Annotated in this window: 37 protein-coding genes and 2 tRNA genes; 28 read left to right on the top strand and 11 right to left on the bottom strand. The window is 62.6% G+C overall.

Annotated elements, in window-relative coordinates; genetic code table 11:
- Positions 1-504: 504 nt before the first annotated feature.
- From NKH52_RS35545 to NKH52_RS31105, 3 genes are all read right to left on the bottom strand, one after another.
- A complete protein-coding gene (locus NKH52_RS35545; RefSeq protein ID WP_502908152.1) occupies positions 505-990 on the bottom strand; it encodes a DUF8453 domain-containing protein in 486 nt (161 codons plus the stop codon).
- A gap of 90 nt (positions 991-1,080) precedes the next feature.
- A complete protein-coding gene (locus tag NKH52_RS31110; RefSeq protein WP_352629401.1) occupies positions 1,081-1,458 on the bottom strand; it encodes a hypothetical protein in 378 nt (125 codons plus the stop codon).
- 128 nt (positions 1,459-1,586) lie between these two features.
- Positions 1,587-1,661: transfer RNA gene (locus tag NKH52_RS31105), tRNA-Asn, on the bottom strand.
- A gap of 222 nt (positions 1,662-1,883) precedes the next feature.
- Here NKH52_RS31105 and NKH52_RS31100 point away from each other — a divergent pair.
- The 10 genes from NKH52_RS31100 (at position 1,884) to NKH52_RS31055 (ending at position 13,498) form a co-directional block, all read left to right on the top strand.
- Entirely contained in the window at positions 1,884-2,141 is a 258-nt protein-coding gene (locus tag NKH52_RS31100) for a hypothetical protein (RefSeq protein ID WP_352736119.1), read from the top strand.
- 448 nt (positions 2,142-2,589) lie between these two features.
- Positions 2,590-2,663 (top strand) — tRNA-Cys (locus tag NKH52_RS31095).
- A gap of 90 nt (positions 2,664-2,753) precedes the next feature.
- Entirely contained in the window at positions 2,754-3,422 is a 669-nt protein-coding gene (locus NKH52_RS31090; protein WP_352736117.1) for a protein-L-isoaspartate O-methyltransferase family protein, read from the top strand.
- 181 nt (positions 3,423-3,603) lie between these two features.
- Positions 3,604-4,995 (top strand): TolC family outer membrane protein, encoded by a 1,392-nt coding sequence (locus NKH52_RS31085; RefSeq protein WP_352736116.1) that lies wholly within the window; start codon positions 3,604-3,606, stop codon positions 4,993-4,995.
- Between the two features lie 214 nt (positions 4,996-5,209).
- A complete protein-coding gene (locus NKH52_RS31080) occupies positions 5,210-6,028 on the top strand; it encodes a PopZ family protein (protein WP_352736115.1) in 819 nt (272 codons plus the stop codon).
- Positions 6,029-6,034: 6 nt separating this feature from the next.
- Positions 6,035-6,157, top strand: a complete 123-nt coding sequence (locus NKH52_RS31075) for a hypothetical protein (protein ID WP_352736114.1) — start codon at positions 6,035-6,037, stop codon at positions 6,155-6,157.
- 91 nt (positions 6,158-6,248) lie between these two features.
- The gene (locus tag NKH52_RS31070; protein ID WP_352736113.1) at positions 6,249-9,032 is read left to right on the top strand and encodes a valine--tRNA ligase; all 2,784 of its coding nucleotides are present in this window, start codon (positions 6,249-6,251) and stop codon (positions 9,030-9,032) included.
- A 358-nt stretch (positions 9,033-9,390) separates the two neighbouring features.
- Positions 9,391-10,620, top strand: a complete 1,230-nt coding sequence (locus tag NKH52_RS31065) for an OmpP1/FadL family transporter (protein ID WP_352736112.1) — start codon at positions 9,391-9,393, stop codon at positions 10,618-10,620.
- A 306-nt stretch (positions 10,621-10,926) separates the two neighbouring features.
- Positions 10,927-12,651 carry a dihydroxy-acid dehydratase gene (gene ilvD / locus NKH52_RS31060; RefSeq protein ID WP_352736111.1) on the top strand — a complete coding sequence of 575 codons (1,725 nt, stop codon included), beginning with the start codon at positions 10,927-10,929 and terminating at the stop codon, positions 12,649-12,651.
- The gene (locus NKH52_RS31055; protein ID WP_032901393.1) at positions 12,638-13,498 is read left to right on the top strand and encodes a tetratricopeptide repeat protein; all 861 of its coding nucleotides are present in this window, start codon (positions 12,638-12,640) and stop codon (positions 13,496-13,498) included. The genes ilvD and NKH52_RS31055 overlap by 14 nt, the downstream gene beginning before the upstream one ends.
- 49 nt (positions 13,499-13,547) lie before the next feature.
- Here NKH52_RS31055 and NKH52_RS31050 read toward each other — a convergent pair whose 3' ends face one another.
- The 4 genes from NKH52_RS31050 to erpA form a co-directional block, all read right to left on the bottom strand.
- Positions 13,548-13,847, bottom strand: coding sequence for a hypothetical protein (locus NKH52_RS31050; RefSeq protein ID WP_352736110.1), 300 nt, complete (start codon positions 13,845-13,847; stop codon positions 13,548-13,550).
- 89 nt (positions 13,848-13,936) lie between these two features.
- Positions 13,937-14,731 carry an exodeoxyribonuclease III gene (gene xth / locus NKH52_RS31045; RefSeq protein WP_352736109.1) on the bottom strand — a complete coding sequence of 265 codons (795 nt, stop codon included), beginning with the start codon at positions 14,729-14,731 and terminating at the stop codon, positions 13,937-13,939.
- A gap of 17 nt (positions 14,732-14,748) precedes the next feature.
- Positions 14,749-15,144 (bottom strand): VOC family protein, encoded by a 396-nt coding sequence (locus tag NKH52_RS31040; RefSeq protein ID WP_128304007.1) that lies wholly within the window; start codon positions 15,142-15,144, stop codon positions 14,749-14,751.
- Position 15,145: 1 nt separating this feature from the next.
- Positions 15,146-15,493, bottom strand: a complete 348-nt coding sequence (gene erpA / locus NKH52_RS31035; protein WP_013531288.1) for an iron-sulfur cluster insertion protein ErpA — start codon at positions 15,491-15,493, stop codon at positions 15,146-15,148.
- A gap of 90 nt (positions 15,494-15,583) precedes the next feature.
- Here erpA and NKH52_RS31030 point away from each other — a divergent pair, with 90 nt between their 5' ends.
- The 13 genes from NKH52_RS31030 (at position 15,584) to NKH52_RS30970 (ending at position 31,544) form a co-directional block, all read left to right on the top strand.
- Positions 15,584-16,798 (top strand): deoxyguanosinetriphosphate triphosphohydrolase, encoded by a 1,215-nt coding sequence (locus NKH52_RS31030; RefSeq protein ID WP_127291532.1) that lies wholly within the window; start codon positions 15,584-15,586, stop codon positions 16,796-16,798.
- Positions 16,799-16,873: 75 nt separating this feature from the next.
- Positions 16,874-18,631: an arginine--tRNA ligase gene (gene argS / locus NKH52_RS31025; protein ID WP_352736108.1), complete on the top strand. Its 1,758-nt coding sequence runs from the start codon at positions 16,874-16,876 to the stop codon at positions 18,629-18,631.
- A gap of 103 nt (positions 18,632-18,734) precedes the next feature.
- Positions 18,735-22,133, top strand: coding sequence for an SPOR domain-containing protein (locus NKH52_RS31020; RefSeq protein ID WP_352736107.1), 3,399 nt, complete (start codon positions 18,735-18,737; stop codon positions 22,131-22,133).
- 132 nt (positions 22,134-22,265) lie between these two features.
- A complete protein-coding gene (gene nagZ / locus NKH52_RS31015; RefSeq protein WP_127267596.1) occupies positions 22,266-23,285 on the top strand; it encodes a beta-N-acetylhexosaminidase in 1,020 nt (339 codons plus the stop codon).
- Positions 23,286-23,347: 62 nt separating this feature from the next.
- Positions 23,348-24,148 carry a segregation and condensation protein A gene (locus NKH52_RS31010; protein ID WP_023812190.1) on the top strand — a complete coding sequence of 267 codons (801 nt, stop codon included), beginning with the start codon at positions 23,348-23,350 and terminating at the stop codon, positions 24,146-24,148.
- A complete protein-coding gene (scpB, locus tag NKH52_RS31005) occupies positions 24,145-24,912 on the top strand; it encodes an SMC-Scp complex subunit ScpB (RefSeq protein ID WP_023812189.1) in 768 nt (255 codons plus the stop codon). The genes NKH52_RS31010 and scpB overlap by 4 nt, the downstream gene beginning before the upstream one ends.
- A gap of 169 nt (positions 24,913-25,081) precedes the next feature.
- Entirely contained in the window at positions 25,082-25,303 is a 222-nt protein-coding gene (locus tag NKH52_RS31000; RefSeq protein ID WP_023812188.1) for a twin-arginine translocase TatA/TatE family subunit, read from the top strand.
- 29 nt (positions 25,304-25,332) lie between these two features.
- On the top strand, positions 25,333-26,118 hold the full coding sequence (tatB, locus tag NKH52_RS30995) for a Sec-independent protein translocase protein TatB (protein WP_352736106.1): 786 nt from the start codon (positions 25,333-25,335) through the stop codon (positions 26,116-26,118).
- Positions 26,115-26,942, top strand: a complete 828-nt coding sequence (gene tatC / locus NKH52_RS30990) for a twin-arginine translocase subunit TatC (RefSeq protein WP_352736105.1) — start codon at positions 26,115-26,117, stop codon at positions 26,940-26,942. Before tatB ends, tatC begins: the two co-directional genes overlap by 4 nt.
- A gap of 171 nt (positions 26,943-27,113) precedes the next feature.
- On the top strand, positions 27,114-28,418 hold the full coding sequence (gene serS, locus NKH52_RS30985) for a serine--tRNA ligase (protein WP_352609618.1): 1,305 nt from the start codon (positions 27,114-27,116) through the stop codon (positions 28,416-28,418).
- Positions 28,418-29,176: a 5'/3'-nucleotidase SurE gene (gene surE, locus NKH52_RS30980; RefSeq protein ID WP_352655206.1), complete on the top strand. Its 759-nt coding sequence runs from the start codon at positions 28,418-28,420 to the stop codon at positions 29,174-29,176. Before serS ends, surE begins: the two co-directional genes overlap by 1 nt.
- Positions 29,173-29,832, top strand: a complete 660-nt coding sequence (locus tag NKH52_RS30975) for a protein-L-isoaspartate(D-aspartate) O-methyltransferase (RefSeq protein ID WP_352552363.1) — start codon at positions 29,173-29,175, stop codon at positions 29,830-29,832. The genes surE and NKH52_RS30975 overlap by 4 nt, the downstream gene beginning before the upstream one ends.
- 203 nt (positions 29,833-30,035) lie before the next feature.
- Positions 30,036-31,544: a peptidoglycan DD-metalloendopeptidase family protein gene (locus NKH52_RS30970; protein WP_352736104.1), complete on the top strand. Its 1,509-nt coding sequence runs from the start codon at positions 30,036-30,038 to the stop codon at positions 31,542-31,544.
- A gap of 133 nt (positions 31,545-31,677) precedes the next feature.
- Here NKH52_RS30970 and NKH52_RS30965 read toward each other — a convergent pair whose 3' ends face one another.
- Positions 31,678-32,568, bottom strand: coding sequence for an NAD-dependent epimerase/dehydratase family protein (locus tag NKH52_RS30965; protein ID WP_352736118.1), 891 nt, complete (start codon positions 32,566-32,568; stop codon positions 31,678-31,680).
- 111 nt (positions 32,569-32,679) lie between these two features.
- Between NKH52_RS30965 and NKH52_RS30960 the strand changes: the two genes are divergently transcribed.
- Positions 32,680-33,498: an AraC family transcriptional regulator gene (locus NKH52_RS30960; RefSeq protein ID WP_352736103.1), complete on the top strand. Its 819-nt coding sequence runs from the start codon at positions 32,680-32,682 to the stop codon at positions 33,496-33,498.
- 39 nt (positions 33,499-33,537) lie between these two features.
- On the opposite strand, the gene NKH52_RS30955 is transcribed toward NKH52_RS30960, so the two are convergent.
- On the bottom strand, positions 33,538-34,413 hold the full coding sequence (locus NKH52_RS30955; protein ID WP_352736102.1) for an ATP-binding protein: 876 nt from the start codon (positions 34,411-34,413) through the stop codon (positions 33,538-33,540).
- 277 nt (positions 34,414-34,690) lie between these two features.
- On the opposite strand from NKH52_RS30955, the gene yajC reads away from it, so the two are divergent.
- From yajC to NKH52_RS30935, 4 genes are read left to right on the top strand one after another with little or no spacing between them, the layout of a single operon-like run.
- Positions 34,691-35,029, top strand: coding sequence for a preprotein translocase subunit YajC (yajC, locus tag NKH52_RS30950; protein WP_023812178.1), 339 nt, complete (start codon positions 34,691-34,693; stop codon positions 35,027-35,029).
- A gap of 51 nt (positions 35,030-35,080) precedes the next feature.
- Complete coding sequence (gene secDF, locus NKH52_RS30945) at positions 35,081-37,630, top strand: protein translocase subunit SecDF (protein WP_352736101.1); 2,550 nt, start codon at positions 35,081-35,083, stop codon at positions 37,628-37,630.
- Positions 37,631-37,658: 28 nt separating this feature from the next.
- Positions 37,659-38,051, top strand: a complete 393-nt coding sequence (locus tag NKH52_RS30940) for an Mth938-like domain-containing protein (RefSeq protein ID WP_352736100.1) — start codon at positions 37,659-37,661, stop codon at positions 38,049-38,051.
- 1 nt (position 38,052) lies between these two features.
- Positions 38,053-38,895, top strand: a complete 843-nt coding sequence (locus tag NKH52_RS30935) for a phytoene/squalene synthase family protein (RefSeq protein ID WP_352736099.1) — start codon at positions 38,053-38,055, stop codon at positions 38,893-38,895.
- A gap of 181 nt (positions 38,896-39,076) precedes the next feature.
- Here NKH52_RS30935 and NKH52_RS30930 read toward each other — a convergent pair whose 3' ends face one another.
- Together NKH52_RS30930 and trmFO are read right to left on the bottom strand one after the other, a co-directional pair.
- Complete coding sequence (locus NKH52_RS30930) at positions 39,077-39,361, bottom strand: type II toxin-antitoxin system ParD family antitoxin (RefSeq protein WP_352736098.1); 285 nt, start codon at positions 39,359-39,361, stop codon at positions 39,077-39,079.
- A gap of 32 nt (positions 39,362-39,393) precedes the next feature.
- Positions 39,394-40,812 carry a methylenetetrahydrofolate--tRNA-(uracil(54)-C(5))-methyltransferase (FADH(2)-oxidizing) TrmFO gene (trmFO, locus tag NKH52_RS30925; RefSeq protein ID WP_352736097.1) on the bottom strand — a complete coding sequence of 473 codons (1,419 nt, stop codon included), beginning with the start codon at positions 40,810-40,812 and terminating at the stop codon, positions 39,394-39,396.
- Positions 40,813-41,003: the final 191 nt, after the last annotated feature.

Genomic DNA, 41,003 nt, shown 5'->3' with positions numbered 1-41,003 from the left:
TCCTTGCCCAGCATGAAGGTTGAATCAGATTTGCACGCCTAAGGGAATCCCAAGCCGATTCAGTCTCATTTCATCCCGCTCTAGGGGGCGCGCTTCATGCGGGGCTTTTCTATTCTTTGTGCTGAACGATGTAGCTATTGCTGATGGCTTTGCTCCCGACGCCCCGCGTGACAACAACGGTGGTGTACCCGGCGGGCAGTGAACCGGTGACAGTCTCGTCGACCGGATGGCATCGTCCGACGATTTCCCCGTTTGGCGCACCTGCGAGCCTGTCTTTCAGAGATGCCCGACAAGCGTCAAACGACGCATATGTGGTCGGCGCGACCTCAATGGGCTTGCAGACGGCAGCCTGGCCTGGGCTGCAAGAGAGTAAAAGCAATACTGCTGCGGTTGCCGGGTCCATTCTCGAAGCTCCATTGAGACGAGCCTCAACGCGGATCGACGGCCTTTGTTGCACAGGCAGCCCCGGCGACGGCGCGCTGCCGAGAGGTGGCGGATGGCTGATTACCCCCACATGAACCCAGTGAACGTGTCGGTGTCGACAATTCGTAGCTTCATCTCTTCGGTGTAGCTCCTTCTCCCAAACCTCCCAAACCATCCCCTATAGTAGATGCGAATTGGGAATTGAGCGGCGTGCTTCCAGAATCCTGCCTCTAGACCTTGGGTCATGCCAAATGAACATGAAACATGGGTTCCATTGTGAAGCACTGGGATCAGGTCTTTGGTAGCAAAGCAGGACAGCCAATCCCTCTTTCGCTCATCGGTGGCGCCACGCCCGAAAGCGGCTGCCAGGGCTGCCGGATCTGCCACCTCAAACCAAACGTCGCGAGCCGGGATAGATCCTGAATTTAGCACGACAAGATTGAAGTATAGACCCGTGTTGTCTCCGTGATGAGTTTTGACCATCGCAGTGACGAGTGGGCGAAACTGCCGCCTCCAGAAATGAAGTGAGAGCCCAAGGGCAATCACCGTGGCGACGAGTGCCCCCACGTTAACCCAGTCTATACCAAATCATCCCCCTCCCATGTCGCGTCCATGTCGCACGGACTTGCCAATAGTCGCAGGAAATTTTTGCGGCATCTACCGGTTCTTGAGGTTGGCCCTGTACCACGCGACGAAAGTTTCGATCTCGGGCGTGCTGTGGTCATAGACAGCACAGAACTTAGACGTCGCCCTAGCCACCGCGAAGAACGCCTCGATCTCGTAGATATGCATTTCCTCGGGATCTTTGTGGTGCTTCAGCCAATCCCGGACCTCGTTCATCTTAGAAACGAAGTCGCGTTCCGCCATGAACGGAACCGCCTTATCCTTTGACGTCTTCAAGACGTGAGGCGACATGGTTGGGGGCATTTGCCCCTCCGCCGCCAATGCTAAGGTTATAGCGCCGGCGAATTCTTCCTCGTGGAAAAGTCTGATGGCAAGACTGATTTGGTTTGAAGCCGCTTCCTTGCGCGTCATTCGCAAGAGTTTTCCTAGGGGTGGCGCACGATGGGGTGATTCTGGCATTTGTAGCCCCGTATGTAGCCCCCAAGAGATCGTCCGCAAAGTTGCGGCCGGTGCAAGGACATCTAAGTGTTTGAAAAGATTGGCTCCCCGGGCCGGATTCGAACCAGCGACCAACCGGTTAACAGCCGGTTGCTCTACCACTGAGCTACCGGGGAACGGATGCTCTTATGTGAGTGGCGCAGCCTATAGCTGCCCTTTTCGGCTTTGCAAAGAAGCTTTTCACATTTTTCCGAGGCTTTTTCGCGCAGGCGTTTCTCGCAATCGTCGAAGGAAGCCCTCATATTAGCCGCCTTGGCGGGGATATGGAACCGAAAGCGCGGCGGCGGCTTTGTTCCAGCATGCTTGCGAACAATCAAACGGGTCAATTTTTCGAGACGATGACAGCACAAGACAACCAGATGCCGGCGCGGAAAATCTCCGTTTTCGGGCGCGAGTTCAAAATGCCGCGCTCGCGCGGGCTCAGAATCACGATCGGCATCCTGCTGACCATCGGCGGTATCCTCGGTTTCCTGCCAATCCTCGGCTTCTGGATGGTTCCGCTCGGATTGCTGGTGCTGTCCTATGAATTCGCCATGGTTCGCCGTCACCGGCGTCGCTTTGTCGTCTGGTGGGAACGGCGTCGCCGGTCCGATTGACCGCCGATAGCGCAAGGTGGGTGTTCAGCGGGCGGCGTGTTCTTCCAGTGCCTCATGGATTGCTTGAGAATCGCCGCGGCCGAGGCAAGCCTTGCCCTGTCATGCGGCGACAGGCTGTCCGCACCTTCGATGGACAGACGGTCGGTTGCGTAATGCAGAAGCTCTCCGCATTGTGGCAGGGACAGGCCGGACGAGGCACTTGTATTTGCTGCCACTGTCCGGTGCATGGCTCTTCCTCCTTCCATGTCCAACCCACGGGCCGCCGATGAGTTTCTTCTCCGGGCAGGCTATGCTTAATTGTCCGCTAATGGAGCGGTCAGGCCCGGTCCGGCGATTTGCCGGGTGCCGTCTGGACTGACGCGAGGAAACCGTTCGGAATGCACGGTGGCCGCTTGACGGCATTTTCGCCGCAACCTATTGGAACCGGGTGGAACGCCGGGAGCAATGAGGCCTCGTGGCGGAGTGGTTACGCAGAGGACTGCAAATCCTTGCACCCCGGTTCGATTCCGGGCGAGGCCTCCAATGCCCGGGCCCCCGCGCGGCAGCGCAGGGGCCTGAAGTTCCTGACACAATGGACCGCGGTTCTGGCGCGGCAAGCGGATTGGTTGGGACATGAGCGCTGATTTCTCCGAACTACGCGTCAAGATGGTCGACGGCCAGGTCCGCACCACCGATGTAACCAGCGCGCCGCTGCTCGATGCAATGCTTGTCGTCCCAAGAGAGATGTTTGTCGGCGCCGCCCAGCGCGATCTGGCCTATATCGACGAGGACATCCGCATTGCCACCGGCGCGGACGGCGCGCGCTACCTGATGGAAGCATCCCCGTTGGCCAAGCTTATCCAACTCGCGGAGATCAACCCGACCGATTCGGCGCTCGATGTCGGTTGCGGAACCGGCTACGCCTCGGCCATCCTGTCGCGGCTGGCCAGGTCCGTGGTGGCGCTCGAAAGTGATTCGGCGCTGGCGGAAACCGCCAGATCGACGCTTTCGTCGCTTGGCTGCGGCAATGTGACCGTCGTCCAGGGCGCGTTGCCGCAGGGGCATGCCGCCAAGGCACCTTATAACGTCATCTTCGTCGGTGGCAGCGTCGCGGAAGTGCCGGTGGCGCTGCTGGACCAACTCGCCGAAGGCGGCCGCCTTGTCGCCGTCGAAGGGCAGGGCAATTCCGGCGTGGCCCGTCTCTTTTTCAAGGCAGGGGGGGTTGTAACCGGAAGACGTGCATTTAATGCGGCAATTAAGCCACTACCGGGGTTTGAACGCATTCGTGCTTTCGAATTCTGAATGATTTGGCCTTGCAGGAGAGGCTGTGTCATGGTCGCTTGCATTTGAACGATCGCTGCGGATCCCAGACTGGGGGCACTTTGGGGTGAGCAGCAGGGAACATCGAACACGCGGCGCCGGCTGATCAATGAGAGAAGCAGGCGCGGCGCGGTTCCCATGGAAAACGAATGAGGGTTTAACCGTGCCGTCTTTACGCAAGTCACTTTTCACCGCCGTCCTCGTTTCGGCGACCATGCTGTCCCCACTGGCGGCTTCAGCCGAAAGCATCTCCGGCGCGCTTGCAAAGGCCTATCAGTACAATTCCACGCTGAATGCATCCCGCGCGGGCGTTCGCGTCACCGACGAGGGTGTCGCCATCGCCAAGTCGGGCTACCGCCCGATTGTCACCGGCTCGGCGGATATTGATTATTCGAGCAGCCATCTCAACGGCACCAATTCGAGCGTGCGGTTGACCACCGGAAATTTTGGCGTCCAGATCAATCAGACGCTGTTCGACGGCTTTCAGACCAGGAACAACGTCGCTGCCGCCGAAGCGCAGGTCCGGGCTTCGGTCGAAAGCCTGCGCAACACCGAAGAGGGTATCCTGTTCAGCGCGGCCCAAGCCTATATGAACGTGATTCGCGACCGGCAGGTCGCTGTGCTGACCGAGCAGAACCTGCAGTTCCTGACCGAAACGGCACGCGCGGCGCGTTCGCGCTTCGAGGTTGGCGAAGGCACGCGCACCGATGTCGCCCAGGCCGATGCTTCGCGGGCCGCCGCGGTGGCGTCGCTGAGTGCCGCCCGGGCGCAGGCGCTGGCAAGTGCGGCGATCTATCGCCAGATCGTCGGCGACGAGCCGGGCAAGCTCAAGGGCGCTTCGCCAGTGGCAAAGCTGTTGCCGTCGAGCCTCGCCGCTGCAGTCGGGGTGGCCGCGAACGAGCATCCGGCTATCCTTGCGACCCAGCATCTGGTCGACGCCGCCGCGTTTTCGGTGAAATCGGCCGAAGGCGCGCTGCTGCCGCAGCTGTCGGCTTCCGCCGGCGTTTCGAGCGCCTACCGCAATACCTCGCCTTTGCCGGGCGTCGGTTCGCAGGATGGCACGACCAATTCGGCCAGTGTCGGGGCAACGCTGACCATCCCGATCTATTCGGGTGGCCGCACCTCGGCGATCGTGCGCCAGGACAAGGAATCGCTCAGCCAGGCCCGCATCCAGGTCGACGTCAGCCGCGACCAGGTGCGCCAGGCCGTCACCGCCGCCTGGACCGAGTATACCGCCGCGCAGCAGCAACTGACGGCCAACAGGCAGGTGATCGAGGCCGCGAAGCTGGCGTTGAACGGCGTCATCGAAGAGCGCAATGTCGGCCAGCGTACCACGCTCGATGTCCTCAACGCCCAGGCCGCCGTCATCACCGCCGAGATCAACCATACCGGCTATGAGCATGATGTGGTGGTGGCGAGCTACGCCATCCTGCAGGCGACCGGCCGTCTGTCCGTCGACCGCCTTGGCTTGCAGGTAGCGAAATACAAGCCTGAAGAGCATTACAACGCGGTCAAGGACAAGTGGTACGGCCTGCGCACGCCGGACGGCCGCTGAGGCGTTCGCCAGGACTGGCCGTGTTCCTCGTTTGAGCAGGATCTTTCGTACTGCGACTCTCGGGTTCAGATCGCGCTAATCTGTTGAAATCCCACAAGTCCCCAGATTGGGGATTCTCGTGCGGCGATCCGTCGGTTACTCTGTCGCCATGATTCGATCCGGCTCTGCCGGAGCGGAAAACCCAACAGGGGTCACAAGGGCGGCGGATGTGACGATGGCAACGGCAAGCAGCGCACAGCGCGAACCTTCCATGGAAGAGATACTGGCTTCCATCCGGCGGATCATTGAGGACAGCGACGGCGGCCGCAAGCAGCCGGGCGACGCCGATGAGTTGAGCCAGGATCTGGAGCCGTCGTCGAGCGCCGAGACCGCCCCCGACATCGAAGCATTTCGCGCCGACCTGCATGCCGCCCCCGAGGGCAGGAAGCCGGTCACGCTGGCGGAAGTCCAGGCACAGTTGCCGGCGGCCGAGCCGGTGGTTGCGCGCATGGAAACGCCGGTGCGCCCCGATCCCAGCCCGGCAAAGCCATCGATGACACTTGCCGAGGTCAGCGCCCGCGTCGCCGCCGAGCCAATCACGGTTGAAGCGCCGGGATCGCGTCCTGTCGCCGACGCTTCCATCGCCGATTGGCGTCGCGAGATTGCCGCGGTCGGTGAGCAGGCCAGCGCGGTGTCGGACCGGAGCGAAGCCCCCAAGACCGCTGCCCAGCCGTCCGTGGAGACTCCAAGTGACGAACCGACCGCGAAAGCAGCCGTCGAGCCGTCTCGTCCGGATGCAAGCGTGGTGCGGCCGGTGGCGGCCAGCGACGCGCCGCGTCCGGCGATCGTTTCCGAGCACACCGGCCGGCAGGTCGCGGCTGCCTTTGGCGAGCTTTCCGATGCGTTTGCCAGCCGCAGCAAGAAGACATTCGACGAAATGGCCGAAGAGATGCTGCGGCCGATGCTGCAGGACTGGCTCGACAACAATTTGCCGACACTGGTCGAAAGGCTGGTGCGCGAGGAGATCGAGCGCGTGGCGCGCGGGGCGCAGTAGTTCCCCATGCCGATCGCCAAAGGAAACGGCGCCTTCGTGGCGCCGTTTCCTTTGGTGAAGTCAGTTTGTCGGCAGGACGACGGATCGCTTTCCGTTGAAATGACCAAGGCCGCGCCTATCTGGTTGTGAGGGTCCGAGACAGCCCTTGCGGTTGACTTGGCCAAAACCTTCCGATTTACACCGGACCAGCAAAACTCCCGACAGCGCGGACCATTTTCCCATGCTTGAAAAGACCTACGACGCCAAAACCGTCGAGCCGAAGATCGCCAAAGTCTGGGAAGAGGCCGACGCGTTTCGCGCCGGTGCCGGGGCCGAGGAGGGGGCGGAAGCCTTCACCATCGTCATCCCGCCGCCGAACGTCACCGGTTCGCTGCATATGGGGCACGCGCTCAACAACACGCTGCAGGATATACTGGTGCGCTTCGAGCGCATGCGCGGCAAGAATGTCCTGTGGCAGCCGGGCATGGACCATGCCGGTATTGCCACGCAGATGGTGGTCGAGCGGCAGCTGATGGAAAAGCAGATCCATCGCCGCGACCTGACCCGTGAACAGTTCATCGAGAAAGTGTGGGAGTGGAAGGCCGAATCCGGCGGCGCGATCTTCAACCAGCTGAAGCGGCTCGGCGCCTCGGCCGACTGGTCACGCGAACGCTTCACTATGGACGAAGGCCTGTCCAAAGCCGTGCTCGAAGTGTTCGTCACGCTCTACAAGGAAGGGCTGATCTACAAGGATAAGCGCCTTGTGAACTGGGACCCCAAGCTGCTCACCGCGATCTCCGATCTCGAGGTCGAGCAGCAGGAGGTCAACGGCAATCTCTGGCACTTCCGCTACCCCGTAGAGGGCCAGGTCTTCGACCCGGAAAACCCAACAACCTTCATCACCGTGGCGACGACGCGCCCGGAGACGATGCTGGGCGATACGGCCGTCGCCGTGCACCCTGACGACGAGCGCTTCCGGCATCTGGTCGGCAAGAACATCGTCCTGCCGATCGTCGGTCGCAGGATTCCTGTGGTGGCGGACGAGTACTCCGATCCGGAAAAAGGTTCGGGCGCGGTCAAGATCACGCCGGCGCATGACTTCAACGACTTCGAGGTCGGCAAGCGCCACAAGCTGCCGGCGATCAATATCCTGACCACGGAGGCGGCGGTAAGCCTCAGGGACAATGAGGATTTCCTTGCCGGCCTCGAGGTGACGCCGGAGCGCCAAATTGTCTGGGACGAACTCGACGGCCTCGACCGCTTCGTCGCGCGCAAGAAGATCGTCGAGCTGATGGAAGAGGGCGGCTTCCTCCAAAAGGTCGAGCCGCATCGCCACGCCGTCCCGCATGGCGATCGCGGGGGCGTGCCGATCGAGCCGTTCCTGACCGAGCAATGGTATGCCAATGCGGCGGAACTGGCCAAGCCGGCGATCGCTTCGGTGCGCGAGGGGCGCACCAAGATCATACCCGGGAATTGGGAAAAGACTTATTTCCAGTGGATGGAAAATATCGAACCCTGGTGCATCTCACGCCAACTGTGGTGGGGTCATCAGATCCCGGCATGGTACGGGCCGGATGGGCGCGTCTTCGTCGAGAAGACCGAGGAAGAGGCGCTGAGCGCCGCGATCGAATACTACCTGGCTCTGGAAGGACCCTGGAAGGGCTGGGTCGAGGACAAGTTGGAGAATTTCCAGCCGGGCGAGATCCTGACCCGCGACGAGGATGTACTCGACACCTGGTTCTCGTCGGCGCTGTGGCCGTTCTCGACATTGGGATGGCCTGATGAGACGCCGGAGCTGAAGACCTACTACCAGACCGACGTGCTGGTGACCGGCTTCGACCTCATCTTCTTCTGGGTCGCCCGCATGATGATGATGGGCCTGCACTTCATGGATGAGGAGCCGTTCCACACCGTCTACATGCACGCGCTGGTGCGCGACAAGAACGGGCAGAAGATGTCGAAGTCGAAAGGCAACGTCGTCGACCCCCTCGACCTGATCGACGAATACGGGGCCGATGCGCTGCGCTTCACGCTGACGGTGATGGCGGCGCAAGGCCGCGACGTGAAGCTCGATCCGGCGCGCATCGCCGGCTATCGCAATTTCGGCACCAAGCTGTGGAACGCCACGCGCTTCGCCGAAATGAACGAGGTCGCGCGCAATGACGATTTCTGGCTCAACGATGCCAAGCTGGCGGTCAACCGCTGGATCCTCACCGAACTGACGCGGGCGGCACGCGAGATCACCGATGGCATCACCTCATACCGCTTCAACGAGGCGGCGGGTGCCGCCTACCGCTTCGTCTGGAACCTGTTCTGCGACTGGTATCTGGAACTGCTGAAGCCGGTGTTCATGGGCACCGACGAGGCGGCCAAGGCCGAAAGCCGAGCCTGCGTCGCCTTCGTACTCGACGAGATCTACAAGCTGCTGCATCCGATGATGCCTTTCATGACCGAGGAACTGTGGGCGCAGACCGCCGGCGAAGGCAAGCAACGCCCCTCGCTGCTGTGCCATGCCGCGTGGCCGTCGCCGGATTTCGAAGACGCCGAGGCCGCCGCCGACATCAATTGGCTGGTCGACCTCGTCTCCGGCATTCGCTCCGTGCGTTCGGAGATGAACGTGCCGCCGGCAGCCATTGCACCGCTCGTCGTGGTCGGCGCCAATGCTGTGACACGCGAGCGCCTCGTTCGCGAGGATTCGGCGATCAAGCGGCTGGCGCGGGTCGGCGACATGTCGCTTGCCGATGTCGCGCCCAAGGGCTCGGCACAGATCGTGCTCAATGAGGCGACGATCTGCCTGCCGCTTGGCAGCCTGATCGATCTCGCCGCCGAGGCTGCACGGCTGCAGAAGGAGCTGGCCAAGGTGACCGAGGAGATCGCGCGCCTGCACAAGAAGCTGTCGAACGAAAGGTTCGTCGCCAGCGCGCCTGCCGAGATCGTCGATGCCGAGCGTGAAAAGCTCGCTGAATACCGCGATGCGCAGGACAAGCTGTCGGTCGCGCTAACCAGGGTTCGCGACGCCGGTTGAAGGTAGATTCGCGAGACTTTAGCCTTCTCTAAAGTGCTTGTTTTTCGCCTCGAAAATCAGCATGCCGTTGCGTTAATATTGACGTAAACGGAAGTTTTAGCCCCATTGTTGCCATAATGTAACAATGGGGCTCCTGGGGCCCAAAAAAGGCCTGTTTTCGAGCCTTTTTGGGTGGTTCTCTCTGTTTTTTGAGAGCCGCTCAGCCCTCACAGACCATTTTTCGGCCTTCCCGCACCCGGTTGCATTTCCTGGAAAATGCGCCTGGCCAATGTGTACATGTACGCCCGCGAATTCGTTGTTGCACCGTTAACCTGAATTGGTTCTAGCTTGATGCACTCGAATTCGGGGAGGACATTTCATGACTATTCTGCGACTGAAGGCGCTGCTGGGGGCGGGCTGCTTTTCGCTGGCGTTGATCGGGACGGCGATGAACTCGGCACATGCCGGCGGCCTGGAGCGCGGCGGCTACGATATCGATTTGCTGTTTGATCCGGCGCCGTTCGCTACGGAAGCTGAAGCGACCTATGTCATGCCGGATCGCAAGTACAAGAATGCAACTGGGCCAGCCGGCTTTAATTTCCTCAATTCCACGGCCGATGGCGCCGAGGGCTATTGGGTTCCGCGCATCGGAGCCAAGGTCCAGGTTGTGCAGGGCGTCGACTGCATGGTTGACTATTCACAGCCATGGGGCGCGCACACAGCCCCCGGGGCGTCGTGGAACGGCGCGTTTTCCAACGTCGAAACGGATATCAAGAGCAACAACTACGCCGGCACCTGCTCCTACAAGTTCGATGTCGGCAAGGGCCAGCTCCGTTTTATCGGAGGCCTGTTCTACCAGGAAATTTCAGGCTTCAAGGAAAGCTTGGTGGGTTTCAATCCATTTGGGCCGTCACCGATCGGCCGCGTGGACCTGGAGGCCAACGGCTGGGGTTGGCGAGCCGGCGTCGCCTACGAAATCCCCGACATCGCGTTGCGTGCGAGCCTCGTCTACAATTCGAAAGTCAAGCTCGACAATATCTCGGGAACGCTCGATCTCACCAGTATCGGCGGGCAAATTATACCGATCTTCGGTGCGACGGAGTACATGCCGGATTCGGTGGAGTTGAAACTGCAGTCAGGCATCGCGCCCGGCTGGCTCGCTTTCGGCTCGATCAAGTGGGTCAACTGGAGCTTGCTGCAAAGCGTCCCGATCTGCCCAGTGGGCTTTCCGGCATCGTCATGCGTCACGGGTTCTCCGGTTGCTGTGACTTCGCTCGACCTGATGTACCGAGATGGCTGGACCGTTTCAGGTGGTGTCGGCCACAAGTTCAACGATCAGTGGAGTGCCGCTGGCCAGCTTTCCTGGGATCGTGGCACCTCGCATGGCTACGGCGCGCAGTCCGATACGTGGACCCTGGGTGGTGGCGTCGCCTATACACCGCGGCCCAATATCGAAGTGCGGCTTGCTGGAGCGATCGGCGTGCTGACCAGCGGCCACTCAGGGGAGTTAGCCGGTGAGAACGGATATGTCGCAGGCGAGGATGCTAGCTACGATTTCGGCAACGATCTGGTCACAGCGTTTTCTGGCGGTATCAAGATAAAGTTCTAAGCAACTGAAAATTCTAGCAAAAGGCCGGGCGTTGCTCGGCCTTTTTCGTTTGAGCCGGCATCGCCCGTGCGCCCCGTATCCAAGCTGCGTTGCATATTAGCCGCACCTCTTTCACCTCGTGCGATTGTGACGTTTTGGCAACACTTTCTGAACAACCCCTGCGCTGGAAGCCGGGCTGAGGAAATTGCCTATTTCCCGCCATAAACCCGGCGCACCTCGATCTTGTCTCGGGACACGCGCCAAAAGGCTCGGCGAGGGGGCAGGCCGCTCCGCCCCATTTGCAGGGAAGATGGGGCAAGGAAGAGTATGGACGCCAAAGTCATCTCCAAGGCTAAGCTCCCCAGCCGCCATGTGACCGTCGGTCCGGCGCGGGCGCCGCATCGTTCCTATCTCTATGCGATGGGTTTGTCGGCGGCCGAGATTGCGCAGCCGCTGGTCGGGGTCGCCTCCTGCTGGAACGAGGCGGCGCCCTGCAACATCTCGCTGATGCGCCAGGCGCAGGTGGTCAAGAAGGGCGTCGCGGCCGCCAGCGGCACGCCGCGCGAATTCTGCACCATCACCGTCACCGATGGTATCGCCATGGGTCACCAGGGCATGAAGTCGTCGCTGGTATCGCGCGAGGTCATCGCGGATTCGGTCGAACTCACCATGCGCGGCCATTGCTACGACGCGCTGGTCGGGCTGGCCGGCTGCGACAAGTCGCTGCCCGGCATGATGATGGCCATGGTGCGGCTCAACGTGCCGTCGATCTTCATCTATGGCGGTTCGATCCTGCCCGGCAGCTATCGCGGCCGCCAGATCACCGTGCAGGATGTGTTCGAGGCGGTCGGCCAGCACTCGGTAGGCACGATCGATGATGCCGAACTTCTCGAAATCGAGCAGGTGGCCTGCCCGTCGGCCGGCTCCTGCGGCGCCCAGTTCACCGCCAACACCATGGCCACCGTTGCCGAGGCGATCGGCCTGGCGCTGCCCTATTCCTGCGGCGCGCCGGCTCCCTATGAAATGCGCGACCGGTTCAATTTCGCCTCCGGCGAAAAGATCATGGAGTTGATCGCCAGAAATATCCGGCCGCGCGACATCGTCACGCTGAAGGCGCTGGAGAATGCGGCGACCGTGGTCTCGGCCACCGGCGGTTCGACCAACGCGGCACTGCATCTGCCGGCGATCGCCCATGAGGCCGGCATCAAGTTCGACCTGTTCGACGTGGCCAAGATCTTCGAGAAGACGCCTTACATCGCCGACCTCAAGCCGGGCGGCAAATATGTCGCCAAGGACATGTTCGAGGCCGGCGGCATTCCGCTGCTGATGAAGACGCTGCTCGACCACGGCTATCTGCATGGCGACTGCATGACCGTGACTGGCCGCACTTTGGCCGAAAACATGCAGCACGTTGTCTGGAATGAGCATCAGGACGTGGTCCGCCCGGCCAACACACCCATTACCCAAACCGGCGGTGTCGTGGGTTTGAAGGGAAATCTTGCCCCCGAAGGCGCGATCGTGAAGGTCGCGGGCATGGCGGAGTTGAAGTTCTCCGGCCCGGCACGCTGCTTCGATTCGGAAGAGGAATGTTTCGAGGCGGTGACGCATCGCAACTACAAGGAGGGCGAGGTTCTCGTCATTCGCTACGAAGGACCGCGCGGCGGCCCCGGCATGCGCGAAATGCTGTCGACGACGGCAGCACTTTACGGCCAGGGCATGGGCGGCAAGGTGGCGCTGATCACCGACGGGCGCTTCTCGGGCGCGACGCGCGGTTTCTGCATCGGCCATGTCGGCCCCGAAGCAGCCGTGGGCGGCCCGATCGGACTGCTCAGGGATGGTGACGTGATCTCGATCGACGCGGTGAACGGCACGATCGACGTGGCGTTGTCCGATAGCGAACTGGCGGCGAGGGCAAAGAATTGGAAGGCGCGCGCGACCGACTATCAGTCGGGCGCGATATGGAAATATGCACAGACGGTAGGGCCGGCGCGCGATGGCGCGGTGACCCATCCGGGCGGTGCGAAAGAAACACACTGTTATGCGGACATCTGAGTTGTTGAAGTCAACACCAGAGTTGTTGAGGTCGTCTGTCTTTTCGGCACTGGTCGTGGCCGCCACATTTGGCGCGACCTTTGGCGCCGTGGGCCAGGCCATGGCCTTCGACGACAAGGTGTTCGACGACAAGACCGGGGTGAAGCCGCAATCCAGCCCCTGGGCGGTCTTCCAGTTCGGCTTCTCCGCCTACAAGAACGGCCACAAGGAACAGGCTGCCGAGGCCTACAAATACGCTGCCGAAAACGGCCAGATCGGTGCCACCTGGAAGCTTGCCCGTATGTATGCCGAGGGCGACGGCGTGGCGCGCGATGACTATGAGGCGTTCAAGTTCTTCTCCGAGATCGTCGACCAGGACGTTGAGCCCGGCTCGCCTGAGGAAAGCTATGTCTCCGACGCGCTGGTGGCGCTTGGCGACTATTTGCGCACGGGCATTCCCGGCAGCCCGGTCGCCGAGAACGAGGTGGCGGCCCAGGAATATTACATGCGCGCCGCCGCCAACTACCGCAATCCGAACGCGCAGTTCGAAATGGGGCAGATGTTCCTGAAGGGCGAGGGCGGCGTGAAGGCCAGCGTCAAGCAGGCCGGGCGCTGGTTCCAACTCGCCGCCGAGAAAGGCCATGCCGGCGCCCAGGCGACACTGGGCCATTTGTTGTTCCAGAGCGGCAAAATCGTTCGCGGCCTGGCGATGATGACGGCAGCGCTCGAACGCGCTTCGCCGGCTGACCAGCCCTGGATCCGCGGCATGCAGGAAGAGGCATTTGCCACCGCCGGCGAAGCCGACCGCCGCACCGCCATCTCGCTGGCCGATGATATCCTCACCAAGGGCAACAACGCGGACCAGTAGTCTCGCGGCCGCGTCAGCTTCACCAGCAGCACTCGATTTTCGGTCGTGATCAGTTCTCGATCGGCTCCGTCGGCTCCATGCTGGGCGCCGGCGTCGAGATCGGCGTGACATGGGGGTGTGGCGCCAAGGTGTTTTCCGGGCAGCTATCCCCGATCTTCGTCCACGAGGTGTTGTTGAGCACCATGTCGCAGCGGGCCAGATGGCTCCGGTCGGCAACCGTCAGGCAGGCGATCTGACCGATCTGGTAGGATTTTCCATTGGCAAGGCATTCCTGGTCGGCATATGCCGCACCGGGAGCGGCCACGGCAAATGCCAGGCCGATCAAACCAAGATGAAATCGTGTGCTCATGGAACCCCAGCCGCCATGCTGGCCCGCAATGAACGGCGCGAAATGTGGCGATATGAGGTCCAGCGCCTGCGTGCCCGGCGAGGGTTCTCTCAGGCCGGCTGAAGCGCGAGATTGATCGCCACCGGGACGTGATCGGACGGTTTTTCCCAGGCGCGCACGTGCTTTTCGATCGACGCGGAAGAAAACCGGTTGGCGGCTTCCGGCGACAAAAGCAGGTGGTCGATGCGGATGCCGTTGTTCTTCTGCCAGGCGCCGGCCTGATAGTCCCAGAACGTGTAGGTGTCGCGCGCGTCGGTGACCGCGCGCACCGCCTCGGTGAAACCAAGGTTGAGCAGCCGGCGGAAGGCTTGTCGCGTCTGCGGCTGGAACAGCGCGTCGCCCAGCCAGTTCTCCGGAAACCGCGCGTCGATCCGCTCGGGAATCACGTTGTAGTCGCCGGCGAGCACCAGAGCCTCCTCCAGCCTCAGCCGCTCTTCGGCCCAGCGCTCCAGCCGCGCCATCCACGACAGCTTGTAGGGAAACTTCTTCTCGTCATCGATCGGATTGCCGTTCGGCAGATAGAGCGAGGCGACGCGCAAGGCGCCCTTGTCGGTCGAGAAAACCCCTTCGATGAAACGCGCCTGTTCATCGGCATCGTCGCCGGGCAGGCCCCGGATGACTTCGTCGAAACGCAGTTTCGACAACAGGGCGACGCCGTTGAAACCCTTTTGACCATGGGTTTCGACATTGTAGCCAAGCGCCTCGATCTCGGCGCGCGGGAATTGCTCGTCGACGGTCTTGATCTCCTGCAGGCAGACGATGTCGGGAGCGCTCTCGGTCAGCCAATGGGTGAGGTTGCCAATGCGGGCGCGGACACCGTTGATGTTCCAGGTGACGATTTTCATGGCGGTCTCGATGCTGTTCAGTTGGATTCTTGCGGCGGATGGCGTTCGACGAGGCCAATCGTATTGCCAGCCGGGTCCTTTAGGAAGGCCATCCATTCGCTTTCCCCCGCCGGACCGAACTGGCCCTCTGTGTCGCGATGGACAAGTGTTGGCGGCGCGGTGAAGGGCACGCCGGCCGCGACCGCAGAGGCATGGAAGTCATCGAGGCCCGATATGTCGAGATAGACGGTTCCGGCCGGTATGCCGTCGGTGAACAGCAGCCTGATATCGCCGGCCATGATGAAGGCGATGCCTGGCGGGTCAAAGCGCGCATGAACCGCCATGCCGAGCACGTCGCGCCAGAAAGCCAGCGTGGCGTCGAGATCACGGCCGGCCGACAGCGCGATCTGACGGACCGCACCGATGGCAGGCATTCTATATGGAGAAACTCGTGCCGCAGCCGCAGGAGGCGACGGCGTTCGGGTTGCGGATCTGGAACGACTGGCCCATCAGATCGTCGACGAAATCGATCACAGAGCCGCCCATATAGACCAGCGACAGGTCGTCGATCAGCACGGTGGCGCCGTCCTTCTCGATGGCGACGTCATCGTCATTGCGCGTATCGACCAGATCGAACTTATAGGAGAAGCCCGAGCAGCCGCCGCCTTCGACCGACACGCGCAGCGCCGTCTTGCCGGCCTCGTTCGAGACAATCCTGGCGATCCGCTTGGCGGCGGCCTCGGTCATGTCGACTTTCATGGCAGTCTTGGCATCAGCGCCCATGGGCGTCACCTTGCTTTCGGTTTCACATGATAGGTATGAAGCGCGAGGGGCCAAGTCAACCTGGCTAAGTCAAACGCGGCAGCATCAGCCATGACCAACGAGTTGGGCGACATCGGATTCGGCTATCGGCCACGCGCCGCCTATGCCTGTGATCCGGCAAAGTCGCGCGGACGGCTGTTCGACGAGGTGGAAAGCCCGACCCGCACGCCGTTCCAGCGTGACCGTGACCGCATCATCCATTCGACGGCCTTCCGGCGGCTCAAGCACAAGACGCAGGTCTTCATCGCGCATGAAGGCGACCACTATCGCACCCGGCTGACCCATTCGATCGAAGTGGCACAGATCGCGCGCGCCCTGGCACGGGCGCTGCGCGGTGACGAGGATCTCGCTGAGGCGGTGGCCCTGGTGCATGATTTCGGCCACACGCCCTTCGGTCATACCGGCGAGGATGCGCTGAACGAGAAGATGGCCGCCTGGGGCGGCTTCGACCATAACGCGCAATCGCTGCGCATCGTGACAAGGCTGGAGGCGCGCTACGCCGAATTCGACGGGCTCAACCTGACCTGGGAAACGCTGGAAGGCCTGGTCAAGCACAATGGGCCGCTGACGGACGCCAACGGCAAGGGTCTGAAAGGGCCGGTGCCGCAGGCGATCCGTGATTACTCTGAACTGCACGATCTCGAACTCGACCGGTTCGCCGGCATCGAGGCGCAATGCGCGGCGATCGCCGACGATATAGCCTACAACACGCATGACATCGATGACGGTTTGAGGGCAGGGCTACTGACACTGGACATGCTGGAGACGGTTTCGCTGCCGGGAACGATCCTGAAAGGCGTTCGCTCACGCTATCCCTCCCTCGATGATGTGCGCACCGGCCACGAGCTGATGCGGCGGCAGATAACCGCCATGGTCGAGGACGTGATCAAGTCGACGACCGCCAATCTCGATCGCATCAGGCCGCGGAGCGCCGATGCAGTGAGGGCAGCTGGCGAGACGATGGTGGTTTTCTCGGCCGAAATGGCTGCCTTGGAGAAAGAACTGAAGGCCTTCCTGTACAAGCACCTCTACCGGCACGCGGAGGTTATGCGGGTGCGCGCGGACGCCGAGCAGATCGTCAAAAATCTGTTTGACGCCTATTTCGCCGATCCGCGCGCCATGCCGGACGGCTGGCGCGAGGGGCTGGATCGGGCCGACGACCGCATCAAGGCGCGCAGCGTCGCCGACTTCCTGGCGGGTATGACCGACACCTACGCACTCAAGGAACACAGGCGTTTGTTTGACCATACGCCTGAATTGGGCTAGGGCGGGCTCGATTTTGCCGGCCACCGAGCCGGATTCGCTGCAAAGCCGCCAGAGCCAGACCCCAGAGTCACACAAATGAACATCTTCGCCGATTTCACCGCGCGAATCATAAAAGCCGTCGAAGCGCTTGATCTGAAAGATAAAGATGGCGTTTCGCCTGACCTGTCGCGCATTGCCGTCGAGCCGCCGCGCGACGCCAGCCACGGCGACCTGGCGACCAATGCGGCGATGGTGCTGGCCAAGCCGACCGGCCAGAACCCGCGCGCGCTGGCCGAAAGACTGGCGCAGGCGCTGCGTGACGACAAGGATGTCGCGGCGACGGAAGTGGCAGGGCCCGGTTTCGTCAATCTCAGGCTCAAGGACGGCTTCTGGCAGACACATCTGACCGCACTGCTCGGCGAGGGCCGCAACTATGGCCGCTCGACGGTTGGCGGCGGCAGGAAGACCAATGTCGAATATGTCTCGGCCAATCCGACCGGGCCGATGCATGTCGGCCATTGCCGGGGTGCTGTCGTCGGCGACGCGCTTGCCAATCTGATGGCCTTCGCCGGCTACGACGTGACCAAGGAATATGTCATCAACGACGCAGGCTCGCAGATCGACGTGCTCGGCCGTTCCGCATTCCTGCGCTACCGCGAAGCGCTGGGCGACGATATCGGCGAAATACCTGCCGGTCTCTATCCGGGCGATTACCTGGTGCCAGTCGGTCAGGCGCTGGTCACGGAATTCGGCCGCTCGCTTCTGCAGATGCCGGATGACGAGGCGCTCGCCATCGTCAAGGATCGCACCATCGATGCGATGATGGCGATGATCCGCGAGGACCTGGCGATGCTCAACGTGCATCACGACGTGTTCTTCTCCGAGCGCACGCTGCATGCCGACAATGCCAGGAAGATCCGCTCGGCGATCAACGATTTGACGCTGAAGGGCCATATCTACAAGGGCAAGCTGCCGCCGCCCAAGGGCGAGAAACCCGACGATTGGGAGGACCGCGAGCAGACGCTGTTCCGCTCGACCGCGGTCGGCGACGACATGGACCGGGCGCTGGTCAAGTCCGATGGCTCGTTCACCTATTTCGCCGCCGACGTCGCCTATCTCAAGGACAAGGTCGATCGCGGCTTCGTCGACCTGATCTATGTGCTCGGCGCCGACCATGGCGGCTACGTAAAGCGGCTGGAGGCCTTGGCGCGGGCGATTGCCGGCGACGAGGTGAAGCTCACTGTCCTGCTGTGCAATCTGGTCAAGCTGTTTCGCGAGGGCGAACCGGTGCGCATGTCGAAGCGGTCGGGCGATTTCGTGACGCTGCGCGAAGTGGTGGAGGAGGTCGGCCGCGACGCGATCCGCTTCATGATGCTCTACCGCAAGAACGATGCGCCGCTGGATTTCGATTTCGCCAAGGTGACCGAGCAGTCCAAGGACAATCCGGTATTCTATGTCCAGTACGCCTCGGCGCGCTGTCATTCGGTGTTCCGGCAGGCGAGCGAGCAACTGGGCGAAGCCAATTTCGACCGCAACAGCCTGGCGTCGGCCGCGGCATTGCTGACCGATGAGGGCGAGATCGGTCTGATCCGCAAGCTCGCCGAATACCCGCGGCTGATCGAGTCCGCCGCCCTTGCGCTCGAGCCGCATCGGCTGGCATTTTACCTCTATGATCTGGCTTCCAGCTTCCACGGACACTGGAACCGTGGCACGGATAATCCGGACTTACGTTTTGTTAAGGTTAACGACCGACAATTGACGCATGCCAGACTAGGGCTGGTGCAGGCTGTTTCGGACGTTTTGACGTCCGGCCTGACGTTGATCGGGGCCGCCGCGCCCACCGAAATGCGTTAGGTTTGACTAAATAACCTGTCACCTTTTGCCCACATTGCGCTGGTAAGGGCCAACCCTACGCGACGTCCATGGCGTCCGAATGAGTGCGAGTTCGGGAACAATAATGGCAGACAGAACCCAGCTGAGAGTAGCCGACAACAACGACATCGCTGACGATGATCCGTTCGCGGAACTGACCAGGATCATGGGATTCGACCCGCGCCAGCCGGTCAGGCCGCAATCGCCCGCCCAGCCGCAGGCCCCAGCCGCCGATCGCGGGCTCGAAGAGGGCGATTTCGATATCGATCTCGAGAAAGAAATGATGGGCGAGTTCGGCGCTGACGACAGCGACGCCGCTCCGGTTGTCCAGGCTCATGAGCCGACCTTCGTGCATGAGCCGGCATTCCAAGCGGCTGACGCCAGCGCGATGGACGACGAGCTTTCGGTGTCGCTCGACGACGATTTCCAACTGGACATGGCTGAGATCGACGGCCACGTCGCCGGCACCAGCCATGCGGTCGCAGCTGAAGCCGCGCCGTCCGTCGAGCCGGCTTTCGCGTCTGATTTTGACGATGCCGTCGCCGGTTCGCTTGAGGACGTCTCCCCCTTCGAGGACGATCAGTCGATGGCGGACGAGCTTGCCACTTCGCTCGACCAGGACCTCCGGATCGATGAGGAAGCCGAAGAGGCCCAGTACTCCGTTGCCGACACGCCCGCTTCTGTCGAGCCAGTTGCCTCCGATGACGCATTCGACGATGCGGTGGCAGTCTCGCTTGAAGACGAGCTGGTGCTCGACGACCATTCGGCGGCCGAACAGTCGTTCGTGGTCGCCGAGCCCGTCGAGTATCCCATGCCGGAGCAAGCGGCGGCGCGTGACGGCCATGCAATCTCCGATGAAAGCTTTGCCGGCCATTTCGACGACGCCATGGCTGATGTCGACATGGATTTCGACGTTCGCGCGGATGAGCCGGATGCCTTCGACGAGCCGCCAACGCATGATGCGTTTGCCGATGTCGCTGACGCGAAGGGCGAGCTTCCCAGCCCTGAGGGCGTGCCGGACGATGCTTTTGACCTGAATTTGGACGACGCGTTTGCCGAAACGGTGGAAGAGCCGGTCACAGAGGTTGCCGCCGTTGCCGCCCAGCCGGCGGCGCCGGAAGCCTACATCGCAGCCGCGGCGCATGCCTCGACCACGGACGAGCGGAGCCTGGAAGACGAGTTGAATGCGCTGCTGGGTGCCATGACGGCGCGCACAGTGCCGGTGGCCAGTGAGCCCGTCACGGCTCAGCCGGCTGTCGCCGCCCTGCCGCCTGTTGCCGAGACCACCGAGGAGCCGGCCGACCTTGTCGGCGACCTCGACTGGGATCTTGACGAACCCGCGCCTGAGCAGGACCGGCATGTTGACACGGCCCAAGCGGCCGATGCGGATATTGACGACCTTATGCTTGATGAACTCCAGGATACGACCTGGAACACGGTTGGCGATGTCGATTTCGACGATGATGCGTTCGACGCGGCTTTGCCCAAGGATCTTGATCCGCGTGACGAAGCCATTGACCGGGGCAATTCGGCGGATACTCTCGATTGGCTTGCGGAGCGTTCCCAACCGGCAGAGCCGACGCGTTCGTGGAGCCGCGTGACGCCGGTTCCGCAGCAGCCGTCATTCAGCGCTCAGCCTGCGTTTGGTGCTCAGCCGGCCGCTTCGGTGGCATCCGTGGCCGCCGCGCCGGCAGTCGCCCCCATGACGTCCTACCGTTCGTCCGAGCCGGTCGAGGCCGTGGCTCCCGCTGCCCCGGTGTCGGCGCCGCAATCGCGCCAGCCGGCGCATTACGAAGACATGCCCGACGTCGAAACGGTCGATGTACCCGAGCGTGTCGTCGCGCTGGCGGACGATCTCGATATTCCCGAACTGCACTTCGAGGAAGACCAACCAGCGTCGCCTGGCTACGACGATCTCGATGCGGAGTTCTCCAGCCTCCTCTCCGAGATGAACGCGGTGGAGGTCGCTGCCGCTCCCACAGGCAATTTGGCCGGCGCGTCTTACGATGATGACTCCTATGCCGCGGGCTTCAAGCCGGGCTATGACAGCCTCAAGCCGGGCTATGACAGCTTCAAGCCGGCATATGACGGGGTCAAGCCGGGCTATGATGGGATCAAGCCGGGCTATGATGGGATCAAGCCGGGCTATGAGCCGGAAGCGCGGACCTATGCCGCGCGGCCGATGGACATGTCCGCCCGCGCGGCGGCACCCACGGGTTATGCCGACGCCTCCGGCTTCGACCTCGACAGTCTGCCAGGGAGCCAGCCGGTTTCGCAAGCCGATGATTTCACCGTCGATGAACTCGACTACGATCCCGAACTCGACGAGGCTATGGCTGTTCCGGGGCTCGGCGAGCGTGAGGCCGCGAGGCCGTCGCGCGGACGCGGCCTGTTCATCGCCGCGATTGTCGGCGCGGTCGCCGTCGCGGGCGGTCTCGGCGCCTTTGCGCTGTCCTTTGGCGGCAAGGGCGGCAGCGAAGCGCCTGTCATCGTCAAGGCCGACAACGCGCCGATCAAGGTCAAGCCGGAGAATCCGGGCGGCGCCGTGGTGCCCAACCAAGACAACAAGGTTTACGACGCGGTCAGGGGCGCCAAGCCAGCCGAGCCGGTCCAGGAAAAGCTGGTCACCAACGTCGAAGAGCCGGTGGACGTGCAGGCGAAGGACCCGGCCCGCGCCATCGATCTTTCGCCGGACCAGAATGCAGCCGCCGCTGGAACCGATGCCGGCAATGCCGCCCCGACGGCCGGCGCCGCTTCGGCCGACAACGCTTCTGCCGATAACACGGCGCCCGCGCCCAAGTCCGAGGATCGCATCGCGCAGGTGCTGCAGGACGCCGACAAGGGCACCAATGCCGATGTCGTCGCCGTTGCGCCGCGCAAGGTGAGGACCATGGTGGTCAAGTCGGACGGTTCGCTGGTGCCGCGTGAAGATCCGGCAGCGCCCGCCGCGCCGCTAGTGGCCGCTACCGAGCCGGTCGATCCGGCGCCGCAGCATGTCGCCCCGGCGGCGCAAGCCGATGCGGACCAGACCGGCACCGTGGCGCCTGCCGCCGCCCAGGCGGACGACGAGCCGGCCCTCAAGCCGGTCGCCAAGCCGAAAGCCGAGGCCCAATCGGCGAACACGCCGGCAAAGGTTCCGCTCGCGCCGCAGCGTCCGTCCGACCAGCCGGTCGATGTTGTCGGCGAGGTCAAGCCCGATCAGGTTGCGTCCATAGATCCGGCATCGACCGCGGCCGGCGGTGGCTCGTGGTCGATGCAGATCGCCTCGCAGCCGACCGTCGAAAGCGCCCAGTCCAGCTATCAGGATCTGCAGCGCCGCTATGGCAGCGTGCTTGCCGGGCGTACCGCCAACATCGTCAAGGCCGAGATCGCTGGCAAAGGCACGTTCTACCGCGTGCGCGTTCCGGCCCAGTCACGCAATGACGCGATCAATTTGTGCACCAGCTACAAGGCCGCCGGCGGCAACTGCTTCGTCTCGCGCTAAAGCCGGTGCCAACCATCAAAAGCCGGCGCGGTCCACCGCGCCGGCTTTTTTCATGGGGAAAGCAGATCCGGCATTGTCCCGGATGAATCCCTGGCGATTCCCTTTGATCGCGCAAAGCCCTAAACTGCCGACATGACCGAATCAAAATCCATGATCCTCGGCTGTGCCGGGAAATCGCTTACCCGCGAAGAAATCAATTTCTATCGCAATGAATGCCCGTGGGCCTTCATCCTGTTTGCGCGCAACATTGGCGAGACTGAACAGATCCGCGATCTGGTCGCCGAGATGCGGGACTGCATAGGGCGTCCGGACGCGCTGGTGTTCATCGATCAGGAAGGCGGCCGTGTGCAGCGCTTGCGACCGCCGCTGGCACCGAACTATCCCGCCGGCGGCGCGCTCGGCGCGCTGTGGCGCGACGATCATGATGCCGGCGCCCGAGCGGCCTGGCTGATGGCGCGGCTGCATGCCTTCGACCTGCTGCGCTACGGCATCACAGCCGATTGCCTGCCGGTGCTCGATGTGCCGATCGAAGGCGCCAGCGATGTCATCGGCGCGCGGGCCTATGGCAAGGATCCGCGACCGGTGATCGAGCTCGGCCGCGCAGCCGCGGAAGGGCTGATGTCGGGCGGCGTGCTGCCGGTCATGAAGCATATTCCGGGTCATGGACGTGCCTTTGCCGACACGCATTTCGAACTGCCGGTGGTCAATGCCTCGCTCAGCGATCTGCAGCGGCATGATTTCGCCCCGTTCAAGGAGCTTAGCCATCTGCCGATGGCGATGACAGCCCATGTCGTCTACAGCGCGATCGACCCCAACAATCCGGCGACCACCTCCGGCAAGGTCATCGACGAGATCATCCGGCGCGAAATCGGCTTCGACGGACTGCTGATGAGCGACGACACCTCGATGAAGGCACTTTCTGGGGATTTCCCGACAAAGGCGGCCTCGATCCTTGCAGCGGGCTGCGATCTGGTCCTTCACTGCAATGGCGTTTTTGAGGAGATGGCCGGCATCGCATCGCGGACCACGGGGCTTGAGGGCACGTCGCTGGAGCGCGCAAAGCGGGCGCTGACCTATATAAAGAACCGTGACACGGTTGAAGAAACCGAAATACGTGCCGAATTCGCCACCTACTTCGATGCGGTGGCATAGCAAAGGGAAAGCGACAGGCAGTGGCGGAAACATTGGAAAGCAAGGCCGCGAAGGCCGCACCGATGGACCGTCTGTGGGCCGAGAATGACGATTCACGCGTTACCGGGGACCCGTCGCTGGTTGTCGACGTGGCCGGCTTCGAAGGTCCGCTTGATCTTCTGCTGCATCTGGCCCGCACCCAGAAGGTCGATCTGGCGCGCATTTCGATCCTGGCGCTGGTCGAGCAATATCTGACCTTTGTCGAGACGGCGAGGGCGCTCAGGCTGGAGCTTGCCGCCGACTATCTGGTGATGGCGGCGTGGCTGGCCTTCCTCAAGTCCAAGCTCCTGATCCCCAAGCAGCCCGGCGACGAGGGCGAAAGCGGTGAGGAACTGGCGGCGGTGCTGCAGTTCCGCCTGAAGCGGCTGGAAGCCATGCGCGACGCCTCGGCGCGCCTGGTCAACCGCAACCGGCTCGGCCGCGACGTGTTCGCGCGCGGTATGCCGGAAATGGTCATCGTCGAAAAGCGCAACGCCTATTCGGCCTCGCTCTACGATCTCTTGACCGCCTATGCCCAGCAGCGGCAGAAGCAGGCGATCAACAATGTGACGATCGCCAGGCGCGGTGTCTGGTCGCTCAAGGACGCGCGCGACATCCTGACCCGCCTGGTCGGGGCCGTGAGCGACTGGACGACGATGGAAAGTTTTCTCATCGCGTACATGACCAGCCCCGAGGAGCGGCGCACGGCGATCGCCAGTTCCTTCGCGGCAACACTGGAACTGGTGCGCGACGGCACGATGGAGGTGCGGCAGGACGAAGTGTTCGCGCCGATCTACCTGCGCGGCCGCACGCAGGCAATCAAGGCAGTCGAGGTGGCATCATGAGCGAACGCGCCAACGCTTCGGTTGTCCCGTTCAAGGTCGGCGATGAACCCGAAGAGGAGTCGCTTTCCCAGGATCCGGCCGAGCAGCAGCTACAGAACCCGGCCGAACGGCTGCATCTGGCCGAGGCCGTGCGCATGGCCGAGGCGATCGTGTTCGCCAGCGCTGAACCCGTCAGCGAAAAGCAGCTTGCGGCCCGCCTCCCTGACGGCATCAACATTGCCCTGGCCATGGCCGAGCTGCAGCAGATCTATGCGCGGCGCGGCGTCAATCTGGTGCGTGTCGGCGACGCCTGGGCGTTCCGCACGGCCGGCGACCTGGCCTTCCTGATGAGCCGCGATACCGTCCAGCAAAGGAAGCTCTCCCGCGCGGCTCTCGAAGTGCTGGCGATCATTGCCTATCACCAGCCGGTGACGCGTGCCGAGATCGAGGACATCCGCGGCGTCGAAACCTCGAAAGGCACGCTCGACACGCTGCTGGAAACGGAATGGGTGCGCATGCGCGGCCGGCGAAAGACGCCCGGACGCCCAGTGACCTACGGCACGACGGAGACCTTCCTCGACCATTTCGCGCTGGAAGAGATCCGCGATCTTCCTGGCATGGAGGAACTGAAGGGGGCTGGACTGCTTTCGGGCCGCATGCCGTCGAATTTCTCCATTCCGCAGCCGCCGGCCGATCCCGACGCGTTGACCGACGACGAGGATGCGCTGACCGACATCGATCTCGAGGAACTCGGCCTGCTGACGCCGCGCGTCACGGAAGATTGACTGGCATTGGCGGCGAACTTGATGAGGATGCGCGGATTCGTAGCGGGCGTTCCCGTCGAAAATGCGTGACATCCGTCACCCTTTCATAAACTCTGTCGCAGTTGTGTTTGAATCCCAACGCGAAAACGCATAGATCATCGCCAGGGAAAACATTCGAGAGAGATTTGCTATGGGTTCATTTTCGATTTGGCATTGGCTGATCGTGCTGGTGATCGTGCTTTTGGTGTTCGGCCGCGGCAAGATTCCCGAGCTGATGGGCGATATGGCCAAGGGCATCAAGAGCTTCAAGAAGGGCATGGCCGACGACGAGGTTGCCGAAGACAAGCGCACCGTCGAACACCGTGCCGACGAGACCGTTGCGGCCGCGAAGGAAAAAGCCAGCAAGAGCTGAGCCCAAGGTTCTAGTCGGAACAGAGTGCCATGTTTGAAGTCGGCTGGACCGAAATGCTGGTCATCGCGATCGTCATGATCGTGGTCGTCGGACCCAAGGATTTGCCCAATATGCTGCGTACCTTCGGCCGCACGACGGCGAAGCTGCGCGCCATGGCGTCCGATTTCCAGAAACAGTTCAACGAGGCGCTGAAGGAAGCCGAGCTCGACGACGTCAAGAAGTCAGTCGACGAGCTCAGGGGTCTCAGCCCGATGGCCGAGATCAGGAAGCAGCTCAATCCATTCGAACAGGCCGCGGCCGACGTTCGCTCCGGCGTCGATGCGGCGATGAAGCCGAAGCCGGCAGCCGATCCGGCAAGCTCTGTCGCTTCGACCCCGCAGGCGGCCGAGCCGTTGAAGAACGGTGCAACGACCATGCCTGGCGTCAACGGGCCGGAAGCAGCGCCAGCAGCGCCGGTTTTCCCGGCCATGACGGATGAGTCGGTGGTGACCGCGTCGGTGCCGGCGGAACCCGTTGCGGCACCGAAGGCGTCCGCGGCGAAGAAACTAACCAAGCCTGCACCGGCAAAAGCGACGCCGGCTGCAAAAGCTTCGGCAAATGGTGCAAAGGTTGCCGCGAAGGCAGCGTCTGCGTCCAAGACGCCGCCGAAGGCCGTGACGACGGCACAGCCTGAAACGCTCAGGGCCAAGACGCCCGCTGCGGCCAAGGCTATCGCGGCCAAGACTGTAGCGACCAAGACGGGGGCGAAAGCCGAACCGAAGCTTGCAGCGGTGAAGAAGCCGGTGGCCAAGAAGACGGCTGGAGCCGCCAAGTGAGCGTTTCGGACACCGAAAAGGACGAGATCGAGAAATCGTCGGCGCCGCTGATGGAGCATCTGATCGAGCTGCGCCGGCGGCTGATCTGGTCGCTGGGCGGCTTCTTCGTTGCCTTCCTGGTCTGTTTCTTCTTCGCCAAGAAGCTGTTCAACCTTCTGGTCGTCCCGTTCAAATGGGCGACGCAGTGGGCAGGGCTCGATCCGCACAAGGTCGAGCTGATCTACACGGCGCCGCAGGAGTTCTTCTTCACCCAGGTCAAGCTCGCCATGTTCGGCGGCATGGTGATCGCGTTTCCGCTGATCGCCACGCAGATCTACAAGTTCATCGCGCCCGGCCTCTACAAGAACGAGCGCAATGCCTTCCTGCCGTTCCTGATCGCGTCGCCGATCCTGTTCCTGATGGGCGCGTCGCTGGTCTATTTCTTCTTCACGCCGATGGTGATGTGGTTCTTCCTCGCCATGCAGCAGGCAGGCACCGACGATCAGGTGCAGATCTCGCTGCTGCCGAAGGTGTCGGAATATCTCAGCCTAATCATGACGCTGATCTTCTCCTTCGGCCTGGTGTTCCAGTTGCCGGTGGTGACCAGCCTGATGACGCGGGTCGGCATGCTGTCGTCCAAGGGGCTGGCCGAGAAGCGCAAATGGGCGATCGTCATTGCTTTCGTCGTTGCTGCCGTGCTGACGCCGCCCGATCCGATGAGCCAGATTGGCCTGGCCATTCCGACCATCCTTCTCTACGAGGTGTCCATCTGGGCTGCCCGGCTGATCGAGCGCGATCAGGAAAAGCAGCGTGTGGCGCGCGAGAAGCAGGACGCGGCGGAATAGGTGGTCGAGAAGAAGCCGGCGGACGCATCCTCCACGTAGGTGCGCCAAGGAACGCCGACGCCAGCCTCCATGTCCAGCAGCGGCGGAAAAAGACAGTCGCCGCCCGGTCCATCTTGCATCGTTCGTGGATGCGGTTTACGCCCTCTGGCCTAGCTTGAGGACGGATAAACCATGCTTGACATCAAATGGATTCGCGACAACCCGAAGGCCCTTGTCGAGGCGCTGGTCAAGCGCTCGTGGTCGGCCGGTGAGGCGCAGTCCATGGTCGACGGACTGATCGCCTCGGACGAGGCGCGGCGCGAGCACGTTACCGAACTGCAGACCAAGCAGGAGCGCCGCAATGCCGCGTCGAAGGAGATCGGTAACGCCATGCGTTCGGGCGACGCCGCCTTGGCCGAAAAGCTGAAAGCCGAAGTCGGCGAGATCAAGGTCTTCATCCAGAACGGCGAGGCGCGCGAACGCGAACTCGACAAGGCGCTGACCGATGCGCTGGCGGTGCTGCCCAATGTGCCGTTCGACGACGTGCCTGTCGGCAAGGACGAGCACGACAATGTCGTCAAGCACCTCGTCGGCAAAGTGCCGACGCGGCCGAACTGGGTGAAGGAGCACTTTGAGATCGGCGAAGCGCTCGGCATGATGGATTTCGAGCGCGCGGCGAAGCTGTCGGGCTCGCGCTTCACCGTGCTGAAGAGCGGGCTGGCGAGGATGGAGCGTGCGCTCGGCCAGTTCATGCTGGACCTGCATACGACCGAACACGGTTACGAAGAAGTCATCCCGCCGTTGATGGTCAAGGACGATGTTCTGTTCGGCACCAACCAATTGCCTAAGTTCGAGGAAGATCTGTTCTTCACGCCGCACGGGGAGGGCAGGCTTGGCCTGATCCCGACCGCCGAGGTCCCACTCACCAACCTTGTGCGGGAAGAAATCACCGCGCATGAAAAACTGCCGCTGCGCTACACCGCGCTGACGCCGTGCTTCCGTTCGGAAGCGGGCTCGGCCGGGCGCGACACGCGCGGCATGCTGCGCCAGCATCAGTTCTACAAGGTCGAGCTGGTGTCGATCACCGATCAGGAATCGTCGCTTGCCGAGCACGAGCGGATGACGCAATGCGCCGAGGAAGTGCTGAAGCGGCTCGGCCTGCCGTTCCGCACCATGACGCTGTGCACCGGTGACATGGGGTTTGGTGCGCGCAAGACCTACGACATCGAGGTCTGGCTGCCCGGCCAGAACGCCTATCGCGAGATCTCGTCCTGCTCGGTGTGCGGCGATTTCCAGGCGCGCCGCATGGACGCGCGCTACAAGGACAGGGACGGCAAGGGCAACCGCTTCGTGCACACGCTCAACGGCTCGGGCACAGCCGTTGGCCGCGCGCTCATCGCCGTCATCGAAAACTACCAGAATGAAGATGGCAGCGTAACCATTCCTGAAGTGCTGCGGCCTTACATGGGCGGTCTGGAAAAGATCGAAGCGAAATAATGCGCATTCTCCTGACCAATGACGACGGCATTCATGCCGAGGGACTGGCGTCGCTCGAACGCGTCGCACGTACGCTGTCCGACGATGTCTGGGTGGTGGCGCCCGAGCAGGACCAGTCCGGCTATGCGCATTCGCTGTCGATCTCGGAGCCACTGCGGCTGCGCAAGATCGGCGAGAAGCACTTTGCCGTGCGCGGCACGCCGACCGATTGCGTCATCATGGGCGTCAAGAAGATCCTGCCCGGCGCACCCGACCTGATCCTGTCCGGCATCAATTCCGGCGCCAACATCGCCGACGACGTCACCTATTCCGGCACCGTCGCCGGCGCCATGGAAGGCGCGCTGCTCGGCATCCGCTCGATCGCGCTCAGCCAGGGCTATAGCTATGTCGGCGAGGATCGCGTCGTCCCTTACGAGACGACCGAGGCGCTGGCGCCGGCATTGCTGAAGAAACTGGTGGCGACGCCGTTGCCGGACGGTGTGCTGCTCAACGTCAATTTTCCGAACTGCCTTCCCGAAGAGGTCGCCGGCACAGTGGTCACCTCGCAAGGCAAGCTCGTGCACAGCCTGTGGGTCGACGAGCGCCGCGACGGGCGCGGCCTGCCTTATTACTGGCTGCGTTTTGGCCGCGAGCCGGTCGAAGGCAAGCAAGGTACCGACCTCTACGCCCTGCGCAACAGGCTGGTGTCGGTGACGCCGCTGCAGCTCGATCTGACCGCGCATGAAATCCGTGACCAATTGAGCAAGGCGCTTGCATGAACCAGGGCCTCCCGATCGATGACCGCGAAGGTTTTGCTGCCTTTCTGCTGCGTCTGCGCGGTCGGGGGACTGTGCCGAAGGCGCTGATCGCGGCCTTCGAGGCGACGCCGCGGCGCGGCTTCCTGGCGGCCCAGTTCCATCAGATCGCCTGGTCGGACCGTATGCTGCCGATCGAATGCGGCGAGGCGATCGAAGGTGCCGACATGCAGGCGGCGGTGATCGCGGCGCTCGCTATCGAGCAGGGCAACCGCGTGCTCGAGATCGGTACCGGCTCGGGCTACACTTCGGCGGTGATGTCGCGGCTGGCGGCGCGGGTCATCACCACCGATCGCTACAAGACGCTCGCCGAGCAGGCTCGGCAGCGCTTCGAGGCGCTCGGTATCGGCAATGTGATCGTGCGCCACGCCGATGGTTCCGGCGGGCTGCCGAATGAAGGGCCATTTGACCGTATCGTCGCCTGGGCTGCCTTCGACAGCCTGCCGCGCTTCCTGCTCGACCAGTTGTCGAGCGGCGGTATCGTCATCGCTCCGATCGGCCCCGAAGAGGGCGAACAGGTGCTGGCCAAGCTGACCAAGGTCGGCAGCCGCTTCGAGCGTGAAGACATCGGCCTCGTTCGCCTGCAGCCGATCCTGCGCGGTGTCGCCGCTATCATCTAGCGCGTATGTCGATGTTCAGGCCGCGCCGCGTCGGGTGCGCGCGCCGTCTTCGACCCCGGCCGGCATGACCTGAAAATCTCCCCTGGGCTCGCTCTCTAATATTTTAAGAAAAATTGCGTCGGATTCCATGGGGTTAACCGTCGAGTAACATTAACGCGCTTTAATCATGCCTAGTTTGTACCGGGTATGTGCGGGTTAGTGCGATGCAACTCAGTGTTTTGAAGACAAACGGTCGCAATCTGGCGCGAGGCTGCGCCATACTGATGGTCGCGGGTGCTGCTGCGGGGTGCAGTTCCCAGGTTTCGCGGTTCAATGGCGTCGACGATGTCTTTACATCCTCGACCAACAATCAGCGCGCCATCATCAACAAGCAGGATGCCGTACAGCAGCCCTATCCGGGCGATGTCGCGGCCGCTCCGATCGATGGCAGCCATACACAGTCGGTCAGCCGCTCCAGCCTCGAGCCGGTCTCGACGCGGCCGCTGCCGCCGCCCGTTGCCCAGGCGCAGCAGGCTCCGGCGCCGGCATCGAAGCCGGTGCGCACCGCATTGGCCCCGGCACCGCATGTCGACAGGACCACGACCGGCACCGTCGCCCCAGTGGCGTCGCCTTTCAAGGTTTCGCAACCTGACGAACCCCGCGTGGCTGCTTCCGGCACTCCGCATGCAACCGAGATCGTCGTCAGGGACGGCGAAACGATCGGCGGCCTGGCGCAGCGCTACAAGGTGCCGTCCGACGTGATCATGAAGGTCAACGGGCTGAGCGCGACCAAGGGGCTGAAGACAGGCCAGAAGCTGGTCATCCCGGCCTACGCCTATTCGAGCAAGAGCGAGCCGAAGCTCGCGGATGCCAAACCGGCGAAAGACACCAAGCACAACCTGCCGGCCACCGCGCCGGAGAAGGTCGCCGTCCTGCCGCAGCAGCCGAAACTCAAGGAAGGCAAATCCGCCGCTCAGGTCGACACGTCGGCCGCAGCAAGCCAGCCCAAGGAACCCAAGCCGCAGGTGGCCAAGGCGACTGGCGCTGCTGGCACCTACACGGTGCAGTCGGGCGACACGCTTTCCTCGATTGCCAGGAAGACCGGCGTCGGCGCCACTGCGCTGAAGCAGGCCAACGGCATGAAGGATGGCTTGCTCAAGATCGGCCAGACGCTGAAGGTGCCGGCCGGTGGGACCGCGACCGTCGCCAGTGCCAAGCCGGCCAAGATCGATCCGGTGACCACGGCAACCACGCAGCCCGCGGCAAAGACCACGCCGTCGGAAACGCTGGCGTCCTACACGCCGCCGAAGAAGGATTCCAAGGTCATCCAGCAGGCCGAGGCCGACGATGCCGTCGCGCCGGACGCCACCGGCATCGGCAAGATGCGTTGGCCGGTGCGCGGCCGCGTGATTTCCGGTTTCGGCTCGGGCAAGGACGGCGTCGATATCGCCGTGCCGACGGGCACACCGGTCAAGGCGGCCGAGAACGGCGTCGTCATCTATGCCGGCGACGGCCTCAAGGAATTCGGCAACACGGTGCTGGTGCGCCACGAGAATGGCCTGGTCACCGTCTATGGCCACGCCAGCTCGATCGAGGTCCAGCGCGGCCAGAAGGTCAAGCGCGGCCAGGAAATCGCGCTGTCGGGCATGAGCGGCACAACGGACTCGCCGAAGCTGCACTTCGAAGTGCGCAAGAACTCGGCGCCAGTCGATCCCTCCGGCTATCTCGAATAGTCGGGAGTTATCTCGAATAGAAGAAAAAAAGCAATTTGCGGGCCGTCTGACCTCCAGTCCGGCCCGCCGGCTCAGCCCGTTCCGCAAGGAGCGGGCTTTTTCAGCTTCAACGCGACGCGCCAGTCTTCAAGCTTCAAAGATGATCACGCAGGGTGTCGGCGATCATGACGCCAAGGCTGCTGGCCTTGATGCCGAGAAGCGTCTCCGCGTCGGAGGAATCGACCAGCAAGGGATTGTCGAAGAGGTAGCTCATCTCGATGAGCTCATGCATGCCCGATGCCTCCATTTCGGGGATGGAATAGGAACGTGTCTCTGGAATTTCACGGTGAAGCATTGCCGCCGTCGTTAGGATGAGTTCCCGGGGTGAGGCGTGTTGCGATGGAACATGGAATGCTCGTCCCCATTCGCCCGTGTAGCGGGAAGCGGCGACCAGTGTCCTGGCCACGTCCTTCGTGAAGGACCAGGCATGAGTCGCGTCGAGGTTTCCAATGAAAGCAGTCGGCCTCCCCTCGATTATGGAGGGCAGCGCGACCAGTGAGAAAGAGCTGATCGCGCCATGTCCAAGATAATCGCTGGACCGCACTTCGACTGCCGGCACGTCCGCACGGACCGCCCGCTGCCACATGATCGTCCGGGCGGTTCCTTTCTTCGAAGTCGGATCCAGAGACAGGTCGGAGTGAAGCGGACTATCGGCATGTTCGCCATAGCCATAGAGGTTTCCGAGTATCACAAGCTTCGCGCCGACCGCTTCCGCGGCCCGCACGGTGCCGTCGATGATTGGGAAAAAATCGGTCGGCCACCGGTGATAGGCGGCCATGGCACACATGAAAACGGCGTCGGCGTTTCGGCAGATACGTGCCAGTTCAACGGCATCGGTGGCATCGGCCTGCACCGCCCGGACGTTCCGCAACGCGTTTGAGCCGACACTCCGGCTCGTGAGAACGACATCATGTCCTTCTTCGCCCAGAAGGCGCGCGGTCTCGTGCCCGACCGGGCCTGCTCCGACAACTACATAAAAACCCATGGCAACCTCTCGTCCAAACTCGATGGAGAGGCGTAGGTACATGTCCCCGGCATTGAAAATCGCGCGGAAATTGCCAATTTTTGGACAGGTTTTGCCATGAAGTGAGAGAGCATGCATTCGCAGTCTGTTCCGGCCCGATTTCCGCCCGACGTCACAATGGCCTTCTGGCATATCGAAGCGGGCGTCCATCGTCTCTCCAAAGCGGCCCATCATCGCATCATGGTGCATGCAAGCGCGGCGACGCGTTCCTACTGCAATGAGGTTTGTCGATATTTCGTGAGGCGCGCCGGCGATATTGACCTGGTGCCCGCTGGCCAAGAGGGCGGTTTCGAGACTGAAACCCCGTTCGACACGATCGAGATCGCGTTACAACCAGCCCTGATGGAAAGGGTGGCGGCTGAGCTTGGCGGCAAGGCGCGCGCATTGCCGCTCGACACACGTCACCTGCTTCGTGATCAGCGCATCCAACATCTCGCCCGAGCACTCGAGAGCGATGTCAACGCAAACTCACCGAGTGGACCTTTGTTTGCCGACAGCATTGGCGCAGCTCTTGCGGTGAGGCTGCTCGGTCTTGACAATCTCGATGTCGACCGAAGAAACCGGTTGTCAGATGCCCAGCTCAAGCGTGTGTTGGAGCATATTGAGGCTGGCCTGCACGAGCCCCTTTCGATCCTCCGACTAAGCCGAGTTGCCGGGGCGAGCAGCTCGCACTTGCGGGCTTGGTTCAAGGCGGCGACAGGCTTCACCCTGCACCGCTACGTGTTGCGACGCCGGGTCGAACGCGCACGCGTCCTGCTCCGGCGCGGGGATCTAAGCACAAGCGAGGTTGCGGAATTGACGGGCTTTGCGCACCAGTCACACCTAGCGCATTGGATGCGTCGTGAGATCGGCCAAACGCCGCGTGACTTGCGGCGGTCGCAGCCCAAATGATCTTGTCATTCGATGGCGTTGGCGACGCCACCCAACGTATCAGTCCCTCAGTGGCTTGCCGAGCCGGCCAGCCAGGTCCTGGGTGAACTGCCAGGCGACGCGACCTGAGCGGCTGCCGCGGGTGGTCGCCCATTCCAGCGCCTCGGCACGCAACTGCTCGGGATCGATGATCAGGCCATGATGGCTGACATAGCCGTCGATCATGTCGAGATACTCGTCCTGCGAACATTTGTGGAAGCCGAGCCACAGCCCGAACCGGTCGGACAGCGACACTTTTTCCTCGACCGCCTCGGACGGGTTGATGGCGGTCGAGCGCTCGTTGTCGATCATGTCGCGGGGCAAAAGATGCCGGCGGTTCGAGGTGGCATAGAAGATGACATTGGCGGGGCGGCCCTCGACGCCGCCTTCGAGCGCTGCCTTAAGCGATTTGTAGGAGGTGTCGTCATGGTCGAAGGAGAGGTCGTCGCAAAACAGGATGAAGCGGAAGGGCGCCGCCTTGAGCAATCCCATCAGCTTCGGCAGCGTGTCGATGTCCTCGCGGTGGATTTCGATCAGCTTCAACGGCAGGTCGGACTTGGTCCTGGCGTTGATCTGGGCATGCACGGCCTTGACCAGCGACGATTTGCCCATGCCGCGCGCGCCCCACAACAATACGTTGTTTGCCGGATAGCCGCCAGCGAAGCGTTCGGTGTTGTCGACAAGGATGTCGCGGACGCGGTCGACGCCACGGATCAGGCCGATGCCGACGCGGTTAACCTTGCGCACCGGCTCCAGATAGCCCGGATCGGCCTGCCAGACGAAACAATCGGCCTCGCCGAGGTCGGTTTGGGGCACCGACGGCGGGGCAAGGCGGCTCACCGCCTCGATCAGCAGGTCGAGTTTCTGGTTCAGGGCTTCAATGCTGCTGTCGGTCATGGTTGTTTTTTGTTTTCGCGTTTTTGACGTGTGGGGGCGTGAAGCTGGCCGATTCCGTCTGATACAAAACCGGTTGCAACCTTTTGTTCGAGCGTGATCTTTTCCAAAAACCGGCTCGCGCTTTCCGCGATCCTGCTCTAACACGGCTCAACAGGCCGGAAAAGCAGCCGATTTGGCCGGCCGCGCAGTTGCATTGACAACTTTACCGACTATATTCCGGCCAAATTTCAAGGGGCCGCCAGATTGGCGGCTGTTTTCAAAATTCAGGAGTACCTCGATGTTCGTGACACCGGCATACGCCCAAGGCGTCGGCGCTTCTCCAGACATGTTCATCAGCATTTTGCCGTTTGTCCTGATTTTCGTGATCATGTATTTTCTGATCATCCGGCCGCAGCGCACGCAACTGAAGAAGCGCGGCGAGATGCTGGCCGCGGTTCGTCGCGGCGACACGGTCGTCACCGGCGGCGGCTTCGTCGGCAAGGTGACCAAGGTGATCGACGACAACGAGCTCGAGATCGACCTCGGCGGTGGCATGAAGGTGACGGCGCTGCGTTCTACGATCGCCGATGTGCGCGTCAAGGGCGAGCCGGTGGCCAACCAGAACGCCAAGAAATAACCGAATTTTAGGCGGAGCGATCCGCGGACACGCTCTGACGGACGACGCCATATGTTGTATTTCTCGCGCTTCAAGATGATCCTGATCTGGGTGGCCGTGGCCATCACGGTGATCCTCGCCGCGCCCAATCTCATCCCCGCAAGCACCTTGGCCCAACTGCCCAGCTGGGTGCCGAAGCGTCAGATGACGCTCGGCCTCGATCTGCAGGGCGGCTCGCACATCCTGCTGGAGATGAATCAGAACGATCTGATCAAGGACCGGTTAGAGACGACGCGCGACGAAATCCGCACGCTGCTGCGTGACGCCAAGATCGGCTATACCGGACTTGCCGGCACGGGGCGGACCTTGCAGGTCCGCATCACCGATCCCGCTCAGATCGATGCCGCCAAGACAGCGCTGAAGACGCTGACCGATCCGGTCGCCGCCGGCCTGTTCACCGGTGGCTCCATCCAGGAAATGACGCTCGATGATTCCGAGCCCGGCCTGCTCAAGTTCAACGTCACCGACGCCGGCATCAAATACCGCACATCGACGGCGCTGACGCAGTCGATCGAGGTGGTCGAGCGCCGCGTCAACGAACTCGGCACGACCGAACCTATCGTGCAGCGACAGGGCGACGACCGTATCCTTGTGCAGGTGCCGGGTCTTCAGGATCCGCAAAGGCTGAAGGAAATCCTTGGCCAGACCGCCAAGCTGACTTTCCAGATGGTCGACCAGTCGATGCCGGTGCAGGACGCGCTCAATGGCCGCCCGCCCGCAGGCTCGTCGGTCCTCTATTCGCAGGATGATCCGCCGGTCCCCTATCTGATCGAAAACCGCGTCATCGTCTCGGGCGAAAACCTCGTTGACGCACAGGCGACATACAATTCGCAGAACAACGAGCCGGTGGTGTCGTTCCGCTTTGATTCGAAAGGGGCGGCGCGCTTCGGCCAGGCCACTGCGCAGAATGTCGGCAAGCTGTTCGCCATCATCCTCGACAACCAGGTGATTTCGGCGCCGCAGATCCGCGAGCCGATCCTCGGCGGCACCGGTCAGATCTCCGGCAATTTCACCGCCCAGAGCGCCAATGACCTTGCGGTGCTGCTGCGCGCCGGTGCGTTGCCCGCAACGCTTACGGTCATCGAAGAACGCACGGTGGGTCCGGGCCTTGGCCAGGATTCGATCCATGCTGGCAAGGTCGCCGGCATCATCGGTTCTATCCTCGTCGTCGCCTTCATGTTCGTCGCCTACGGCTTCCTTGGCTTCCTGGCCAACATCGCGCTGGCGGTGCACGTGGCGATGATCGTCGGCGTGCTCTCGTTGCTTGGCGCGACGCTGACCTTGCCTGGTATCGCCGGTATCGTGCTGACCATCGGCATGGCGGTCGATTCCAACGTGCTGATCTACGAACGCATCCGCGAGGAGCGACGCGCCGGCCGCTCCGTGATCCAGGCGATCGATACCGGTTTCACCAAGGCGCTGGCGACCATCGTCGATTCCAACATCACTTCGCTGATCGCCACCGTGGTGCTGTTCTATCTCGGTACCGGGCCGGTGAAGGGCTTTGCCATCACCTACGCCATCGGCATCCTGACGACCGTGTTCACCGCTTTCACCTTCACCCGGCTGCTGGTCTCGATCTGGTTGCGCCGGGCTCGCCCGAAGGAACTGCCGCGCGCGCCGGTGACCTTCGTTCCGCCCGGCACGAAAATTCCGTTCATGGGCATCCGTCGCTGGACGTTCACGCTGTCAAGCGCACTGTCGATCCTCTCGGTGGTGATGTTCATGACCGTCGGCATCAATTACGGCATCGATTTCAAGGGCGGTTCGCTGATCGAGGTGCAGGCCAAGAGCGGCAATGCCGACCTCGCCGACCTCCGCTCGCGCCTGACTGAACTCAACATCGGCGAAGTCCAGGTGCAGCAGTTCGGTACGCCCAACGACGTGTTGATCCGCGTCGGCACGCAGGATGGCGGCGAGAATGCCGAGCAGACCGTCATCGACAAGGTGCGTGGCGAGCTGCAGGACAATTACGATTTCCGCCGCGTCGAAGTGGTCGGACCGACGGTCTCCGGAGAACTCGCCAAGCAAGGCACTATCGCCATGCTGATCGCGCTGCTCGGCATCCTGGTCTATGTCTGGTTCCGCTTCGAATGGCAGTTCGCGGTCGGCGCCATCGTGGCGACGGTGCACGACGTGGTCATGACGCTCGGCTTCTTCGTCATCACCGGGCTGGAGTTCAACCAGTCATCGCTGGCGGCGATCCTGACCATCATCGGCTATTCGCTGAACGACACGATCGTTGTCTATGACCGTGTTCGAGAGGATTTGCGAAAATACAAGCGGATGCCGCTGCCGCAACTGTTGAACAACGCCATCAACGAGACTCTGTCGAGGACGACACTGACATCGGTGACGACGATCCTGGCGCTGCTGGCGCTGGTGCTGTTCGGCGGCGAGGTGATCCGCTCGTTCACCATGGCTATGCTGTTCGGCGTCGTCTTCGGCACCTATTCGTCGATCTTCATCGCCGCACCGCTGCTGATCCTGTTCAAGTTGCGGCCGCAGGCAACTGCCGACGAGGAGAAGCCGGTCAATGGCGGCAAGGCGGTCGCGACCTGACGCGCCGCCCCGAAGGGATGACAGAACGATGACCAGCAAAGGCATCGTCATCCGCGAGGCGCATTTTCCGGGCCGCGCGCCGATCGAAGCCTATGGCAATGGCGGGTTCCGCTTTGCCGACATATCGCACCGCGGTTCGCTCATGTGTCTGCCGTCCGGCATCCATGGTTGGGAACCGGCTGATCCCCTGGCGCTGACGGTGGCGGATTTCGACAGGCTGCTGGCTGAGGCCGACAAGGTCGAAATCCTGCTCGTCGGCATGGGCAGGGATCTCAGGCCATTGCCCGCCGCATTGCGGGCCGCGCTGAAGGGCGCCGGCATTGCGTCCGACCCGATGTCGACGGGGGCCGCGGTGCGGACCTACAATGTCCTTCTGGCGGAAGAGCGCGCCGTGGCCGCGGCGCTCATTGCCGTCGATTGACATGTCTCGAAGCGCTGAAATCGTCATGGACGCGGTGCGCGCCACCGATCATGATCGCTATCTGACCGCGCTCTACGCGCCCGACGACAAGCGCGACGCGCTGTTTTCGCTCTACGCCTTCAATGCCGAGATCGCAGGCATCCGCGATCGCATCCATGAAGCGTTGCCGGGCGAGGTGAGGCTGCAATGGTGGCGCGATGTCATTGCCGCCGGCGGCGAGGCCGGCGCCGGCCATCCCGTTGCCGAAGCCTTGAACGCCACGATAGCGACGTTCGGCCTCCCGGAGCCGGCCTTCGAGAACATGCTCGATGCGCGCATCTTCGACCTCTACGACGACCCGATGCCGTCGCGCACCGATCTGGAAGGCTATTGCGGCGAGACGGCCGCAGCACTCATCCAGCTTGCGTCGATGGTGCTCGATCCCGTCGAGGCGCCGCGCTTTGCCGATCTGGCGGGCAGGGCAGGCTGTGCGCAGGCGATGACCGGCCTGCTGCTGCTGTTGCCGCTGCATCGCCGGCGCGGACAGTGTTTTGTCCCGGCCGATATCCTTGCAGCGGCCGGCTCTTCGCCGCAGGAGTTCGTTGCCGGTGATGGCGGACCCGGCGCCAAACGCGCGGTGGCGGCGATGATGGCGCTGGCACGGGAACATCTTTCCGCCTTTGAGCGAGGCGCACCGGCTCTGCCTGTCTCGCTGCGTCCGGCATTCCTGCCGCTCGCCCTGTCACGTGCCTATCTCGGCAAGATGGAGAATGGTTCGCCGCTCGAAGGCGTGGCGCGGCTGTCGGCCTTGCGCCGGCATTGGCTGCTGCTGCGTCGCGCGAGCAAGGGCTGGCCTGCGCTTTGACGTAAACGTCAATCATGTAAGACGTCCCCGCGCCAAACTGTTGCCGAAGACAACAGGCCGGCCCGGAGGAGATGCGATGCGCAGAACGAATTTCAGCGCGACGTCAGGACTTCCGCTGGCTTCGACTATATGTCTGAAAATGTTGGCCAGATCATTCCTGGCGTCTTCGCGATACCCGACCTCAAGCCGCTGAATCATCGGCACGGCTCGAATACTGGGCGAAGAGTCCCCGGAGGTGGGCGCGAACGTCTTCTCCCGAATGGCTTGGCCTTGTATCCTCGACCGACGCCTTCACCCGCGCCCTGATCGACGCCATGCGCTCGGCATCTTCTTCACGCTGGAAGGCGCGAAGGGCTGCACGGATGACCTCGCTCGCCGAACCGAAGGAGCCGTCTTTGACCTTTTCGCGGATCATGCGCGCCATGGCTGAAGTGACGGTGACGGACAGTTTCTCGGAGGATTCCATGGATGCCTCTCTTAAGCAGGAGGGGAAGCTGACTACTCTGCAGCTTCGGCCGTTTCCGTTTGCACCGGCAGTCCCAGCCATTGCCGGCAATCGGCGCGTGCGCGCGAGGTGATGGCGTGGCGCTTGGCGACGGTCTTGTCCTTGCCGCGCATGCGCTTGCCCTCGGTCTTCGGCGCTTCCACAGGCGGGAACAGGCCGAAATTGACGTTCATCGGCTGGAAAGAGCGCTTTCCCGGCTCGTCATCCGAAACGATGTGGCCGCCTGTGATGTGGTTGAGCAGCGCGCCGAAGGCCGTGGTCAGCGGCGGCAGCGACGGCGCATGGCCGAGCCTTTCCGCGGCGGCGAAACGGCCGGCGAGCAGGCCGATCGCGGCACTCTCGACATAGCCCTCGCAGCCGGTGATCTGGCCGGCAAAACGCAGGCCGGGGCGCGACTTCAGCTGCAGCGAAGCGTCGAGCAAGGTCGGCGAGTTGATGTAGGTGTTGCGGTGCAGGCCGCCGAGGCGGGCGAAATCGGCGTTTTCGAGACCCGGTATGGTGCGGAACACGCGCACCTGCTCGGCGTGCTTCAGCTTGGTCTGGAAGCCGACCATGTTATAGAGCGTGCCCAGCGCATTGTCCTGCCGCAGCTGGACGACGGCATAGGCCTTCACCGTCGGATTGTGTGCATTGGTCAGCCCCATCGGCTTCATGGGGCCGTAACGGAGCGTCTCGACGCCGCGTTCGGCCATGATCTCAATCGGCAGGCAGCCGTCGAAATAGGGCGTGCCTTCCCATTGCTTGAATTCGGTTTTCTGGCCGTCGACCAGCGCCTGAACGAAGGCAAGGTACTGGTCCTTGTCCATCGGGCAGTTGATGTAGTCCTTACCGGTGCCGCCGGGCCCGACCTTGTCGTAGCGCGACTGGAACCAGCAAATGTCCATGTCGATCGTGTCGAAGTGGACGATCGGCGCGATGGCGTCGAAGAAGGCTAGCGCATCGGCGCCGGTCGCTTCCGCGATCGACTGGGCAAGTGAGGGCGCGGTCAATGGACCCGTGGCGATGATCGCCTGGTCCCAATCCGCCGGCGGCAGGCCCGGCACTTCCTCGCGCTGGATTGATATCAGCGGGTGCGCTTCAAGCCTTTTCGTCACCGCGTCGGCAAATCCGTCGCGGTCGACGGCGAGCGCGCCGCCAGCAGGCACCTGGTTGGCGTCGCCGGCGCTCATGATCAGCGAGCCGGCCAGCCGCATTTCGGCATGCAACAGGCCGACGGCATTGTTGTCGGCGTCGTCGGAGCGGAAGGAGTTCGAACAGACCAACTCGGCCAGGCTGTCGGTCTTGTGCGCATCGGTGCCGCGAACGGGCCGCATTTCATGCAGGATGACGAGCACGCCGGCCTCGGCTGCCTGCCATGCGGCTTCGGAACCGGCGAGGCCGCCGCCGATGATGTGGATTGGGTTTTTGCTCATGAACGCCGGAATAATCGCTTGGTGCGGCGATTGCAATTGCCGTGCGCGGTGCGGAGCAAACAGCTGCTGATCGGAGCGCCCCTGAAAACAACAACACCCGCCGGGGTGAACTGACCCCCGAAAGTTGGACATCAACCTTCGGGGGTTTTCATGTCCAAACACAGCGAGAGTTTGAAGCGCACTGTTGTTGA

Source organism: Mesorhizobium sp. M1066 (assembly GCF_040318635.1).
Classification (GTDB): Bacteria; Pseudomonadota; Alphaproteobacteria; order Rhizobiales; family Rhizobiaceae; genus Mesorhizobium.
Note: the sequence above shows the minus strand (reverse complement) of the source record. Positions and strands in the feature narration are given on the sequence as shown.

Coding starts and splice junctions, on each gene's coding strand:
- tatB (WP_352736106.1), top strand. CDS start 25,333: ATGTTTGAAGTCGGCTGGACCGAAATGCTGGTCATCGCGATCGTCATG.
- NKH52_RS31030 (WP_127291532.1), top strand. CDS start 15,584: ATGACCAACGAGTTGGGCGACATCGGATTCGGCTATCGGCCACGCGCC.
- NKH52_RS30935 (WP_352736099.1), top strand. CDS start 38,053: ATGTCTCGAAGCGCTGAAATCGTCATGGACGCGGTGCGCGCCACCGAT.
- NKH52_RS31070 (WP_352736113.1), top strand. CDS start 6,249: ATGCTTGAAAAGACCTACGACGCCAAAACCGTCGAGCCGAAGATCGCC.
- NKH52_RS30940 (WP_352736100.1), top strand. CDS start 37,659: ATGACCAGCAAAGGCATCGTCATCCGCGAGGCGCATTTTCCGGGCCGC.
- trmFO (WP_352736097.1), bottom strand. CDS start 40,812: ATGAGCAAAAACCCAATCCACATCATCGGCGGCGGCCTCGCCGGTTCC.
- NKH52_RS30975 (WP_352552363.1), top strand. CDS start 29,173: ATGAACCAGGGCCTCCCGATCGATGACCGCGAAGGTTTTGCTGCCTTT.
- NKH52_RS31090 (WP_352736117.1), top strand. CDS start 2,754: ATGAGCGCTGATTTCTCCGAACTACGCGTCAAGATGGTCGACGGCCAG.
- secDF (WP_352736101.1), top strand. CDS start 35,081: ATGTTGTATTTCTCGCGCTTCAAGATGATCCTGATCTGGGTGGCCGTG.
- NKH52_RS31020 (WP_352736107.1), top strand. CDS start 18,735: ATGGCAGACAGAACCCAGCTGAGAGTAGCCGACAACAACGACATCGCT.
- NKH52_RS31065 (WP_352736112.1), top strand. CDS start 9,391: ATGACTATTCTGCGACTGAAGGCGCTGCTGGGGGCGGGCTGCTTTTCG.
- serS (WP_352609618.1), top strand. CDS start 27,114: ATGCTTGACATCAAATGGATTCGCGACAACCCGAAGGCCCTTGTCGAG.
- NKH52_RS31075 (WP_352736114.1), top strand. CDS start 6,035: ATGCCGATCGCCAAAGGAAACGGCGCCTTCGTGGCGCCGTTTCCTTTG.
- surE (WP_352655206.1), top strand. CDS start 28,418: ATGCGCATTCTCCTGACCAATGACGACGGCATTCATGCCGAGGGACTG.
- NKH52_RS31080 (WP_352736115.1), top strand. CDS start 5,210: ATGGCAACGGCAAGCAGCGCACAGCGCGAACCTTCCATGGAAGAGATA.
- xth (WP_352736109.1), bottom strand. CDS start 14,731: ATGAAAATCGTCACCTGGAACATCAACGGTGTCCGCGCCCGCATTGGC.
- NKH52_RS31010 (WP_023812190.1), top strand. CDS start 23,348: ATGGACCGTCTGTGGGCCGAGAATGACGATTCACGCGTTACCGGGGAC.
- ilvD (WP_352736111.1), top strand. CDS start 10,927: ATGGACGCCAAAGTCATCTCCAAGGCTAAGCTCCCCAGCCGCCATGTG.
- NKH52_RS30965 (WP_352736118.1), bottom strand. CDS start 32,568: ATGGGTTTTTATGTAGTTGTCGGAGCAGGCCCGGTCGGGCACGAGACC.
- yajC (WP_023812178.1), top strand. CDS start 34,691: ATGTTCGTGACACCGGCATACGCCCAAGGCGTCGGCGCTTCTCCAGAC.
- scpB (WP_023812189.1), top strand. CDS start 24,145: ATGAGCGAACGCGCCAACGCTTCGGTTGTCCCGTTCAAGGTCGGCGAT.
- NKH52_RS30955 (WP_352736102.1), bottom strand. CDS start 34,413: ATGACCGACAGCAGCATTGAAGCCCTGAACCAGAAACTCGACCTGCTG.
- NKH52_RS31055 (WP_032901393.1), top strand. CDS start 12,638: ATGCGGACATCTGAGTTGTTGAAGTCAACACCAGAGTTGTTGAGGTCG.
- NKH52_RS31050 (WP_352736110.1), bottom strand. CDS start 13,847: ATGAGCACACGATTTCATCTTGGTTTGATCGGCCTGGCATTTGCCGTG.
- NKH52_RS30970 (WP_352736104.1), top strand. CDS start 30,036: ATGCAACTCAGTGTTTTGAAGACAAACGGTCGCAATCTGGCGCGAGGC.
- NKH52_RS31000 (WP_023812188.1), top strand. CDS start 25,082: ATGGGTTCATTTTCGATTTGGCATTGGCTGATCGTGCTGGTGATCGTG.
- NKH52_RS30960 (WP_352736103.1), top strand. CDS start 32,680: ATGCATTCGCAGTCTGTTCCGGCCCGATTTCCGCCCGACGTCACAATG.
- NKH52_RS31110 (WP_352629401.1), bottom strand. CDS start 1,458: ATGACGCGCAAGGAAGCGGCTTCAAACCAAATCAGTCTTGCCATCAGA.
- argS (WP_352736108.1), top strand. CDS start 16,874: ATGAACATCTTCGCCGATTTCACCGCGCGAATCATAAAAGCCGTCGAA.
- NKH52_RS30930 (WP_352736098.1), bottom strand. CDS start 39,361: ATGGAATCCTCCGAGAAACTGTCCGTCACCGTCACTTCAGCCATGGCG.
- erpA (WP_013531288.1), bottom strand. CDS start 15,493: ATGGGCGCTGATGCCAAGACTGCCATGAAAGTCGACATGACCGAGGCC.
- NKH52_RS31040 (WP_128304007.1), bottom strand. CDS start 15,144: ATGCCTGCCATCGGTGCGGTCCGTCAGATCGCGCTGTCGGCCGGCCGT.
- nagZ (WP_127267596.1), top strand. CDS start 22,266: ATGACCGAATCAAAATCCATGATCCTCGGCTGTGCCGGGAAATCGCTT.
- NKH52_RS31100 (WP_352736119.1), top strand. CDS start 1,884: ATGACAGCACAAGACAACCAGATGCCGGCGCGGAAAATCTCCGTTTTC.